The organism is Halobellus captivus (assembly GCF_003697845.1).
GTDB classification, from domain to species: domain Archaea; phylum Halobacteriota; class Halobacteria; order Halobacteriales; family Haloferacaceae; genus Halorubrum; species Halorubrum glutamatedens.
Genome location: NZ_RDQE01000001.1, coordinates 331,968 through 385,362, shown reverse-complemented (window position 1 = coordinate 385,362; position 53,395 = coordinate 331,968). Strand labels below are relative to the sequence as shown.

Sequence of the window (53,395 nt, the reverse complement as noted above, 5' to 3'; positions counted from 1 at the left end):
GACGCGGGCCCGTTCGTCGTCGACGAGCGACACCGTCCGGCCGCGTTTCGTGCTCGTCATCGTCACCACGTCCTCACCACGATCCGGAACCGCTCGGCCTCGGAGCTCTCGGTGCCGCTCGACGCCGGGTGTGTGACGACGGCGACCGAGACGTCCGTGTCCGCCGGCGGTTCGGGCCCCGCTCCGATCGTCCACGGCGGTCGGTCGGACGTCCCGCGCTCCCCCGTCGTACCGGACCGTTCATCCGCGTCGTAGCGAACGTCGAGGCGGGTCCGCGGCCCCATCGCGTGTTCGGCGGCCTCGATAACCCCTGATCGGAACCGATCGAGGGCTCGAGGACCGTTCGCACCGGGACCGATACCGCGTTCCTCGGCGGCCATGACGAGGAGCTCCGCGAGGGTCGCGTGAACCGTCCGCGAGTCGTGGTCCCCTCCCGCGACGTCGTACGTCACCGTCGCCGTCTCGGTCGCGAGCCGATCGGCAGCGACGTCGGCGGCGGATCCGCCCGTTCCGGCGCCCGGCCTCCCCTCGACGCCGCCGAGCACGACGACGCTCGCGGAGACGCAGAGCAACAGCAGCGTCACGTCGAGGACCGTGCTCGTCATCGACGAACCGCCACCCGGAGCTTCCCGCGAACGTTCTCGCCGGGCGCGACGGCGACCGTCACCGACCGCTCCGCGACCCGCTCGGATCGGGGATCGATCCGACCGTCTGCGGCGGGATCGACCCCGGCGAGACCGACGCGCCACCGACGCCGCTCCGTCACGACCTCGACGATCGCCGGAGTCCTCGCGTCGAGCCGGGACAGTTCGTTCGGGCGAACGATCCCGCCGTCCGCCACGTCGCGTTCGACCCGGTCCAGCACGGCGTCGGCCGTGTGCCCGTCCGTCCCGGGAGACGGCGCCGCGCCGTCGAGCGCAGTCACGTACAACCCGAGGGCCGCTCCGATCGCGAGGACGGCGATCAGTGCGGCGAGCGGCTCCACCGCGGCGCGGTCTCCCCCGCCGAACCGCTCACCCGACGAGCGTGACACGATGTCCTCCGTATCGAACCTGCCGAACGGTCAGTCGCTGCGGGGCGGTCCGCCATCGGTGGTCCCCCGCTCGTGCCCGTGCCGCCGCGTCGGCGAACGCGTCGGGGTCCTCAAAGACGGTTCGTGCCGGCACGCCGTTCAGCACCCGACGAAGTCGTGGATCGCCGCCGGATCCGTCGGGCGAAACGGGCGTGATCGCCATCCCGCGGACCGTCGAACGGGCGGAGCCGTCGCCCGCCAGCTCGATCGTCCGCGGCGTGAGTCGCATGCGATCGGCGGCCAGACCGTGTTCGGCGGTTGCGACGTACTCGCTCTCCGCCACCGATCCGATCGTGTGTGCGGCTCCGTCGGCGTCGGGCGGCGGGGCCGTGGGGAGCCCCGCGACGGCGCCGATGGCCGCGACGCTCACCAGCGCGAGGCCGAACCACGCGTAGGTGGCATCCAGGTGCGTCTCGAACATGGGACGGATGGTCCCGGTATCGTATATAAACGGTCGTGTGAGTGATCGTTCGGCGTCACGAACGGGCTACAGCAACGCTCCCGCCGCGGCGAAAGCGAGGAGGTACGTCGTCGTCGCCGTCGGCAGCGCGATCCCGACCCGATAGGCGACGAGTGTCCCGTCGAACCCCCGTTCGAGTCCCGTTCCCAGCGCGGTGAGGACCCCGGAGAGGAGAAGCACGTAGATTCCGACGATCCGGCCGAGAACCGGGACCGACAGGGTGTTCGTGGCGCCCGCGGCTTCCTCCCCCGTCGACGGAACCGATCCGGGGGCCGGGTCGGCCGCGAGGGGACCGCTCGCCATCGCGGCGGTCGTCTCGAGTCCCCCCGTTCCGATCGCCTCGACGCCGGTCGCGAGCGCGACCGTCGCGCCGCCGACCAGCGGGGCGAACACCGCGGCCGTGTTCGACAGCGTGCCCGTCACCGTCGCGAGCTGCCGACGCGCGTCGCGCTCCAGTTCGCGAAGCCGCTCCAGTTGGTCCGCGAGCTCCAACAACACGTCGCCGGCCGGTCGTCCCTCCCGTGCAGCGACCGCCAACAGGGCGACCGTCCCCTGGACACGCGGTGACGGGACCGTCGCCGCCGGACCCCCCTCGCCCAGGAACGCCTCTCGAACGTCGACGCGAAGCGTGTCGCTGCGCCGTGCGGCCAGTTCGCAGACGGTCCCGGTCGCGCCGTCGAGCTTGTCGCCGGCGTTGGCGACAGCGCGCTCGACCGAGACGCCCTCGGCGACGTCGCCGCCGACGATCGTCATGGCGTCCGGGAGCCCGCTCTCGATCGCCGTGACCTCCGAGAGCACCGCCCGTCGCGGTCGGACGAGGACGACCGACGCCGTGCCGGTCCCGACGCCGACGGCGCCGATCGGCGCCGCCCACGACGCGACGAGTGATCCCGACACGATCCAGGCGATCACGCCGGATGCGATCCCGGCGGCAACGGCGTGGAATCGTCCGTCCGGGACGTCCGGATGGTCGTTCCCGATCGTCGGTGGCGGGAACGCGACCGGCCGTTTCGAGAGGAGCCACGCGGACGCGACGAGGAGGCCGACGGGAAGCGCCACCAGATAGATTCCGGCGACGGCCGACGGCGGGACCGGCACTCCGGAGGCGGCGGCCGCCGGGAGCAGCGCCACGAGCGCCAACGGGAGGAGCACGCCGAAGGCGTACAGCGCCGACACCGGTCCCTGGACGTCCCCGACGAACTCGGCCAGTCGTTCCGTCGTCCCCGACAGCGTCGTCTCGAGCGCCCGATCGAGACACCGGCCGCGACGCTCCGGCGGCGCGGCCGCGGCGGTCCGGACGAGCGTCGACGCCCGTTCGATCGCCGGGAACCACGTTCCCCACTCGCGGGCGAACTCGCGGAGCCCGCTCGTCGGGCCGTTGACGCACCGACGCTCGTGTCGTAACAGGTTCTCCGCGAGCGGTCCGCGACCGGTTCGAGCGGCGAACCGAACCGCGCGCTCCGTCGACGGGTCGAGACGCATCCGCAGGACGAGCCGTCCGACGAGTCCGGGAGTCGCCCCGAGCGCACGGGTTCGCCGTAGCGCCGCGAGCCACACGGGTCCACGGTGGACCACGTGGGTCGCCGCGAGCCCGCCCGAGGCGCCCGCGAACAGACCGGGAGCGATCCCGGCGAGGAGCACGACGACGACGGCGAAGGAGAGCCCCACGCCGACGCCGACCCGGTATCCGGTCTCTATCACCCGTTCCGCCGTCGATTCCCACTCGAGGAACGCGATCGCTCGTCGAAGCTCGTCCGACCCCGTTTGGGTCGATCCGACTCCGCGTTCCCCGGTGTCGCCGTTCACGACCGCGGAGCACGTCTCGAGCGCGCGTTCCACCGCCGACCGTTCGTCGCTCCCGTCCCGGCCGTTGCGGTCGGTGGCGGCTTGCGGTTCCGGATCGTTCGCGTCCTTCCCCTCCCGGTTCGCCTTTCGACTCCGTCCCGCGCCGTCCCGTCCGCTCGTCGCGGCTTCCTCGGGTCGGGCTGACCGCGGTTCCCTCATCGTCTCCACCCCGCATAGCGGTCGGGCGTCGTCCGTCCGGTCGTCGCCGCCGTGTGGATCCGGTCGGCGCGTCGCTCGATCGCCTCCCTGACGTCCGCGTAGGACTCGCCGGTGGATGCGAGCCCGTCGACGAGTCGGCTCTCGCCCCTATCCATCCGACCGGTGGATTCGAGCCCGCCGAGGGTTCGATCGAAGAGCGCGTCGAAGCTCACCTCGTCGCCGTGACTCGTCACTTCGACGATCGTCTCTACCCGGTGATCGTCCAACACCACGAGCAGGTCGGTGGACGCGAACGACGAGAGGGTCACGTCGAGGTCCGTGACGACGCGTTCGCGGACCGCCGCCGGGTCCTCGCCGTGGATCGTCCCGAGGACGGTCTCGCCCGTGGCCCCGACCCGCATCGCCTCGTACAGCGCCTTCGCCTCCCCGCCGCGGACCTCCCCCACGACGAGCGCCCCGCCCCCGAGTCGGAGCGCGGTCCGGACCGCCTCCGTCGGCGTCGGTTCCGCGCCGTCGCCGACGCGGAGTCGCTGGACGTCCCGATCGGCGTCGGCGAGCGCGGCGGCGGGGAGCTCCGGCGTGTCCTCGATCAGGATCGAGCGCGCGTCGGGCGGCAGCTCCCACAGCAGGGAGCCGAGCGCGGTCGTCTTGCCGGCCCCACGGCCGCCGGCGACGAGCCCGGTGACGCCGCGCTCGACGGCGACGGAGAGGAGGCCGGCAGCCGCCGGCGAGAGCGTCTCCACGTCGACGAGACGGGCGAGCGTCCATGCCTCCGGATCGCCGCGCCGGAAGGTGAACGAGAGCCCGTCGCTGGCGGGTGCGGTCGTCGCCGCCACCCGAACGGGCCCCGCCTCGGCGTCGATGGTCGCGTCGAGCGTCGGCGACGCCCGGGAGAACGCCCGACCGCTCGTTCGACGGAGCCTGGAGGCGAGCGTGGCGGCACCCTCCGGGGGAAGCCTGACGTTCGTGTGACAGCGCTCGCCGTCGAGGACGACGCGGAGCGGGTTCTCCGCGACCGGCGCCGAGAGGGTCGCGTCGCTGACGCGGTCGTCGGCGAGGACGTGTTCGAACGCGCCGTACCCGTGGGTGTGTCGACGGAGCGTGGCGGTGATCGCGTCGACCGGATCGTCCGGGTCCGCGACCGCTCTGACCGCCCGACCGGGTGCCCGGTCGCCGCCGGTCGGATCCGCGAGGAGCCGCTCCTTCGCGGCGTCGAGCGTCTCGAACGCGTCCGCGTCGAACGCCGCTGCAGGCGGCGTGAGGTGGTACGTCCGGAGCGCTCCCGTCCCCTCGTAGAGTCTGACCGTCGCGCCCGTCTCGAGGGACCACCGGTCGACGAGCGTCGCTCCCGGCGGCGGGTCGGCGGCGATCCGCGTCGCCGCCACGGTCGGCCCGACGTGGGCTCTGAGCGCGTCCGCCGTCCGGTCGATCCCGGAGACCGCCGCCGCGAGTCCGGTCTCGGCGACGATCCGTCCGACCGCCCCTGCGCGTCCGTCCGCCTCCCGGGCGGCTCCGACCGGGTCGCGAGTCACGCGCTCCGCGAGCCGCGTCTCGTGGAACTCGACGCGTTCGCGGAACCGCCCCGCGGCGAGCAGACACGCCGCCGCCCGGCCGGCGTACGCGCGTTCGCGGCCGGCGTGCTCTGTTCGGATCACGTCGGCGTCGCGGTCGGTGAGCGCCTCGATCACGGTGGCCAGACACGTCGGACTGTCGGCGAGGTCCCCGCGCCCCGGACACCCGTTGGCGTCGACCGTGAGGACGACGCGGTCGTCGACGCCCGTGCCGACCGGCCGTTCGAACGACACCTCACAGCCGCACCCGTCGTCGGTTCCGAACCGCGGGATCGAGAGGAGATCCGAATTCATGGCGGCCGTGGCCGCGACATCGTATATAAACAGTCGTCCGAACGACCGGCTACGCGACCGGAACGCTCCGGTCACTCGAGCCGACTATGCGACCCGGACGATCCGAACAGTCGGTCCGCCCTCATCGACCAGCCGCAGTTCGAGTCCGGTCGCGCCACCCGAATCGAGCTCGATCGGGCCGTTCTCGAGGGAGATCCCGACCGCGTCCGTCGGCGGGGCGACGGGGACCGATCGAATCGGACCGTGCCGGAGCCGATACACGAGGACGACGGTTCCCTCGGAGAGGCGGTCCGCAGCGGCCACCTCGGTTCGCGACGGGTTCGCGAGCGCGAGCCGATCGATCGGGGCCGCGGCGAACCCGGTCGGCGCGGACACGACGAGGGAGGTCCGCGCGGCGAGGTCCGGATCGCCGACGGCGACCGAGTCGGCAGCTAGTCCTCCCGCGGCACGCTCGAGACGGTCCGTCTCCGTTCCGAGCCGTTCGGCGGTCGTGTCCGTTCTGGCGTCCTCGAGCGTCGGCATCGAGACGGCCAGGAGCGCGACCGCCAGCAGGACCGTCAGGACGACGCGGATCACGGCTCCGCGTCCACGGCGGTGGTCCGGTTTCGATGGCCAGGAACTCCGCGTGAATGTCCGTTACAGCGCCTCACGGAGTCGTTCCAGCGGGTTTTCTTTCCCCTCCGATCCGTCTCCGTTCGATCCGCCGTTGGACTCGCCTCGCGAGGCGTTCCCCGTTCCGGAAGTGAGCGCCCCGACGTTCGACGCGATCGAACGGTCCCCCGTGGACCGGCCGTCGTCCGGGATCGCGGCGTCAAGCGCCTCCTCGTTCGGGACCTCGTGAACTCCGAAATCCCCGTCGCTGCGGGTCTCGTTGCCGCGGGTCTCGTTGCCGGTCGAGGGTTCGAGAGCGGGGGACGACCCGTCTCGAGCGGCCGTGGCTCGTGCGAGCGCCAGGTCGGCCCGGCGCTCGACCTCGCGGTTGACCGCGCGGATCGCGCCCGCGTATCCGCGGACCGCCTGGGTCGCCGCCTCGAGCTCCTCGATCCGCGCTTCGACCGCGTCGAGTCGATCCGCGATGGCCTCGCGTTCGGCGTCGGCGGCCGCCCCGTCGACGACGCCCGCGACCGTGCGATCCGTCCCGGTGAGCGCGCGTTCGACCGCGTCGAGCCGCTCCTCGAGACGGGCGCGGTCCCGCGGCGATCCGCTCGCGTTCGTCTGGTTCGCCATGCTTCGACTGGCCGCGCTTTCACGTTTAAACGGTCGGGGAAAGAGTATTACTGTCAGCGCCACATCGTGAATCCATGAAGGCCCTCCTCGTCGGCGTCGGACAGGCGGGCGGGAAGCTCACGACCGCCCTCTCCGAGTTCGACGCGGGGATGGGGTTCGGTGCGGTCCGTGACGCGCTCGCCGTCAACACCGCCGCGGCCGACCTCGAGCCCCTCCCGCTCGACACGGTTCTCATCGGCCAGTCGCGCGTGAACGGTCACGGCGTCGGCGGCGACAACGAGCTCGGCGCGGAGGTGATGGACGAGGACTCGATCGAGGTGCTGGACGCGCTCGCACCGCGGATGACCGCGGAGATCGAGGCGGTCGTCGTCGTCGCCGGCCTCGGCGGCGGGACCGGATCCGGCGGCGCGCCGGTGCTCGTCCGCGAGCTGTCGCGGGTGTACGACGTGCCGGTGTACGCGCTCGGCGTGCTCCCCGGCCGCGACGAGGGTGCGCTCTATCAGGTGAACGCCGGCCGGTCGCTGAAGACGCTCGTGCGGGAGGCCGACGCCACGATCCTCCTCGACAACGACGCCTGGCGCTCGGCGGGCGAGAGCGTCGGGGGCGGCTACGCCGCGATCAACGAGTCGATGGCGAAGCGCGTCGGGCTGCTCCTCGCGGCCGGCGAGGCCACGCAGGGCGTCGGCGAGTCCGTCGTCGACACCAGCGAGGTCATCAACACGCTCCGGGCCGGCGGAATGGCGGCCGTCGGGTACGCCTCCTCGCCCGCCGCCGAGGACCCGGGCGAGAACGTCAACACGGTGACGAGCGCGGTCCGCAGCGCGGTGATGACCGGGCTCTCGCTGCCGAACGCCACCGACGCCGACGCCGGGCTCGTCGCGGTCGCCGGGGACCCGAACCGGATCTCACGGAAGGGCGCTGAGAAGGCTCGAAAGTGGCTTCAAGAGGAGACGGGCTCGATGCAGGTCCGCGGCGGCGACTTCCCGCTCGATTCCGACCGCCTCGCGGCCGTGGTGTTGCTCGCGGGCGTGGAGCGCTCCTCGCGGGTCGAGGAGTTCCTCGAGCGCGCCCGACAGGCCGTCCGCGACGAGCCGGAGGCGAAACCGGATCCCGCGATGGCGTTCCAGAACGACGAGCTCGACGACCTGATGTGAGCCGCTTCGGGCGCTGACGGGCGGCGACCCGGCCGGGTGCCGTCCGTCGTCGGCGCGCTTCCGCACCTTTTTGGTTCCGCCCGGGAGACACCCGAGCGATGAGCAACCCGTGGGACGACTGGGACCACGTGCTGAAGGTCGACCCCGACAAGGACCTCTGTGACGGGGAGACCTTCGAGGACGTGTGCCGGACCGGGACCGACGCGATCGAGATCGGAGGGACCCTCGACGTCACCGCCGAGAAGATGACGCGGGTCATCGACGCCGCCGCGGAGTACGACGTCCCGCTCTACCAGGAGCCGTCGAACCCGGGCGTCGTCATCGACTCGCCGGCGCTCGAGGGGTACCTGATCCCGACGGTGTTCAACGCGGGCGGCCCCTTCTGGATCACGGGCGCACACAAGGAGTGGGTCCGCATCGACGACCTCGACTGGGACCGGACCCACACCGAGGCGTACATCGTGATGAACCCCGACGCCTCGGTCGCGGAGCTGACGGACGCGAACTGCGACCTCGACGCCGACGACGTGGAGGCGTACGCGAAGGTCGCGGAGCGGATGTTCGGCCAGGAGATCGTCTATCTGGAGTACTCGGGCACCTTCGGCGACACCGAGAAGGTCGCCGCCGCGGGCGACGCGCTCGACGACGCCACCCTGTTTTACGGCGGCGGGATCCACGACTACGAGTCGGCGAACGCGATGGCGCGCCACAGCGACGTGATCGTCGTCGGCGACCTCCTCCACGACGAGGGTGTCGACGCGGTCCGCGAGACGGTCCGGGGCGCGAAGGACGCCTGAGGCTCCGCGGAGGAGGTATCGTACCCTGTGGCTTCGTGAGGGGTGTCGTACGCCGGATCGACCACCCCGTTTTCGAGCACCGTTCACGCGGCGGAGACCTGGCGGTCGGAGCGGAGGGGACGTTTCGAGACGGTCGACCCGCGGGGGACCGGGAGACCGGCCCACCGGACGCCGAACCGCGGCGTATCCGTTCGTTCAGGCCGCGCGGCGTTCCTTCGCCTTCGGGCGGAGATTGGTGTAGCCGCACTTGCGGCAGCGTCCGGCGTCGGGCGCGTTGCGGGCGTTACAGCGCATACAGATCTGTCGGTCGAGGTTGCGGCGTTCCGCGGCGTCGAAACTGGCCATACTCGTGGTGAGCACGCGGGCGCTGTAAAAGGTTGCGAGACGCCTCGGCCGTGGACCCCGTCGTCGTGTGCGCGTCGACTACCGTCGACTACGAGCCGGCTTCCGAGATCGCGGCGGTGATGTCCTCCTTTTGAGTCACTCCCACGAACCGGTCGACGACGCCGTCGTCGTTCTCGACGATCAGCGTGGGCAACGACCGGACCTGGTACTGGTTGGCGACGTCCTGTTCCTGGTCGACGTCGACCTTCTGAAGCTCGAAGGCGTCGCCGAGCTCCTCCTGGACCTCCTCCAGTATCGGGTCCTGCGTCTTACACGGGCCGCACCAGTCGGCGTAGAAATCCAGCACTCGAACGGTCATGGTTCGCCGACACGTAACGGCGGCTCGCCGATAAGGGTTTCTCACGCGGCGGGGAGGTGGGGTGACCGGCGACGCTCCCGCGACGCTCCCGCGACGCTCCCGCGACGGCTCCTCGAGACGAAACGCTTAGGCCCGCGGACGGAGAACCGACGCGTATGAGCAGCGGCAGCAACTCCGGCGGACTGATGTCCAGCGCGGGGCTCGTTCGATACTTCGACTCGCAGGACCGGAACGCGATCGCGATGGACCCGAAGACGGTCCTCGCGTTCTGCGTTCTCTTCGGCGTCTTCGTCCAGGTCCTCTCGCTGACGGTCGCGTAGGACGACCGCCCCCTCCCGTCCGACTCGCGCGTTCGAGACGAGCGAGCGGCAGCGGCGTTCCGATCCGACCCCATCGACCGGGACCGGACGAAACGGACTTATTCACGAGGGCCCGGGGTCCGGTATGGACCGTCGCCACTACCTGCGGTCGATCGCCGTCCCCGCCGTCGCCGGGAGCGCCGGCTGTCTCGGGGTCCTGGGTGACTCCGGGCCCGAGGGAACGGTGCTCGACCCGCCCGAGCAGGACCTGAGCGAGGCGTCACATCCGAGCTACGGCGACGAGATGCCACACGTGTCCGTTCCGGACCCGATCACCGGCGAGACGGTGTCGACCGCCGATTACGAGGACGAGCGGGCCGTCCTCTGGACTTCCTTTTACACGAACTGCCCCGACGGCGTCTGTCCCGCGCTCATCCTCCGGCTCCGGCGCGCACAGGAGGTGGCCGCCGAGGAGGGATACGGCGACGAGGCGGCGTTCCTCGCGCTCACGTTCGACCCGGAGCGGGACACCACGGACGTTCTCCGCGAGTACGCGGGCCAGCAGGGCGTGGACCTCGACGCCGGAAACTGGCACTTCCTCCGCCCGGAGAGCTACGAACGGGGCCAGGAACTGTTGGACGAGAACTTCGGGCTCGTGATCGAGAAGGCCTCCGCCGACCAGTACGAGAATTTGGAGTACCAGTTCCCCCACTACGGACTGATACTGCTGGCGAACGAGCGGGGGATCGTGGAGCGGGCGTACCCGAGAGGACCGCAGACAGACGTCGAACGGCTCGTGAGCGACTTCGAACGGGTGGTGAACGCGTAGGATGGAGCGCCGTCACCTCCTCGCCGGGATCGCGAGCGCCAGCGTGTTGGGCGCGGGCGGCGTCGTGGCGACCGGGAACGTGCCGGCCGTGCTCGGCGGCACCTCCGTCGAGCCGGTCGAGCCACTCACGATCGACACGATCGAGGCCCCCGGCAGCCGCGACGGGGAGGTGACGGTGCCGGCTGATGACCGCGCCACGTTCATCGACTTCTTCGCGACGTGGTGTGACCCCTGTAAAGAGCAGATGCCGGCGCTCGCCGAGGCGAACGATCGGATCGGCGACGACGTGCTGTTCGTGTCCGTGACGACCGAGAACGTCGGGGACCGTGTCCCCGAATCGAAGGTCGTCGAGATGTGGGAGGAGACCGGCGGGGATTGGTTGGCCGCGGTGGATCGGACCGCCGAACTCGCCGCCAAACTGGACGTGGGCGGCTATCCGACCGCGGTCGTTCTCGACGAAACGGGTCGTCCTCGATGGTCCGACTCCGGCGTTCACACGGCCGACACGCTCGTCGAGGAGATCGAGGCGGTTCTCGAGGGATGACGGACCGCTCTCCCCGCCGATGACCGGAACCCCCCTCGCGACCGACCTCTCGTTCGCGGTCGCCTCCGGCGTGGCGACGTTCTTCTCGCCGTGCGCGTACCCGCTCCTGCCCGGGTACGTCGGGTTCTACGTGAACCAGACCGACGCGAACGAGGTCTCGATCGCGGGCGCGGGAGTCCGGGGGATCGCGGCCGGGCTCGGCGTGCTGGTGACCTTCGCGCTGCTGGCGGGCGCGACCGTCCGGGTCGGCAACGCGACGCTCGCGAACATCACCGTCTTCGAGTCGCTCGTCGGCGGGCTGCTCGTCGTCTTCGGGCTGGTGGTCCTCGCGGGGCGAACCCCGTCGATATCGGTCCCCCTCCCGAAGCGCCGGGCGAGCGTGTTCGGGTTCGGGCTCTTCGGCGCGGGGTACGCGCTGGCGGGCGCGGGCTGTGTCGCGCCGATCTTCCTCGCCGTGATCGCCCGAGCGATCGCGCTCCCGACCGACGCGGCGGTGCTCCTCCTCGGCACCTACGCGGGTGTCGTCGCCGCGCTGATGGTCGCGACGACGGTCGCGACCGGGATGGGCCTGCTCACGAACGCCGGACGGATCATGACCCACTCGGGGACGCTGAAACGGCTCGCCGGCGCGGTGATGGTGCTCGCGGGGATCGGACAGCTGTACCTCGCGCTCGTCGTGTACTGAGTCGGTTCTCCACCCGGGAGCGGAGTCGGGACCGTGGCCGTCACTCGTCCCGGTAGCGCGCCCTTTTTGCACGTGCCCCGCCGAGCGGTGGTATGAAAGCTGGCGTCATCGCCGTCCAGGGCGACGTGGCCGAACACGCCGAGGCAGTCCGCCGCGCCGCGACCGCACACGGCGAGTCCGCGGAGGTCGTCGAGGTGCGGGACTCGGGGATCGTCCCCGATTGCGACGCGTTGCTCATGCCGGGCGGGGAGTCGACGACGATCTCGCGGCTGATCCACCGCGAGGGGATCGCGGACGAGATCCGCGACCACGTCGAGGCCGGTAAACCCGTCCTCGCGACGTGTGCCGGGCTCATCGTCCTCTCTCGGGACGCGAAGGACGATCGAGTCGACGCGCTCGGGCTCGTCGACGTCTCCGTCGACCGCAACGCGTTCGGCAGGCAGAAGGACTCGTTCGAGGCGAAGATACCCGTCGACGGGCTCTCGGAGCCCTTCCACGCGGTGTTCATCCGCGCGCCGCTCATCGACGAGGTCGGCGAGGGCGTCGAGACGCTCGCGACGGTTGACGGCCGACCGGTCGCGGTGCGGGACGGCCCCGTTCTGGCCACTTCGTTCCACCCCGAACTCACCGACGATTCGCGGGTCCACGACCTCGCGTTCTTCCCCGAAAGCGAGGTGGAGGCGTGACGGACGACGGGGCGAACGGGGAACGTGGGGTCGTCGAAGACCCGACAGCCCCCGACGACGCGGTCCTCGACGAGCTGTTCGCGACGATCGAGTCGCGCAAGCGGGAGCTGCCGGAGGGGTCGTACACCGCCTCGCTCTTCACCCATGAGAAGGGCGAGAACGCGGTGTTGGAGAAGATCGGCGAGGAGTCGACGGAGGCGATCCTGGCGGCGAAGGACGACGATCTCGAGGAGCTCACCTACGAGAGCGCGGACCTCGTCTACCACCTGCTGGTGTTGCTCTCGATGAAGGACCTCGACCTCGAGGACCTCCGCGGGGAGCTTCGCGACCGGTTCTAGGTGGATCCATCGACGTTCACCGGTCGTGGTTCGATCGGAGAACCGATTTAGTCTCGTCGTGTTTCGAATATGCTCGTCGTCCGCTTCTGTCCTCAACGTCGATATGACGTTAATTTCAAAGCGAGGACTGCGATGATCGCGGTCAGTGCGGTAAATCCGTCTACGTCCTCGGTTGTGTCTCGTGTGGCTGGTTCGGTTTCGTTACTTTCCTCCGATACTGGTGGTTCAGCGTTCGTCTCTGTGCCTTCGTCTACCACTGCTTCTGCTCCTCCGGTAGTTGACTGACTCATACTATCAGTCTCGACGTCACCGTCCGGATCGGTCTCGGCCCATTCGTGATGATGGCCGAGTGTCCCCAGCATCACTCGTGAATCCTCACTAGAGCCGGACACGTTCCCGTTGATGGCCAACAACCTTCCGCCATCGTTGCCGACGTATACCGTCCCGTCGACCACCGTCGGCGATGACCGGATCGGTGCTCCGGTGTCCACCTGCCAGTCGACGTTTCCGTTTTCGGCCTCGACGGCGGATAGGTTCCCACTCTCGGAGCCGATGAAGACCATCCCGTCAGCCACCGTCGGCGAAGACCGGCGGGTAGCACTACCGACGTTCTCGGTCCAACGGATCTCTCCCGAATCCATCTCCACCGCGTACAGGAGGCTATCGGAACCGCCGACGTATACCGTCCCGCCGCGCACCGTCGGAGACGACTGGGTGACGCCCGTCTCGACCGTCCACGAAACGTTTCCGCTGTTCGCGTCGACGGCATACAGTTTTCGGCCGGCGACGACGATCGTTCCGTCGACTACGGTCGGCGACGATCTGATTCCGGTGTCAGTATCCACCGTCCATTCTTCCTCCCCAGTGTCAGCCGCCAACGCATAGAGTTTCTCGTCGTCGGAGCCTACGTATACCGTTCCGTCGACCACCGTCGGAGACGACTGTACCGAACCTTCAGTCTCGAACGTCCACCTGGGATCACCGGATTCGGCCGCCAGCGCGTAAACGCCCACGCCGCGATCGCCTTCGAACCGGTTGCCCACGTAGACGGTTCCCTCCTTAACTGTCGGGGAGGAAGGAACGCCTTCGAAGTCCAGTACTGGGCCGGTCTCGTATTGCCACTGTTCGGTTCCTTCGGTCGCATCGAGAGCGTACAGCCTGTTATCGCTACTGCCGACGTAGAGCGTACCGTTAACGACTGATGGAGACCCGCGGATCGATCCGTCCGTACGATAGCTCCAAACCTCCTCGCCGCTCTCGGAGTCAACCGCGTAGACCGTTCCGTTCCAGCTGCCGCCATACACCGTGTCGTTGACCACCGTCGGCCCCGCTCTGACGTTGTTGCCCGTTTCGAACTCCCAGTCGATGCCGCCGGAAGTCTGTGCAGTAACCGCTTCGCCAGTCGTGGCAACTGCGCTGAATCCTACCGCTGCTGTCGTTTGCAGTAGCCTCCGACGGCGTAGCCCGTTTCCTGGGTTAGTATTCCCCGTTTTGTCCGTACCCATCACTCCTTCACGTGTTGGAATCCCAATAAAACTATCCTGCGAATCGCGTACACCTCGATACCGATCGAAGTGTCCCCTTCCGTTTTGTCTACTTCCGTTTCATCTCTCGTGCGATTTCGACTGCACGCGAGTCCTCGAGCTCCCGCTCACCGCTCCCGTTCGAGTTCCCGCTCGATATCGTCGAGGTCCTCGCTCTCCAGTTCCCGGGTGATCCGACGCTCGAACTCCGCCTCGTCGATCTCGCCCTCGACGTACTGCCGACGGAGCCTGTCCTGCCGGTCCGTGGAGGACTGCGTCCCGGTCGATGTGGACCGCGATCCATCGATCGAGTCGATCGAAGTCGAGGCATCGCCGCTACCGCCCGACAGCCACGAACCGGCCTTGTAGGCGACGTAGACGATCCCGGCGAGGACGGCGATCGAGACGATCCCGGAGACGACCGCCCACGCGAGGCTCAGGATCGCCGAGACGACGGAGACGAGGACGCTGACCGCGATCAGCGCGCCGATCGCGATCGCGGCGTAGTAGAGGGCTCGCTTCGAGTCCATGTCCGGGAGTGGCGGTCCCGCGCGCAAATACCTTCCCCCGGCGTCAGAAGGCTTATTCCCCTCTGTATTCGTCTCCGAACGGAATGACATCGGAAGGCTCCCGAACGACGGCCGATCGAACGACCCTCGATCGGCGGGCAGTTCTCGGCCGCCGGGCGTTCCTCGCCGCGGTCGGCGGCGCGGGTGCGACCTCGCTCGCGGGCTGTTCGGCCCTCGAACGGGGGACCGACGCCGGGACGGCCGGGATGGACGACGACCGCGTCCGCGAGCTCGCGACGCGGTTCGCCCCGGCGCTGTACTTCGACGTCCACGAGCCGTGGTTCCCGACGGACCCGCAACCCTACACGAGCGAGCGCGACGGCGAGACGGTCGTCGACGGCTTCGACGCGCTGAACGGCTATCACGAGCGGTTCGAGGGGACCGCGGGCGATCCGGACGAGACGCCGGCCCCGCCGGACCCGACCGTCTTCTACCACGGCGTCGAGTACGAGGACTCCCCGCTCGACGTCGTTCAGTTCTGGTTCTACTCCGCGTTCGACCAGTTCACCGCCAACTTCCACTGGCACGACTGGGAGGTGCTCCACGTCTTCGTCGATCGCGACACCGACGAGCCGCAGCTGTACGTCGCCAGCTCGCACTCCCGGCGGGTTCCCAACAACGAGTTCCTCGATCCGGACCCCGACCGGGTCCCGCGGATCCTCCCGGAGCTCGGCTCGCACTCCTCGACGCTGTCGGTCAACGAGGTGCCCGACCGGTTCCAGCGCGTGAGCGCCGACGGGCTGCTCGCGGACGTCACGAACTCCGCGATCGAGGGGATCGCGGACCTCGCGGAGGTGCCGCTCGCCTACGGGCTCCCCCGCGACGAGGGCGCGCGGCTCCCGTTCGTCGTCCCGGAGTACGAGGGCGCGCCCGTCTATGACCACGACCGACTCCCCGCGGTCGATCCCGAGTCGCTGATCGACGCCGCGCTCACCGTGCGCTCGCTCGACGCGCTGACGTCGCCGCCGACCGACCTCCCGCTGCGTGAGACGGGGATCGCCTTCGAGCACGCCGAACGCGTCGAAGGAGGCGAGGCTGGCGACGGCGACGCCGACGGTGGAGGGAGCGACGGACGAAGCGCGACCGTCCCGTACGACCTCGTCGCCAGCGCGGAACTCGAGGACATCGACGCGTTCGTCGGCCCGCAGCTGAGCTTCGAGTTCGCGGTTCCACGGGCGGTCGAGGACGCGGTCGCGGGTCACCTCACGACGACCGGGGTGCCGTGGGAGCAGCCGCGGTACGACAACCCGGCCGCCGACATCACCGCGCCGAACCACCGCGCGGAGCTGGCCGACCGGTACGACGCGATCGGCGACCCCACGCCGGTCAACACCGTCGTGGCGCGCGTCACGGACGCCGTCACGAGCGACGACGCCCCCGAGAACGAGGGGCTGACGACCACGGAATCCGGCGTCGAGTCGGTCGCCCTCCTGGAGAGCGACCCGGAGGCCGTGCCGACGTTCGGCGGCGTCGCGGTCGTTCGCGACGTCGAGAGCGGCGACCACCGGCTCACTGTCAACGGCGCGGGACGGGCCCCGCACAGCGAGCGGCTTGCCGTCGATCCGGCCGAGGACGAGACCGACCCGGTGACGGTCGCCGGCGTCGACGGGGAGATCCCGCTCGTCGCGCGCGAGGACGCGACGAAACTGGAGATCACGGACGACGGATCGGAGACCGACGTGGTCGGGACGGCCCTCGAGGACGACTTCGCGGGCCGGATATACGAGTCGTCGACGGAGGGATCGGACGCGGTGTACGTCCATTCCGGGGGTGCCTACACGACAGAGGTGCGCGACGCCGACGACGAGGTCGGCGCGTACCGGGTCAATCCCGACCCGGCAGCCGAGGGCGGCGTCCGGATCGACCGCCCCGAGACCGGGAAGGCGCCGCTCGCAGGCTTTTTAGCCGACATCGCGGAGGAGACGCGCGCGGCGGTCGCGGCGGCGGCCGACGCGGAGGACGGCGACGACGGAGATGACGACGACGGCGATGATGGCGACGACAGCGATGACGGCGACGATGACGACGACGGTAACGGCGGAAGCGGCGGGTCCTCCGGAACCGACGACTCGGGCGGCTCGAGCGGCTCCGGTGGCGGTCCCGAAAACGCGGTTCAGGGGCTCGAGCGCGCGCTCGCGGCCGTCGTCGACGCCGCAGAGCGGGCCGAGGAGCGGGCTCGCGAGGGCGACCGGGGGAACACGGACCGACAGCTCGAGGTCGTCGCCGAGCGGCTCCAGCGCGTCTCCGAGCGGCTGGAGGCGGCTCGAAGCGGGCTTCCGCCCGGACTCTCGAACGCGGCCGGAAACCGGCTGGAACAGGCCGACCGGCGCGCCGAGCAGGCTCGGGACGCGGAAAAGCTGTAGGGCCGTCGGATCAGCTTCCCTCGCCGTATCGCTCGATCACCTCCCGGACGTCGGGATCGACGGCAGCGACCTCGCCGCCGGCTCGCATCGCGCTCTGCGTGTCCTTCAGTCCGGTTCCGGTGACGACGACGGCGACCGACTCGCCCGCCTCGACGATCCCCGCCTCGCGCGCCTTTCGGAGACCGGCGACCGGGGTGGCCGCGGCGGGTTCGGCGTAGATCCCCTCGGTTCGCCCCAGAAGCGACTCCGCCGCGAGGATCTCCTCGTCGCTCACGAGCAGCGACTCCCCGTCGCTCTCCTCGAGCGCCGAACACGCCTTCACCGTGTTTCGGGGGCGACCGACCGAGATGCTGTCGGCGACGGTGTCGGCGACCTCGTCGACGTCGTCGTGTTCGTGGAAGGCGTCGTGGATCGCGCTCGCGCCCTCGGCCTGGACGCCGAGCATCCGTGGAGCCTCCTCGACGAGGTCGAGGTCGGCGAACTCGCGAAAGCCCTTCCAGCCGCCGGCGATGGTACAGCCGTCGCCCATCGAGAAGACGAGCCAGTCGGGGACCTCTCCACGGGTTTGTTCGGCCAGCTCGTGGCCCACGGTCCGTTTCCCCTCGACCTGGAAGGGGTTGACCGCGGCGTTGCGGTTGTACCAGCCGAACTCCTCGGTGACCTCCATGCTGAGGTCGTACGCCTCGTCGTAGCTGCCGCGGACGCCGAGGACGTCCGCGCCGTAGACGAGCGGCTGTGCCAGCTTCCCCTCGGGAGCGTCGCCGGGAACGAACAGGCGACAGTCGAAGCCGCCGCGGGCGGCGAAGCCGGCGAGCGACGCGGCGGCGTTTCCGGTGGAGGCGCAGGTGACGACGTCGATCCCGAACTCCCTCGCCTTGGTGGTCGAGACGCCGGTCGCGCGGTCCTTCAACACGCCGGTTGGATTCCGGCCGTCGTCCTTCACACGCAGGTCGACGCCGAGTTCGTCGCCGAGTCGGGGGGCGTCGAGGAGGGGAGTGCCGCCCTCGCCGAGCGTCACGGGTTCGACATCGTCGGCGACGGGGAGGAACGCCCGGTACTTCCACTGCGAGCCGATCCTCCCGTCGAGGGGTTCGTCGAACCGATCGAGCACCCGTTCGTAGTCGTATTTCACCTCGAGGATACCCTTCACGCCCGGGTGTTCGGGACAGGTGTAGATCACCTGGTCGGGGTCGTACTCGGCACCACAGAGCGTACACTCTAGCGTTTCGACGTGGTCCATATCCATGCGTCCGTGGGCGGGGACGAGAATCCATCGGCCGCAGACCACGATCGACCCTCGGTGACCGCGACGTCGACGCCCCGTCGCGGTTCGTCGGCTTCCCTGCGGATGGAAAGCTATACGACGCCGACCGCATCACGAGTATATAAGCAGATGTCTCAGGAGCCCTACGACCACACCGCGGTCGAGAGTCGGTGGCAGGAGGCGTGGACGGACGCCTCCGTGTACCGCACGCCGGACGACGTCGACGACCCGACGTACGTCCTCGGGATGTACCCGTATCCGTCCGGGAAGCTCCACATGGGCCACGTCCGAAACTACACGATCACGGACGCGTACGCCCGCTACCGCCGAATGTGCGGCGACGACGTGCTTCACCCGATGGGGTGGGACGCCTTCGGCCTCCCGGCCGAAAACGCCGCGAAGGAGCGCGACACCAACCCCCGCGACTGGACGTTCGACTGCATCGACACGATGCGCGGCCAGATGAAGTCGATGGGGTTCGGCTACGACTGGGACCGGGAGGTCACCACCTGTACTCCGGAGTACTACGAGTGGAACCAGTGGCTCTTCTCGCGGTTCTCCGACGCCGGACTCGTCGAGCGCCGCGAGGCCGAGGTGAACTGGTGTCCCTCCTGTGAGACGGTGCTCGCCGACGAGCAGGTCGAGGGCGAGGCGGAGCTGTGCTGGCGGTGTGACACGCCGGTCGAGACCCGCGACCTGGACCAGTGGTTCCTGGAGATCACCGAGTACGCGGACGAGCTGCTCGACGCCATCGACGACCTGGAGGGATGGCCCAACTCGGTCCGCCAGATGCAGCGCAACTGGATCGGCCGCCAGCACGGCAGTGAGGTGGATTTCGTCGTGGAAGGTCACGGTCCCGTCACGGCGTTCACGACCCGCCTCGACACGATCCACGGCGCGACGTTCTTCGCGCTCGCGCCCGACCACCCGATAAGCGAGCGGCTGGCCGAGGAGGACGACGCGGTCCACGAGTTCGTCCACCACGAGGCCGACCCCGACGGCGACGAGCCGAACGGCGTCGACACCGGATCGACCGCCACGAACCCGGTCACCGGCGAGGAGATCCCGGTCTTCGTCGCCGACTTCGTCCTCTCGGACGTGGGGACGGGCGCGCTGATGGCCGTCCCGGCCCACGACGAGCGCGACCACGCGTTCGCGACGAAGAAGGGCATCGAGATCCGTCCGGTGATCGCGCCCGAACCCGGAGAGGACGAAGTCGGCGACGCGGCGGGCGGCGACGTCGAGCCGACGGTCCCCGACGTGAGCGAGGAGGCGTTCACGGCGGACGGCGTCCTCGTGAACTCCGGCGAGTACGACGGGCTCGACAGCGAGACCGCCCGCGAACGGCTGACCGCGGAGATCGAGAGCGCCGAGGCGAGCACGCAGTACCAGCTCCGCGACTGGGGGATCTCGAGACAGCGCTACTGGGGGACGCCGATCCCGGTGATCCACTGTGAGGACTGCGGGCCGACCCTGGTGCCCGACGAGGACCTCCCCGTCGAACTGCCCGAGTTCATCAACACGACCGGCAACCCGCTCGACGCCGCCGAGGAGTGGAAGGCGACGACGTGTCCGGAGTGCGGCGCGGACGCGATCCGCGAGACCGACACGATGGACACGTTCGTCGACTCCTCGTGGTACTTCCTGCGATACGTCTCGCCGGACCTCGAGGACGCCCCCTTCGATCTGGAGCGGGCCAACGACTGGATGCCGGTCGACCAGTACGTCGGCGGCATCGAACACGCCGTGATGCATCTGCTGTACTCGCGCTTCTTCACCAAGGTGCTCGCGGACGAGGAGGGGCTCGAACACCGCGAGCCGTTCACGAACCTGCTCGCACAGGGGATGGTCCAACTCGAGGGCGAGAAGATGTCCAAATCCAAGGGCAACGTCGTCTCGCCCCAGCGGATCGTCGACGAGTACGGCGCGGACACGGCCCGACTGTTCATGATGCAGGCCGCCCAGCCCGAGCGCGACTTCGACTGGTCCGAGGAGGGCGTCAAGTCGACCCACCGGTTCCTGGCCCGGCTCGCCGACCTCGTCGAGGGCTACGCCGCCGGCGACGTGGCGACCACTGGCGCGGACGCCGACCGCGACACCGTCGACGAGTACGTCGCCGACGAGGTCGACGCCGCCGTCGTCATCGCCGGCGACGAGTACGACGACCTCACGTTCAACGTCGCGTTACGCGAGACGCAGGACCTCGTTCGGACGCTCCGTGGATATCGAGAGCATGCGGAGCCGAATCCGACGGTCTACGAGCGCGGGCTGGACGCCGCGATCCGCCTGCTCGCCCCGGTCGCCCCGCACCTCGCCGAGGAGCTGTGGGAGACGCTCGGCCGCGACGGGTTCGTCGTCGAGGCCGACTGGCCGAGCGCGACCGCCGACCGCGGGACGGTCGAGCGTCGCCGGCGGCTGGTGGCGAACACCCGCGAGGACGTGCGCGACATCGTCGAGGTCGCCGGGATCGAGGACCCCGAGCGGATCGACGTCGTCGTCGCGCCCGACTGGAAGTACGACGCGCTCGAGATCGCGATCGACAGCGACGCCGACAACCTGATCGGCGAGCTGATGGCCGAAGACCACATCCGCGAGCAGGGCGACGAGGCCGCCTCTTACGGACAGGATCTCCAGGCGGAGCGGGAGGCGCTCTCCGAGACGCTCTCGGGCGACGAGGAGTACGCCGCGCTGCGCGCGGCCGCCTGGCTGGTCGAACGCGAGTTCGACGCCCCCGTCGTCGTCGAGCGCGCCGCGGACGCCGATCCGGAGACGGCCCGCCACGCCGAACCCGGTCGCCCCGCGATCGACATCGTGGAGTAGGCGTCCATCCCTGGGGGGAACGAGGAGGGGATTTCGTCCGTATTTAAGCGGAGAGGTCCGCGAGATGCGCCGTCAGGACTCGCGCCACTTGTGGCCGCACTCGACGCAGGTGAACAGCCGAACCTCGTAGGAACCGCCCGGCTTCGGCATCATCTCGGAGGAGGCCCGCTCGCCGTCGCAGTCGTCCGCCGGACAGGGCTCCCGCACCGTCTCTGTGGAACCTCGGGTCGTATCGGCCACGGCGGGTGCCCCGTCGTCCCGCTGCCCCTCCCGGGTCGCCATCGCCGCTTCCGCTTGCGAATCCCGCGGCTCCTCGTTCTCACAGGAGCGGCACACCCACGCGTCGCCCTCCGTGTGCATGATCGAACCACACTCGTCGCAGAATTGCATTCTCAATGATCTACGAACGTGATGGATATAGGTTTTTAAAGCTCTGTTGAACTCCCTTATTCAGACATAAAACATTCTGAAACAGCTGGTCGGTGAGAACTGTGAATCGACCAGCGATGAAGGGTGTTACTGCTGATAGACGCCGAAATAAGCGGTGGCAAACCGATGAAACCCGAGGTCCTGAGCAAGTGCGACAGACCAGGGCCATGCATCTGAGGTTCGGTACTGCGGGAGAAGTCCGTCAGCGAATGCCCTCTCTGTGGCTTGAGAAACAACGATCTGGCCGTATCCATGCCCGCGGTAGTTCGGGTGTGTCACGACTGCCAGATGGGCAAGCAACCCTTCCCAGACGTCGAAGCCGGCGACCGCTACCAACTCTCCATCAACGAAAAGTCCCACCGTCTCGCCGGGAGTGAACTGTGTTCCGCCTTGGTCCCACTCACTATCCGGGATACTCCGTTGAAACGCCTGATAGGCAGCGGTATCGGCGGCTGTGAGGACCCGGGCATCCGATTCGACAGGCGTGAACGTTTCTCGATCAACGTATCCGTAGAATGTCGGGCCGATGGCCTGCTCAATACCATCGAAGCGAGTGAGCCACCCGTGGACCGCGTCCTCGTCCTCAGTATCGAGTGATACAACGGTCTCACTCCGGTCTTCGGCTGCGTCTAAGAGTGGGTCCGGTACACCGACGACCAGTGAGTCGCCGTGAGAAAAAAGTTGGATACCTCCCTCTTCGGCGCTGCCGGCAGTTCCCCCTGATTTCTCGAATGCGTTGGGAGGGACACCAAGGCGGTCAGCCCAATAGCGGCGGAGTGTCCACAGAGTACGTGAACTAAGACCCATGTATAAATATCGCACCCGTGGTTTGACACGTAATTATTTCGATAGGGGTCGTAGCAGAGTGAGCGGTAGATCCCCTGGGTTGACCGATCCAGATAGTCGGTCTTCTGTGGAATTCTCGTGTGAAATACGCGTATTGTATTCGACACGGCACTGCGAGCCGTCTTCGAATCGATGGAACGTTCGCCGGTCGACGAGCACCGCCGTGCGGACGATCGGTTCGCACGAACGGATCCGGAACGGGTCTCGAGACGGGGGACGCCCACGTCCGTCTCCCCGATCGACCTCTGAGCCAGCCCTCAGATCGTGTGTTTCGCCTCCTCGGCGTCCTCGACGACCTCCAGCCCGCGGTTGTTCACGGCGTAGGGGTCGAGCCCCTGTTCCTGGAGGAACTGCTTGTACAGCCGCTCCGCGGTCTCGCCGTCCTTCTGTTTGTCGCTGGCGCGGTCGCACAGCTCGATCAGGTTCTCGGGCACGTCGTTCTCGTGGACGATCCAGTGGTTGATGGTGTCCGAGAGCCGGCGGATGGGCGAGGTGAAGTGGCCGTAGATGTCGAAGTTGAGCGCGTGGTGGCCGCCGAACGGGTCGTTCATGTACTTCGCGCGCGGCATCACCTTGAGCACGGCCCGCTGGATCTTGTTGAGCTGGCGGTCGGGCGACTCCTCTAAGGCGGCGTTGACCGCCTTGCGCGGGTCGTCCCCCCACGCCGAGCCGGGGATGGAGACGCCGTCGAGCTCCTGGATCTCCTTGAGCGCCTCGTTCCACTGGTCGGGCGTCGGCTGCGGGTGGACGCGGTACATCGCCTCGACGCCACGGTCCCACATCAGGGTGTGTGTCACCGCCTTGTTCGCCTTCAGCATCGACTCCTCGATGATGGTGTGTGCTCGGTCGCGGCTGGGGTTCAACACGAGCGAGCCGTCCTCCTTGCGCTGTTCGTGCATCCGGTCGGCCAGTTCGTACGCGAGCGCGTTCTCCTCGCCGAGGGGTAAGGAGGGGTCCTCCAGCCGCTCCTCGCATTCGTTGTAGGTGAGCCGCTCGTCGGAGTTGATCACCGACTTGTAGATCTCGATGTCCTCGAACGAGAGCGTCTCGTCGTCGATCTCCATCTCCACCGTGTGTGCGAGCCGGTCCTCGTCCGGAACGAGCGAGCAGACGGTCTCGGCGAGCACCGGCGGGAGCATGTGGATCGTGTAGGCGGGCAGGTAGACGGTGTTCGAGCGCTCGACCGCCTCCTCCCACATCGACGTGTCGGGCGTGACGTAGTGGGTCACGTCGGCGATGTGGACCCACAGCCGGTAGGCGTCCTCCTCGCGCTCGATCGAGATGGCGTCGTCGAAGTCCTGGGCGTCGATCGGGTCCGTGGTCCACGTCGTCAGATCGCGGAGGTCCCGCCGCTCGTCGATCTCGGCTTCGATCTCGTCGTAGACGCCCTCGGTCCGGGCTTCGGCCTCGCGGAGGACCTCGGGAGGGAACTCGTCGCGGATCTCGAACTCCTCGAACAGGTCCTCGCGCTTGTCGGCGAGGCGGTCGGCCAGCTCCGGCGTGACCGTCACGGGACCCTGGTCCTCGGCGGAGCCCTGTTTCGGCTCGTCGTCTGACATACCGACCCCAACGGGGGTGCGTTAGAAAGGCCTGTCGGGGACGGTCGCGGTCGGGACGGTCCTCGGATCAGCCGTCGTCGCGTCGCTTCGCGGAGTCGGCGACGGCGTCCGTGTACCGATCGAGGAACTCCTCCTGTGAGAGGCCGTCGGACTCGATGGAGAGGACGAGCGACTCGAGGCCGTCGCGGGGCTGGTGACAGAGTTCGTCGTCGCAGTCGACACAGAGGTACTCGAACTCCTTGTCCCGCCGGTCCCAGCGGTTTCCCTCCTTGTCGTACTCGCGCGCGTCCTCGCGCAACACCGACTCCCCGCACGCGATACAGACCACGGTCCGACGGTCCCGACTCCTCGGGGAGCGCCACATAGGTGACACCTCGAACCCGGTCCACTTAGCGTTTGGTGCCGCCGGCTGACGTCCGTCCGACGGGTGCTCCCGGCGAGCGCCTCCGGCGTCGAACTCGATCCGGGATCGGTATACAGGACTATTACCGGGGCCGATCGTACACTCCGTATGACGATCACCGAATCCGACCTCCCGGGGGTCGGCAAGAAGTTCGAGATCGAACTCCACGACGGCGAAATGATCGTCGTCATCCACAACACGGGCAAACGCGAGCTGTTCTACCGTCCCGAACCGAGCGCCGACAGCCAGAAGGTGTTCGAGTTCGGCGACGACCTGGCCCGGACGATCGGGTCGATCATCGAGGGAGCCCACTTCCAGCCGCTCGAGCCGGCGACCCAGGAGACCACCCTTCCGGGCGGGATCCTCCTCGAGTGGTACGAGCTCCACCCCGGGTCCGGGCTGATCGGGGAGACGCTCGAGAGCGCGGAGATCGGCAACCGGACCGGACTCACGATCGTGGCGATCCAGCGCGACGACGAGACCATCGACAGTCCGCCGGCGAGCACGACGCTGAAGGAGGGCGACACGGTGATCGGCGTCGGCACCCGCGAGAACTGCGAGGCCTTCGAGGAACTCCTCACCGAATGACGGCGCGCTCCCCGCTCTCTGGGATCCCTTTCGAGTCCCCCTCGTCGGTGATCCTCCGTGGCTGACCTCCTCCTGGAGGTCGGCGTCATGTTCGCGGCGATCGCCGCCTCCGGAGCGATCGCGAACCGGCTCGGCCAGTCGGTGATCCCCTTCTACATCGTGTCCGGGATGCTACTCGGGGAGTTCGTCCTCGGTCGCGTCGGGCTCCCCGTCCTCGGTGAAGTGTACGTCGCCGAGTCGGAGTTCGTCGCGCTCGGCGCGGAGCTCGGGATAGTCTTCCTGCTCTTCTTTCTCGGGTTGGAGTTCAACCTCGATCGACTGCTCGCGCGACGCCAGGAGATAACCGCCTCGGGGACGATCGACCTCGGGATCAACTTCGGGGCTGGGCTGGTCCTCGGGTGGCTCGTCTTCGGGGCGCTCCTCCCGGCGGTCCTCCTTGCCGGGATCGTCTACATCTCCTCGTCGGCGGTGATCACGAAGTCGCTCATCGACCTCGGCTGGATCGCCAACGACGAGGCCGAGCCGATGCTGGGTACCCTCGTCTACGAGGACCTCTTCATCGCGGTGTACCTCGCGGTCGTCTCGGCGGTCGTCCTCGGGAGCGGCGGCGTCGCGGAGGCGGTCACGGACGTGGGGATCGCGGTCGGATTCATCCTCGCGTTGTTGCTTCTGGTGGCCGCCGGGACCGGCCTCTTCTCCCGGCTCGTCGAGACGGACGACCACGAGTCCGTCGTGCTCCGGACGCTCGGCGTGCTCGTCTCCATCGCCGGTGCGGCGCTCGCACTCGGCGTCAGCGAGGCCGTCGCGGCCTTCTTCGTCGGGATGGCGTTCTCCTCGACCGACCACGCCCACCAGTTGGAGGAGCTTCTCGAACCGCTCCGCGACACGTTCGCCGGCGTCTTCTTCTTCTGGATCGGGCTCGTGACCAACCCGCTGCTCTTCGGCGGCGTGCTCGGTCTGATCCTGCTCGCGGTGGTCGTCACGACGCCGACGAAACTCGTCAGCGGCTATCTGGGGGGCCGGGCGTTCGGGCTCGACACCCGACGATCGGCGCGCGTCGGCCTCGGAATGACGACCCGCGGGGAGTTCTCGCTCATCATCGCGACGATCGCAATAAGCGGCGCGAACGCCGGGACGTTCGACCCGGAACTCGCGGCGACGATCAACGCCTTCGCCGTCGGCTACGTGCTCGTGATGGCGATCCTCGGGACCACGCTGATGGGCTATTCCGGGCCGTTCGAGAGCTTCGCGGTCTCGTGGCTCGATGGCGACGACCCGGCGGCCCCCGATCCGGACCCGGGCGACTGAGGCGACCGAGCGGACTGCCCTCCCCGAGTCACTCGGCGGTCATGTCGAACGGCGGCTCCGCCTCCGGCGGCAGCGGCGTCTCGTACGGCTCGCCGCCGGTCGCCTCCTCGAACTCCGCGCGGGCCGCTTCGAGCCGCTCGGGATCGGTCATGAGGTCGTGAGCCGCCCCGGCGAGCACCTTCGCGGCGAACATCATCCCCTTCCGCGCGAAGTCGCCGTTGGCGGCGACGACCTGCCAGGAGTGCCCCGGCGCGCCGACCGGCCACGTCGCCGCGTTGAACTGGCCGGTGGGCGCGATGTAGCTCACGTCGCCGACCTCGGTCGACCCGCCGGAGGTCACGTCCTCGTTGAACGGCGGGACGGGTTCCGGGTACAACGCGTGCGGCTCGACGGTCTCCCGGACGTCCTCGGGAAGGTCCTCGAGTCGGGACTCCCGGTTGCTCTCCGAGACCGTCTCGAGGAGGTCGCGGGCGAACTCGTGGTCCGATTCGTCGTAGTCGATCGGCCCCACCGCCTCCATGTTCTCCCAGATGGCGTCCGTGACGGGGCCGTTCGCGAGGTAGTCGTGACAGCCCGAGAGGAAGCGTTCGCTGACCTCGGTCTGCGTCATCGTCGCCGCCCCCTGCGCGATGTCGCGGAGCCAGTCGGTGTTGCGTTCGACCTCCTCGCGGGTCGGTGCGCGCACGAAGTACCACACCGACGCCTCCGCGGGGACGACGTTCGGGGCGTCGCCGCCGTTCGGGATCGAGTAGTGGAGCCGCGCGTCGTCGGAGATATGTTCCCGCATGAACTCGACGCCGACGTTGGTGAGCTCGACGGCGTCGAGCGCGCTCCGTCCGGAGTCCGGCGATCCGCCGGCGTGTGCGGCCTCGCCCTCGAACTCGAAGAGGAGCGAGTTGAGCGCGTTCGAGCTGCCGACCCGCGGCGTGTTCAGGTCGCCGGGATGCCACGTCAACGCGGCGTCGAGGTCGTCGAAGACGCCCGCGCGGGCCATGTACGTCTTCCCGACGAGCGTCTCCTCGGCCGGACAGCCGTAGTAGCGGACCGTCCCCTCGAGTTCCCCTGCCTCGATCGCCCGCTTCACCGCGACCGCGGCCCCGAGCGTCGCGGTCCCGAAGAGGTTGTGTCCGCAGCCGTGCCCCGGGCCGCCCCGCTCGATCGGCGACCGCTCGGCTTTCACCTCCTGTGAGAGGCCCGGAAGCGCGTCGTACTCGCCCAGTATCCCGATCGTCGGGTCGCCCTCGCCGTAGGTCGCGACGAACGCGGTCGGCATCCCGGCGACGTCCGTCTCCACGTCGAACCCCTCCTCGCGGAGGGTGGTCGCGAGCGCCTCCGCCGACTCGTGTTCGTGAAGTCCCAGCTCCGGCGTCTCCCAGAGCCGTTCCGCGAGGTCGTACAGCAGCTCCCGTTCCGATTCGACCGTCTCGTACACTGATCGCGTGCTCATGGTGTGGTCGCTCGGCTCGCTCAAAGACGGGCAGGACGGATAAAGTCGCACCTCGCGGCCGTTCGATCCCCGAAGCGGTTCTCGCTCCCCGCTCGGGGTTCACCCGACGATCGCGACGGCGGCGATCATCCCGCCGATCGCGGCCGGCGGGATCGTGAGGTTGTCGTCGACGGCGATCCCGCGGACGATCGTGGGGATCCCGTCCGCGATCGTCGCCGCCGCCGCGCCGGCGACCGCGACGGCGACGCCCGCGGCCGTTCCGAACGCGGGGACGAGGAACGGGACGGCGACCGCGACACAGACGACGAACATCACGACCCACACGAGCCGGCGTTTCGGTTCCCGCGGACCGTTCGAGCCGAGCGCGCCGCTCACCGGGTCGCCGACGGAGAGCATCCACATCGCCGGGACCGCGAGCGTCGGGCTCGCGATCGACGTGCTCGCGAGCAGCGCGACGCCGGCCATGCTGACCTGATAGAGCGCGTACCCCCCGACCGAGTCGGACTCGTACTCGCGGGTCAGCGTCCGGTACACCGCGTGATCGAGCCCGACGACGAGGCGGAGGAACTCCAGAGTGCCGACGAGGACGACGCTGGCGACGAGCAGCGCCGCGGTCTCCCTCCACGAGAGCCAGCCGAGCAGGTACGGGACGGGGTAGAGGGTGCCGCTCGCGTGGACGAGCCGCCGCTCGAACTCCACGCGCTCGCGCCAGGCCGCCGCCGGGAGCGCCACGGTCAGTTCTCTGTCGTCTCGACGTCCGTGTCGACGGAGCCGTACCGGTCGATCAGGTCGTCGAAGGTCCCGCCGGTCCGGAGCGCGGCCAGTTCGTCCGCGAGGTCCGCGACGGGAACCCGGACCTGTGCCGCCGAGTCGCGCTCGCGGACGGTGACGGTCTCCGGACCGTCGCCCTCTACCCCGTCGCGGTCGACGGTCACACAGAAGGGGGTGCCGACCTCGTCCTGTCGGCGATACCGCCGCCCGATGGACCCCGAGTCGTCGTACGCGACCGCCAGTCCCGCCGCACGGAGGTCGCTCGCGACGCGGTCGGCGAGGTCGGTGAGCGGTTCGTCGTTCGTCACGAGCGGGAAGACCGCGGCGTCCCGCGGCGCGATCTCGGGGGCCAGAGAGAGGTACGTCCGCTCCTCGCCGTCGACCTCGTCGGTCTCGTAGGCGTGGGCCAGAAGCGTCTGGACGGTCCGGCCGACGCCGAAGGACGGCTCGACCACGTGGGGCGTGATGTGCTCGCCGCTCTCGGTGACCGTCTCGATCGAGAAGCTCGCCACGTCCGCGTCGACCTCGTGGGTCTCGCGCTCGTCGCCCTCGCCGACCTCGACGGTCACGGTCTCGCCCTCGAAGGCGTCGGGGTCGCGTCCGGCGAGCGTCTCCAGCGCCTCGGCGACCGCGGCGGCGTCGCCGCCGAACTCGGGACCGAGCACCGACATGTCGGGGTCGACGGTCGCGCGCTCCACCGTCTTGGGCTCGTCGTACCGCTTGAAGACGGTGAAGGAGTCGTCGCCGTACGCGTCGTGTTTCGAGAGGTCGTAGTCCCCGCGGTACGCGAAGCCGGCGATCTCGATCCAGTCGCCGTCGACCTCGCTCTCCGCGTCCCAGCAGTCGGCGGCGTAGTGGGCGCGCTCGCCCGCGAGGTGCTGGCGGAACCGGAACCGGTCGGTGTCGACGCCGACCCGCTCGTACCACTCCTGGGCGACGCCGAGGTAGTACCCGACCCACGGCGAGCCGATGATCCCCTCCGCGACCGCCTCGCCGACCGTGGTGTCGAGGTACTCGCCGTCCTCCTCGTCCTGTGCGGTCGCCGGGTAGAGCCGGACCTCGACGTCCTCGACGCGGTCGAGCGGCGGCTCGTCCGCCTCTGGGTCGATGAACTGCTCGAGCTCCGCCTGGGTGAACTCGCGGAGCCGGAGGAGTCCGCCCCGCGGCGAGATCTCGTTGCGGTAGGCGGGGCCGATCTGGGTGATCCCGAACGGGAGGCTCCCGCGGGCGTACTCCTTCAGCCGCGGGAACTCGACGAAGATCCCCTGGGCGGTCTCCGGGCGGAGGTAGCCGGGCTGGCCGTCGCCGGGGCCGATGTCGGTCGCGAACATGAGGTTGAAGTCCTCGACGTCCCGGCCCGCGAGCGGCGAGCCGCAGGAGGGACAGGCGACGTCGTGGTCGCGGATCAGCTCCTCGACCTCCTCGCCCGGCAGCGCCTCGGCGTCCTCGATCCCGGTCGCGTCCTCGACGAGGTGGTCCGCGCGGTGGGACTCGCCGCACTCGCCGCACTCGACGAGCATGTCGTCGAACCCCTCCAGGTGGCCCGACGCCTCGAAGACCGCCTCGGGCATCACGGTCGGGGCCTCGATCTCGCGGTTCCCCTCCCGGAGCGTGAACCGGTCGCGCCAGGCGTCCTCGAGGTTGCGTTTGAGCGCCGCGCCCTGCGGGCCGAAGGTGTAGAAGCCCGCGGTGCCGCCGTACGCGCCGTTCGCGCCGAAGAAGAACCCGCGCCGCTTCGCGAGCTCGACGAGCTCCGCACCGGCCATCAGATCCCCTCCAGGAGGTCGATGTCCCGGACGACCCCCGAAAGCTCCGTCCCGTTCACGAGCGGGACCTGCTCGATGTCGTTGGAGATCAGCTCCTGGGCGACCTCCTTCGCGGTCCGCGTGCCGCCGACGGTGACGATCTCGTCGGTCATGAAGTGGCGCGTCGCGCCCGCCGGGATCTCGACGTTGCGGGTCGGGAGGTAGCGCGCGCCCGTCGCCTTGATCCCCTCCCAGGACCACTCGGAGTCCTGCTCCGCGATCGAGTCGCCCGTGCTCGCCTCGCCCTCGACGACGCGGGCGACCTCGAGCACGTCGACCTCGGTGAGGATCCCCGCCATGTCCGCGTCGTCGTCGAGCACGACCGCGTACGGGACGCCGGCGAGGCCGATCTCGCGTTCCGCGACCGGCAGCGGCGTCTCCACGTGCGTGGCGTTGATCTCTCGGGTCGCGAGTCCCTCGACCGGCTCGTCGCCGTCGACCTCGCCGCGAGCGATCGCCCGAACCACGTCGGTGACGGTCACGATCCCGACGAGCTCGTCGCCGTCGACGACCGGGAGCCGGCGGGAGCGCTCCGAGACCATCGTCGCGGCCGCCTCCTCGATCGTCGCGTCCGCGGTCGTCGCCGGTACCTCGCGCATCAACAGCGCGAGCTGGTCCTCGTCCGGCTGGTCGATGAGGTCGTCCCGGGAGACGAGCCCGCGGTACACCTCCTCGCCGTCGACGTCCTTGACGACGGGGACGGAGGAGAAGCCGTACTCCTGGAGGTACTCCAACACGTCGTTCCGGCTGCCGGGGATCTCGACGACGACGAGGTCGGCCCGCGGCGTCATGGCGTCTACTACGTTCATGCCCCGTCTTTCAGCGTCGCTCCTCTTGTATCCCCCGAAGGGCGATCACGGTCCGGATCGACGTCGGCACGCGGTCGTCGCGTCGTCATCGCGGCCTCCCGGCGTCTCTCGGTTCCCCCCGTCCCGCCGTCCCACTCCCGTTCTTCGGTCACTCGCTACCGTCCCGGCGACCATCGGATCGATCGTCGTCGGATCGGCGGAAACCGTCGGATCGATGGCGATCGCTCGGCTCCGTCGTCGATTCCGGCACGAACCGCCGCGTCTTCCGACGGATCCCGGTTCGCGGTTCGCAACCCTTTTGAAGGACTGTGAACTAATCACAATCATGTCACGGAGTTCCACTCCATGGGACGACCCGGACCCCGACCGTCGGCGGACGGCGCTGCCGACGGACGCGGAGCCGACGGACCCTTCCTCGACCGACGTGATGGCGTCGATCGACTCCTCCTCGTCGCGACCGGAACTCGTGATCGCCGACGTCTCCCGCGAGAACGCGTGGCTCTCCGTCGACGAGCGGAACGCGACCGTCCTCGAGGAGTGGTGCTGACGGCGACGACCCGCCAACTCCCCGCCGATCGGCGGTGGCCCGATCAGTTCCTTCGGAGCTCCCGCCCCGCCTCCCACGCCCGTATCACGGACGCTAGCGTCCGGCACGTCGGCACCGGAACCTCCAGCCGAGCGGCGCGCTCGAGGACGACTCCGTAGATCGCGTCGACCTCGGTCCGTCGGCCGGCGGCGACGTCCTCGCACATCGACGAGCGGTTCGCCGCCGTGTCGCGAGCGACGCGCTCGAGCGCGTCGACCGCCGCCGACTCCGACAGGTCGGCTCCCTCCGCCTTCGCGACGCGGGCGACCTCGCGTGCCGCCCCGCGGGCGACGCCGCCCGCGGGCCCCTCCAGCGTCTCGCCGTTCGTGACCCGTGCGAGCGCCGAGGGGCCGTTGATCCCCGCGTTGACTGCGAGCTTCTCGTACCGCCGCCGGGGCATGTCGCCGGCGGCGGCCGCCTCGATCCCGGCGTCGGTGAACGCCCGGGAGACCCGCTCCGCGAGCGCGCTTTCTCGTCCCTCGAGCGAGCCGACGACGACCTCGCCGACCCCGGTACACCGCACGCGTCCGGGCTCGAGGAGTCGTGCGCCGTAGCTCGCCGTCCCCGCGAGGACGGGGGGCTCGAGCGCCGCGACGAGGCGCTCCTCGGTGAGCCCGTTCTGGAGCGAACAGACCGCGCCGTACTCGCCGGTCGCGAGCGCCCGCGCCGCCGCGTCCGTGTCGTACGCCTTCGTCGTCACCAGCGCGAGGTCCGCCGACAGATCCCGGCCGACCGTCAGCGCTCGCGGGCGGACGCACGCGTCGATCCGTCCGTCGATCCGTAACCCCTCCTCGCGGACCCGCCGCATGTGCGGGTCCCGGCCGACGAGCGTCACGTCGTGGGCACGTGCGAGCAGCCCGCCGACGAGGCTGCCCAGCGCGCCGGCGCCGTACACGAGGACCTCCATGCGCGACCGAACGACCCGCCGTCGAAAAGCGGTGTCGGTGGCGGGAGCTCCCCGTCCCGGGCCGTCAGCCTTTCAGCCCGCTCCCGGTCAGCGGGACGACGACGTCCTCGTCGGCGTCGATGGCCCCGCGAGCGCGGAACTCGCGGAGGGCGGCCGGCGCGACCGCGCACGTCGGTTCGGTGTAGAAGCCCGCGGCGTGGAGCCGGTCGAGCTCCCGCTTGCCGGCGGCCTCGGTGACCGCGACCGCGTCGCCGCCGGTCCCGCGTATCGCCTCGAGGACCTCCTCCCGTCGAACCGGCTCGGCGATCCGGATCCCGTCGGCCGACTCGTTGCGTTTCCCGTCGGGGTCGGCCGCCTCGGGGCCGTGAAGCTCCCGGACGATCGGCGCGGTTCCGGCCGCCTGTGCGCCGTAGAGCCGCGGAACCGAATCGGTCCAGCCGGCCTCGCGGAGCCGCTCGAACCCCCAGTACGCGCCGAGAAAGAGGGTACCGTGTCCGAGCGGAGTCACGACCGCGTCGGGCGCCTCCCAGTCGCGCTGGCGTGCGATCTCGTAGGCGACGGTGGCGGTCCCCTCGAAGAAGGCCGGGTTCCAGGCGTGGCTCGCGTACCAGGCGGGGCCGGCTCCGGAGCCGTTGAGGTCCTCCTCGCTCGCGCCCCCGGACCCGTCCCCGTCCGGATCGAGCGCGGCCACGCACGCGTCGGTCACGTCCGCGCGCGACCCCTCCACCCGTACCGGCGTCGCTCCGGCCCGGCGGATCGCCCGGAGCTTCGCCTCCTTCACGTCGGCGGGGACGTACACCTCGGCGTCGATCCCCGCGCGAGCGGCGTAGGTCGCGATCGCGGCCCCGGCGTTGCCAGACGAGTCCTCGACGACGCGGTCGACGCCCAACTCGCGAGCGCGCGTGAGCGTCGTCGTCGCGCCGCGGTCCTTGAACGAGCCCGTCGGGAAGACGTACTCGAGCTTGAACTCGGCGTTCCACGGGTCGTCGAGGGCGTCGCCCGCGGCTCCATCCGCGTCGCTCGCAGCCCCGTCCGCGTCGACGAGCGGCGTCGAGCCCTCGCCGAGGGTCACCCGATCCGCCGGGTCGTCGCCGACGGCGATGAAGTCCTCGAAGGCCCACAGGCCGGGTCGCGCGTCGAACGCGCCGGGATCGGGCGGCCCGCCCGGCGGGATCGCCCGGTCCGCGAACTCGAGCGGGGAGCCGCACGTACAGCGCCAGCGATCGGGAAACGCGGTCCCACAGTCGGGACACGTCAGGGGTCTCGGCGTGTCGTCGTCGCGGTCGGATCCCGTCATCAGTATCGGTCGACGTTGGTCCCGACGGAGCAGACGTACTCGCCCGCGGCGACCTGGGGAAGCCGGCGGGTCCGCCAGAACACCCCGTCCGCGTCGGCGGTCACCCGACCCTTTCGCTCGCCGAAGGTGTCCGTCACCTCGAAGAGCGTCTCGCCCGCGGACACGCGGTCGCCGAGGTCGGCCTCGAACCGGACGAGCCCGCCCGCCGGCGACCCGTACTGGTCGAACCCGCGGGCCCGGACCTGTTCCTCGACCCCGACGCTCCCGTCGAGGAAGCCGTAGTGGCGGAGCACGTTGAACAGCCCCTCGACGCCGTATCGGATCGACTCCTCGTTCCAGCCGACGCAGCCGCCGAGTTCGGGATCGATCGTCGGGATCCCCTGGTCGGGGCCGGCCCGCGCGAGCTGACCGTCTGGCCCCTTGATGTCGAGCACGTGCCCGCAGCCGAACACCTTCGCCAGCTCGAGACAGTCCCCGTGGAGGTGGTGTCTGATCCCGCAGCGGACCCGCGTCTCGTTTATCATGCGGCTCGTCGACCCCTGGTGGAGGTCGACTATCAGGTCGGCGCGCTTCGCCTCCTCGAAGGTCGCGTGGGCGATCCGCTCGCTCGTCGTGCCGTCCGTGTCGCCGGGGTAGCCGCGGTTCATCTTGCGGTCGTCGATCGGGTTCCGATGCTCGGCCACCTGGAACGCGAAGTAGTTGACGATCCCGACGACGAGGACGACGCCGGACAGCTCCGTCGGATCGACGCGGGGAACGAACCGGTTCACGACGCCCAACCCGTTGAGTTCGTCGCCGTCGCTGACCGCCTGTACGTAGAGGGTCTTCCCCTCCTCGGACCCGTTGATGACGGCGACGGGGAGCCGGACCGGGCTCCCGTCCCGCGTCTCGCCCACCTCGAGACGGCCGGTGTCCGTCTCGCCCGGGGACGCTCGCGCCGTACCCAGCGTGATCATTACGCGGACGTGGGTCGGCGGCCCCTTTATCCGTTCGGTCGGCGGCGGTTTCCGCCCCTCGGGTCGGCCGATGGGGAGCGATCCGGGGCGACGAGCCCGATCGACGTGCGGCGATCCGCGACACAAGGTTTACACTCGCCTCCGCCGAACGGACGGTAGTTACTGCCGTCCCGACGGCCGATCGCGGCCAACCGCACATGAGCATCGACATCGACCCGCTGTGTGACGCGCCCGGTCTCACGGTCACGGACCACATCGAGAACACGCAGTTCGAACTCTACACCGACCGGCCGGTCACCCCGCGGCCCTCCCCGGTCGAGGACCACTACTTTCCGGTCGACGCGAGCGTGACCGTCGAGACCGGCTCCATCGAGATCCCGCGGATCGCGGTCGTCGAGGTCCGATCCAGCGACGGAGCCCTGCTCGCGCGCGACGACGACCTCACGATGCCCGCGGGGGAGTACCACCTCGGTATCGACCCCGCGCCCACGAAGCTCTACTCGCACTTCGAGTCCGGGTTCTCCGTCACGACGACGGATCGAACCACCCGGATCGACCTCGAGACGGCCACCGAGGTGACCCTCGGATTCCGGTCGCTCCATCAGCGGCCGGCGGGGACGATCACGACGCCGACGGACCCGGAGTCGCTGATGGACGCGATCTCGCACCTCGGATCGGCCCTCCAGACGACGAGCCCGGAGCGCTCCTTCCCGACGCTCCGCGGACACCCGCCCCTCATCGAGCCGGGAACGGCGTTCCACGTGCCCGACCGGATCGAGCGACCCGAAAGCGGCGTGCGGATCGTGGTCCCCCCCTCCTACCGGGACGTCTACCCCGTCGTCCCGCTCGCGTACTACTTCGCGGCCGAGGTGGTTCCGGGCTCCGAGACGCGGATCGAGGGCGACGGCTGGATACACTCGCTCGAACCGGACGTCGAGCGGCGGGCCGCCGAGGCCCTCCGGCAGTCGTTCCACTTCGACTGTATCGCCCGGACGGAGGGGTTCTACCCGGTCGACCTCCACGAGCGGGAGGCGACCGTCGCCGACCTCGACTGGGCCACGCTGTACGAGGCTCCGCTCGCCGAGCGGCTCGGAGCGTACCTCGAGGTGCCGTTCGAGCGGATCGAGTCGGAGCTCCCGAAATGGACGCTCACGACCGATATCCGTCCCGATCCCGACAACGTCGAAGCGCTCCCGTTCGTGGCCGGAGAGCTCTCCATCGTTCGGTCGCCGGAGACGGCCACGCCGGCCGAGACCGGTCCGGGCGGCGGGATCGGGTTCCTCCGAGCGCCCGAGCCGGGCCCCGCGGAGTTCGTCCGCGGCGGAACGGGCGTCGAGGAGGGTCCCGACGCCGGCGCCGAGCCCGCTCGCCGCGGGGCCGGACCGCGCGGGGCCGACGCCCCGGGCGACCACGGAGCTGCGCTCGGGTCCGCCGAGTTCGTCCGTCCCGACCCGGTCGAGACGGTAGAGCACGCCTGGGTCGGCGACGGGGTTCCCCTCGACGCGAACAAGGCCACGCTCGACGCCTACCGCCGCCGGCTGGAGACGGGGGCCGTCGAGCAGTCGCGCATCTCGGTGCTCGTCGTCTGTAACGACGAGCAGATGCGCGAGGAGGGGAAGGTGTCGGAGCTCTACGGGCTCCGGGACATGGTCCAGTTCGACATCGAGGTTCGCCACGACCTCACCTGCGCGGAGATGCGCGACGTACTCGCCTCGGACGTGGACTTCCTCCACTACGTCGGCCACGTCGACGATCGAGGGATGCAGTGTACCGACGACTACCTCGATCTCACACGCGAGGACCTCCGGGTCAGCGTCAGCGCGTTCCTCCTCAACGCGTGTCAGTCCTACGAGCAGGGGGAGGCCCTGATCCACCGCGGGAGCCGCGGCGGGATCGTCACGCTCAGCGACGTCGCGAACTCGCCGGCGACGACGCTCGGCCGGATCGTCGCCCGACTGATGAACAGCGGGTTCAACCTCCGGACCGCGCTCCACGTCGCGAAACGGGAACTGCTCACCGGCCACCAGTACATCGTCGTCGGCGACGGCGCGACCACGATATGTCAGAGTCGGAGCGGGGTAGCGGTCGTCGGTGAGATCACTTCGACAGAATCCTCGATTTGGGATCTCACAGTAGAGGCATATCCAAATGGACCGTATGGTATCGGCACTCTTTATCGACCGGTAACGACGAAATCCGAGGCTAACTACACCGTGCCGTCGGTGGCTCACGTCGGAGACATTTCCGAAGAAGAGCTCGAAGAATGGCTTCAGCTGGAGACGCTTCCGATATTCCGCCAAGAAGAGCTCTACTGGAGTGACGAACTATTCCCGCTCAGGGACCAGGAGTAGCCTGAACAGCGTTCGCCGATGCGGGGGCCGCCTGCGTCAACAGCAGCAGGGCGGTGAACAGGACGCCGGTCATCTTCGGGTGCTCTGCCAGGTATGCCGCAATGCTTTCGGGCATATTACACCAAAATGCGCGTGAGATTAAGTTCTAGTCTTATGCGAAGTGGCACGTCTCGGATGTTTGAACTTCATATATTGCGAAAGAAATTTACTCGACCGCTCACGCGGTTCCACGACGACGATGCGGAGGCGGCGATCCGACACGGGACCGCGATCCGACACGGGACCGCGATCCGACACGGGACCGCGATTCACGTCGTCGCGAAACTCGCTTCTCCCCGTCGCAAAGACACGTTTCTCGTCGGATCGGGTACTCCGTCCGCGTTGCCTTCGCGGCGGCGTCCGCTCCGACGACACGATTATCACGCGGGTGTCCGTATCTCAGTGAGAGACGATGGCGTCCGACAGCGGACACGACGACGCACGATACCTCGCCGGATCGCCGGTACGGATCGCGATACTCCGGGCGCTCGACCGGAACCCGCGACGGCCGGCGTCCCTGACCGACGCGGTCGACGCGACGCGGACCACCGTCCAGCGGATCCTGGCCGGATTCCGCGAGCGTCGGTGGGTCGTCAAACGCGACGGTGCCTACCACGTGACGCCGACGGGCGAGCGCGTTCACGCCGCCTACGAGGACCTGCTCTCGGAGATCGACCGCGGCGACCGGTACGGGCGGTTCGCCGCCGACTTACAGCGGGCAGGCGCGGCGTTTCCCGCGGCCGGGCTCGAGACGGGCGATCTCACCGCGGCGACCGACCGCGACCCGCTGGCCGCGCTCGACCGCGTCGTGGAGCTGATCCGCGACACGTGCGGATCGGACGTCAGGGCCGTCTCGCCGATCGTCACGACCCAGTACAACGAGGCGGCCGGGGCCGCACTCGACGCGGGCGCGGAGATCGAGTTGATCATCGACCGGGAGGTGTTGGAGACGTCGATCGCGGAGTTCGGGCCCGCGACCGACCGGGCCCTGTCCGACGAGGGTGCGACGGTGTACGTCTCCGCCGAACCCATCGAGTACGGGCTGTTCCGGTACGACGACGTCGCCTGCGTGGTCGCCTACGACGAGCGAAACAACCCACGCTGCGCCTTCGAGACCACGGACGAGACGGTCGTCGAGTGGGCGGACGAGCGGTTCGAGTCGCTCGTGGGCGCGGCCACGCCGCTCTCGACGGTGATACGGGAGTCGTCAGTGACTCAGGAGTGACCGGGAGTCGCTCGACATCCCGACGGAGGTCATCGTTCGTCGGCTCCGCCGACTGACCCGCTATCGCCCGACTCGCGATCATCGGTCCCCTCGCGTCGCTCCGGGTCGAAGTTGACCGGCACGACCGTCGGGTGATCCATGCCGAACGACGGGGCGGAGGTCGTCATGGTCCTACCCGATACTACCGGTTCCACCCTCTAAAAATTACTCATACGCATAAAACATCGATGCGAGGGTCACCATACGCGTCGGTTATCCATCGGCGGGCGCGACCGCTCCCGTTCGCGTCCCGACCGCCCTCGTTAGGCTCCGAACTCCTCGTCGTAGAGGTCCTGGGCGTGCTCGATCGCCTCCTTCGCGGTCGCCGCGTCCTCCCAGCCCAACGTCTCGACTTCCTTCCCCTCCTCCAGGTTCTTGTACGTCGAGAAGAACTCGTCTATCTCGTCGCGGATCTGCTGGGGGATGTCCTCGAGGTCCTCGACGTGATCGAACCGCGGGTCCTCCGTCGGCACCGCGATCACCTTGTCGTCCTGCTCGCCGTCGTCGTCCATCTTCATCAGCGCGACGGGTCGGGCCTCGATCACGCAGCCGGGGAACGTCTGGTCCTCGACGAGCACCATCACGTCGAAGGGGTCCTCGTCGTCGTAGTACGACTGCGGGATGAATCCGTAGTCGTACGGGTAGTGGACGTTCGAGTGGAGCACCCGATCGAGGACGACGCCGGGAACGTCCTTGTCGTACTCGTACTTGTTGCGCTCGCCCTTGAGACACTCCACGATCGCGTAGATCTCGTCGGGGGCGTCCGGCCCCGTTTCGAGGTCCTCCCAGAGGTTTACCATGTATCGGGTACTGCGACGAACGCGTGGAAAATCCTTTCGGGACGCCCCGGACCGACCACGCGGCCGCCTCGATGCACGTCGGGCCCTCCTTCCGCGCGTGCTCCCGAGTAGTCGTCCCGGTGTCCCAGAAATATTCCCCTGAGACGTTTCGAGTATTCCCATAGGATGATTCCAACCGATCGGGACCGATTCGGCCCCGTTCGGACGGTCCTCGATCGTGGATCCGTCACCGTTTTGCCGGTTTCGTTGTCTACGGTAAGTGTATACTCGTTTGAAACCGACGGATCGTTTTTCACCCCTCATCGGGCCATCACGCGGAAACGCCGGATCGATCGCTCGAAACGCCCATTCGTCGGTCTCGATCCCGTTGAGAGGTCGTAAATTCGATGAACGTTGAGAAAGGTTATAAGTCAGGGAACTTTTCTATCCGGCATGTCAGAGGCACGATCGGTTCCTGAAGCATCGACGACCGCACACGACTTGACCGCGTTCCAACAGAACATCCTGACGATCCTCGCGGAGGAACCCATGTACGGGCTCGCGGTCAAACGTGAACTCGAGGCGTACTACGGCTCCGAGGTGAACCACGGTCGGCTCTACCCCAACCTCGACGACCTCGTCGATGACGGCTTCATCGAGAAGAGCGAACTCGACAAGCGCACGAACCAGTACGCGCTCACCGACGCCGGCCACGACGTCGTCCTCGGGCAGTTGGAGTGGGTACTCGACCGTTTCGTAACCGACGAAGGCCGTGCGGCCGAGGTGCGGGCGCTCATCGAGGAGTAGCCCGCTCCGTCGCGGAACGTTGCAGTCCGTCCTTTCGACCCCCGGAGCCCTGGCTCCGTCGGCACAGCTCGTGCTCGCGGGTGGACGGTTCCGAGTGTAACTGAACGTGGCCGACTGCGAGCGTGACTGCGGTCCGCTACGGCGCCGGCTCGTCGAGCGCGGCCGCGACGCGCTCGATCGTCTCGAGCGACTCCTCGAGGGCCGCCCGTTGCTCGTCGGTCGGCCAGGCGTTCCGCGGGAAGAACTCCTCGCGGAACTCCGCGCGCATCTCGGGGGTCGCGTCGTCGACCGCGCGCACGTAGTGGTTGCTCATGAACGCCGCGAAGCTCCGGGCGGTCTCGGCGTGGACCTCGTCGGCCCGCTCGGCGACCGCGTCGGCGACCGCGTCGTTGTAGCCGGCGACCTCGCGGTAGCGGTCGGCATCGCCCGGCCCGGAAAGCGACACCTCCACCGCCCGATCCGTGTCCTCGATGCGGTCGAGTTGGACGGTCCCCGACTCCATCCACTCCTCGGGGTACAACACGAGCGTGTCGTCCTCCTCGCGGAGTCGCGGCGTGTACTCGTGGTCGGTCACCAGATCGTCCCGGCGGTCGCGGTATCCCTCCGCGGCCGCGGGGTCGACCGCCTCCCGCGCGAGTCGGGTGAGGCGTTCGGCCTCGTCGACGACCTCAACCGGTACGTCGGGAACCCGTTCGGACCCGTCCTCACTCGGCGTGTCAGCCCCGCTTTCGCCGTCCTCGTGGCCCTCGTCCGAGTCGTCGACCCCCTCGTCGTCCTCGGTCGCCATCAGCTCTCGTGCCCGTTCTTTCGCCCACTCCGGTGGCTCGTCGTCAGTTCGCGTCATCGAGTGCCTCGTTCGCCAGGTCGTCGGCGCGCGCGTTTATCTCCCGCGGAACGTGCGCGATCGACCAGCGGTCGAACCGGTCCAACAGCTCGCGGGCCCGGACGCGCCTCTCGCGTAACGTCGGATCGTTCGCGTTCCACTCGCCGCGCACCTGTTTCACGATCAGTTCGGAGTCCCCCCGGACGTCGATCTCGTCGAAGCCGTACTCGTCCGCCGCCTCCAGCGCGCGGATCAGCGCGGCGTACTCCGCCTGGTTGTTGGTGACGCGGCCGATCCGCTCGCTTCCCTCGGCGACGACGCCGTCGGCGGTGACGAGACACCAGCCGACCGCGCCGGGTCCGGGGTTCCCCCTGGACGCGCCGTCGAAGTAGACGTGCGCGCGTCCGCCTCCGTCCGCGAGAAGGTTCGTCAGTCGAGCGGGATCGCTTCCCTGGACGACCACCTTGTCGTCGTAGGCGACGGCGACCGCCCCGTCGCGCTCGGCGCGCCACCGCTCGTGGGCGGTGTTTCCGGCGTCGATCCGGACGCCGGCGTCCTCCAGACGAGCCCGCGCGTCGGCCGGATCGCAGTCGATCGTCGGCATCTCTCGGGAGTCGGTGTCGGCGACCCAAAGCGTTGTCCGTCGGTCGGTGCGGTACCTCCGCGGCCGCTCGATCCGATCGCTCACGAACTTTTAAGTCAGTCGGTAAACGTAGTATATAAATGCGATGACACGGCCCACCCGGCAACGGGATCACGACCGGCAGCGCGTGCGGGACGAGGACGCGGAGGGATCGAAAACCGACGAGGTGGACGTCGAAGAAGTCGATCCCGACGAGCTGGACCCCGACGACCTCGACCCTGCGGAGCTCACCCGGACGGCCGACGGCGAACTGATACACGAGGCGACCGGGCTCATCGTCGAGGAGGAGCAGATCGACCCCGGCCCGGAGTGGCGGGCGTTCAACCACTCCGAGCGGCAGTCGAAGTCCCGCGTCGGCGCGCCGACGACGAAGACGATGCACGACAAGGGGCTGACGACGACGATCGACTGGAAGGACAAGGACGCGTACGGGCGCTCCATCTCCTCGAAGAAGCGCTCGCAGATGCATCGGCTCCGCAAGTGGCAGGAGCGGATCCGGACGAAGGACGCGGGCGAGCGCAACCTCCAGTTCGCGCTCTCGGAGATCGACCGCATGGCGAGCGCGCTGGGCGTCCCCCGGTCGGTTCGGGAGGTCGCCTCGGTCATCTATCGACGCGCGCTCTCGGAGGACCTCATCCGCGGCCGCTCGATCGAGGGCGTCTCCACCGCCGCCCTCTACGCCGCCTGTCGCAAGGAGGGGATCCCCCGATCGCTCGAGGAGATCTCCGACGTCTCGCGGGTCGATCGCAAGGAGATCGGCCGGACGTATCGCTACATCTCCCAGGAGCTCGGACTGGAGATGCGGCCCGTCGACCCCCAGAAGTACGTCCCACGGTTCTCCTCCGAGCTCGGCCTCAGCGAGGAGGTCCAGTCGAAGGCCAACGAGATCATCGAGACCACCGCCGAACAGGGGTTGTTGTCGGGGAAGTCCCCCACCGGCTACGCCGCCGCCGCCATCTACGCCGCGTCGCTTCTGTGTAACGAGAAGAAGACCCAACGCGAGGTCGCCGACGTCGCCCAGGTCACCGAAGTCACCATCCGCAACCGGTATCAGGAACAGATCGAGGCGATGGGGATCCACGCGTAGATCGTTGTTGGCGCGGTGAACCGTTTGCGATTCCAGCCGGTCGGCTATTCGGTCGTCAGGGTGACTACGAACACCGCCAAAGCCCCAGCCGGGAAGCGGGCGCACACTCGCTGTGCTCCTCGTCACTCGCGTTGGTCGTTCCTGCGGTGCTTACGTCGTCTGCGCCCGCTTCCCGGCTGCCCCTTTGTATCCCACCCGACCTCACGATCCCGCACCTCACGCCTCCCCAGCCTCGCGGTTCGCGCTCTTCGAGCGCTCACCGCGTCCCTCGCGATCGGTTCGCGGGTCCGCGACCCGCTCACCGGATCGCGCCGACCGCATGACGTAGTACGATCCGACTGAACTGGGACTCAGCGATCGAAGCAACGTTCAAGCCGGCCCGCCGCCAACGATCGACGAATGCGGCTCGACGAGTACCTCGAGTTCGAGGAGAACGAGCGGGCCGAGCGCCGGCGGCTCGCCCGCGAGAAGGACTACGGGATCGTAGAGCACCTCGACTCCTTCGAGCGGCGGTTCGACGCGGAGGTCTCGGACGACGCGGTCGTCGGCAGCGTCTCCCCGTCGATCTTCGTCGGCCGATCGGACTATCCGAACGTCTCGACGGGGCTGCTCTCGCCGGTCGGTCGCGAGGAGCGCGCCGCCAACTTCCGGACCTCCGGCGCGTGGTACGACGAGGACGTCTCGATCGCGGACGTCTTCGAGCGCCGGACCAGCCTGCTCAACGCCAACCGCGGCGTCGACGTGACCGACGCCGGGATCGGCAGTTCCGGGGTCGGAGCAACCGGAAGCGACGTGGCGAGCGTCCACGACGCGTGGGACGGCTGGCTCGGCGTCCAACGCGAGGTCGCGATCGCGGACCGCCCCGTCGACGTCGAGATCGGCCTCGACGGTACCCCCGACCTCGACTTCGAGGTCGGCCTCGAGGACGTGAAGACGCCGACCGGGCCGCGGGCGGCGGCACGGGACGCGTCGCTCGGGGAGAACCCGCACGTGCCGCGGCCGGTGAAGAAGACCCTCGAGGACGACGACTGGCGCGCGGAGGGGGCGATGACGTACCTCTACCGTCGAGGGTTCGACGTGTACGACATCAACACGATCCTCTCCGCGGGCGCGCTCGGGCGCGGGCGGGACCGGCGGCTCGTGCCGACCCGCTGGTCGATCACCGCCGTCGACGACACGATCGGACAGTTCCTCCGCGGGTCGATCCGGGACGACCCGTCGATCGACCGGATCGAGGTCCACCGCAACGAGTACCTCGGCAACGCGTTCTGGGTCGTTCTCGCACCCGGGGACTGGGAGTACGAGCTGGTCGAGATGAAGGCGCCCGGCTCGATCTGGAACCCCGACCCCGACGCCGGCGTCTACCTCGCGGCCGCGAGCGAGGGCCGCGAGGGGCGGACGGGGTACGTCGAGGAGACCGCGGGCGCGTACTACGCGGCTCGCCTCGGCGTCCTCGAACACCTCCACGACCGCGGCCGGCAGGCGAAGGTCCTCGTCTGCCGGCACGTCTCCGACGACTACTGGGGACCGGTCGGCGTCTGGCAGGTGCGCGAGGCCGTCCGGAACGCCTTCGAGGGCGAGCACGGCACCGCGGAGACGTTCGGCGAGGCGGTTCGCGGCGTCACGGAGCGGCTGCCGATCTCGCTCGGGCGACTCCGGCGGAAGTCGACGATGGCGGCGGGACTCCAGGCGAACCTCGCCGACTTCACCGGCCGAGACGACTGAGCGTCCGGGAGAGCGCGGCGGGGACGTCCGCGGGGAGGATGCTCACGTCGGGAGTGGCCGTGGCTCGGACGCTCGCCACCGTCGATCCGGCGGTCCGGACCGAGGGTTTTTGTCCCGTCATGACGAGCGTCAGACATGCTCGTTGCCCTCCTCGCGCAGTTCGGCGTCCCGGGCGGTCCGGAACTCGTGATCGTCGCGCTGGTGCTGTTGCTGCTCGTCGCTCCCGTCGCGCTCGGTGCCGTGGCCGTGTTCCTCCTCCTCCGCCGTCGGTCGGCGCTCGAGGAACGGATCGCGGAGCTGGAGTCCGAAATGGACCGGCTCCGCGAGCGCGTCGAGAACGGACGGTAATACCCGAACGTGAGGTGATCCGAGTCGGTCGGGATTACCTTCGATCGGACCTGCGAACCGGGAAACCCGCCCGGTTGGGATGGCTCCTCGCGGTCACGGAGGCGGGCCCGTCGGCGGCGGACGGGTCGAAGACGAACGAGAAGGAAGGTCCGGAGACGAACGGGAACCGAGTCGGGGACGTCGACGTCGCGGGCCGCTCAGTCCTCGAGGCGTTCGAAGACCTCGCCGACCATCTCGCCGGTGTCCTCGACTATCGCGTCCATCCCCTCGTCGTCGCTCGGGAGGCCGAGCAGCCGCGCGATCTTCATGATCGAGACGTGGTGGACGACCTGTCTCCCGGGTTCGACCTGTTCTATCACCATGTTACACGGGAACAGCGAGCCGATCCGGCCGTCGGTGGCGTCGAGCGCGCGGTCGGCCACGGCGGGGTTACACGCGCCGAGAACGTAGTAGGGATCGCGGTCGGCGTCGACCTTCTCGTTCAGCATCTCCGAGGGGGAGAACTCGACGGGGAAGCCGAACCCCACATCTGCACAGACCTCGCGGACGTGCTCGATAGCCGCCTCGTGGTCCATCTCGAGGGTCGCGCGTTTCTCGCCGAAGTCGTCGCCGTCCAGGTCGTCGGGATCGAACGGGAGCGTCATGTGCGACCGTCGGACCGGTACGGACAAAAAGGGTGTGCGTGTCGGCTCGTCGCGGGCGCGTCCGGGGGCTCGATCCGGCCGGGACGTTCGGGACCGCCTATTCCGTGGCGACCGGGCCGCTTCCCACCACGTCCTCGACCGCCTCGTGGAACTCGCCGCGGCTCTCGAAGAGCGGGACCTCCGATTCCTCGAGGACGGCGTCCAGGCTCGTCGGTCCGTCGGGAGTCCGGACGGTCGCGTCGCCCTCCTGGGCGCGCACGTCGCTTCGGGTCGCGGGCCACGTGAGCCGGGAGGCGACGCGGGCGACCGGCTCGCCCGCGACGTCGGGGCCGTCGCCGAGTTCGACGGCGGGCTCGGCGTCCTCTTCGGCCTCCGCGTCGGCCTCCTCGTCGCTTTCGCTCATGGCTCGCGATTCCGGTCGGTCGATGGTAACGGTTTCGGTACGGCCCCCTTCCTCCTCACCGCCACCCCCGATCGGTCGCGTTCAGTCGCTCCACGCCGTCGTCCGTGACGACGACCAGGTCCTCGATCCGACAGCCGAACCGTCCCTCGAGGTATATTCCGGGCTCGACCGAGAACACCATCCCGGTCTCCAGCTCGCGGTCGTTGCCCGCCACGACGTACGGCTCCTCGTGGACGTCGAGGCCGACCCCGTGGCCGGTCCGGTGGACGAAGCGGTCGCCGTATCCCGCCTCCTCGATGACCGACCGGGCGGCTCGATCGACGGCCGCCGCGGTGACTCCGGGCTCGACGGCGTCGACCGCGGCGGCCTGTGCCTCCCGAACGACCGCGTGAACCGTCCGATACTCCTCGGGCGGGTCGTCCGCGAACACGAGCGTCCGCGTCTGGTCGGAGGGATACCCGTCGACGCGCGTCCCGAAGTCGAGGACGACGGGGTCGCCGGCGCGGATCTCCCTGTCCCCGTGGCCGTGGTGCGGCTTCGCCCCGTTCGCGCCCGCGCCCACGATCGTCTCGAAGGAGGTTCCCTCGCCGCCGTGGGCCGCCAGTCGGTCGGCGATCCGGTCCGCGAGTTCGTGCTCGGTCATGCCGACCGCGTCGGAGCCGAATTCCCGGAGGTCCTCGACGGTCGCGTCGGCGGCCGCGGCCGCCGCCCGCAACGCGGCCAACTCCGTCCCGTCCTTGCGGACCCGGAGGTCGGCGAGCGCCTCGCTGGCGAGTCCCCACTCCGCGTCCGGCGCGATCGCCCGGAGGTCGTGAGTGAACCGCGCCCACATCGTGTCGTCGACGAGGAGTCGCCCGTCGCGGAGGTCGTGTGCCTCGAGGAGGTCCCGAGTCGCGGATCGCGGGTCGTCGCCGTCCGCCCAGGTCCGCACGTCCTCGACGCTCGTCTCCTCGCGGAGTTGGGTCCCGTACAGTGCCGGAACGAGCAGGCTCGGGTCGCCCTCGGCGGGGACGACGAGCAGGAAGTGGCGTTCGCCCGGCTCCGTCGCGAACCCGGTGAGATACTGGAGGTTCCGGCTCGGGAAGCAGATCAGCGCCTCGGCCCCGATCGCCCGGAGCCGCTCTCCCGCCCGGTCGCGGCGGGCCGCGTACGCGTCGTCGGTCATACACGCCCTCCGCCCGGCGGGAGCATATAAATCAGGGTGTGACTACCGTCCCATCAAGCGGGTCGTAACTATAGGGATCTCTCCCCTAATCCGAGCCATGGCGACCGATCACTTCACGTCGTTCGACTTCGGCGGTGGCACCGACCCCTCGACGTTCCGCTGTCCCGACTGTGGCGAGACCGTTCCGTCGACGTCCGTGCCGTACGACGCCCTCGGGTACGCCGTCTGTCCCGCCTGCTCGTACTCGGCCGGTCCCGAAGGCGTCGTCGACGCCTGAATCTCCGGCTCGCCGGGACGGGATCGCGTCGTTTTAGCCCCGCGACACCCCCAGTTCCCGTATGGCCTGGTCTCTGAAGCGGGAGGACGCGACGATCACGGAGTGGGAACGGTCGGACGGGTACGCCACGGTCCGGCTCCGCGAGCGCGGCGACGGCCGGTTCGTCGCGCGCCTCGACGTGATGGAGCAGGCCGTCGACGACCGCGCGTACGACCGGGTCGTCCTCGACGAGCGCGCCGCGGCCGAGGAGCGCGCGGCGGCGTGGCGTGAGGAACGCGACCTCGACGATTAACGGGTCGTTATGCGGAGAAGTCGCCTGAATCGGACGGATCAGGGCAGCTCCACGTCCTCGTTCAGGAACGCCTGACACTCCACGGTCCGGCCGTCGGGGTCAGTCGCGAAGAACTGGTAGATGTCGTATCTCTCGTTCTCGTGTGGCTCCTCGTCCGCGGCCTCGCCGAGGCGGTCGTGGGCGGCGTCGACTCCCGCACGGTCCGAGTAGACGAACGTCACGATCCCGCAGTCGTCGGTTCGATCCCGGTCACAGAACCCGACGAGGAGGTTCCCGTGGCGAAGTATCGTGCAGTCCGGCTGGTCGAGCCAGACGTCCATTCCCAGTCGCTCGCGGTAGAAACCGACGACCGCGTCGTGGTCCTCCGTCGCGTAGAAGACGATCCCTGACATGGTACCGTGGGTACGGCGGAGTGACTTAATCGCTCCGCCGAGTCGCACGGGTTCGAGGACTCGATCGGAACGAAGCGATCGATGGATCGCATCATAACGCTTTCCTGATCCGCGTGGCGCATCTCCCGACATGGTCCCTCCAGGATTTCGGCTGTTTCAGTTGGTCTTCCAGCTGATCGCCCTCTTCATCGTAGTCTTCGCGCTCGCGATGGCCGCGTTTCCTCGCCGGATGACCCGATGGCGGACGCGTGGGCCCGACGGCACGACGCGGATCGAACCGAGCCGGATGCGTCCTCTCGTGACGCGTCTCATGGGCGTCTTCGTCGCGGCCGTTGCCCTCCTCATGGCGTTCGGGAGCCGTGTGATACTCCCCTGAGAGGGGTCCTCGAGGGGACGACTTGACGTGCTCTCCGGTCCGTTTCGTATCGAACGGTCGGCGTGAGGCGTGCTCGAACGACCGGTCGTGCCGGACGTGCGCGCTCCGTTCAGGGCCTCGATGAACCAGAAGCGATCGAGGACCACGACGGAGTGAGCGAACGTACTCACTGAACCCTCCCGTTCGGGGGCATGACTGCGTGAAACACCTCCAAAGTCCCACCCCGAGCCGTACTGCCGGAAGTCGCTCCCGATCGCTTCGCTGCGCGGGCTGCGACTTCCCCGCTTCCGCCCTCTCACGATCGTGGCACCGCACGGCCCCGCACCTCACGCCTCCCCAGCCTCGTCGGCCGCCCGGAGGCGGTCGACTCCCTCGCGGTCCGGTCGCGGGCCGAAGGCCCGCTCCCGGGCGCGCCGACGGCGGACCGGGTCGCGCTCGACTCCCTACCGCTCCGGGTGGGTCGGCGCGTCGAACCCGCCGCGGACGAGCGGCTTCGCGACGTGTCTCCGGGCGCTCGGGGGGACCTCGTACCAGCCCGGCTCGAGATCCCGGTCGATCGGCTCCTCGACCTTCCCGGGGGCCGTCGTTCCGCAGTCGCGACAGCGATACCCCTGCCCCTTCCCCGCCGACGACATCCGCCGGTCGCACTCCGGACAGGTCGGCGTGGTCGGCTCCGTCCGGACCAGCTCGCGGGCGGCGAACTTCTCGAGTTTCAGGGTCGCTTCCGGGCCCGACGTCCCCTCGCGGACCTCGTGTTCGCCACACAGCGTCACGCGGTCGCCCGGGCGGAGCGCGCGCACGCGATCACGGAACCGCCCGGTCGGCGCGAACGCGACCGCCCGGAGGGCCGGACCGACCTCCGCCCCGTCGTCTTCGTCGCCGTCGTCGTCCACGCCGGCGACCGCGAGGTGGACGTGACCCCCTCGCTTCGTCTCCGGCTCGTCCGCGACGACGCCGGTCACGCGGTAGCCCGTCCCGTCGCGGAGGTCGCCGAGGGAGCCGTCGGCGAGGTGGGCGTCCGTCCCCTGATTGGTCACGAACGTTGCGGCGCGCTCGACCGGCTCGGAGTCGATCGCGCCCGCCACCCGCCGGCAGGCGGCCGCGTCGTCGCCGCGGATCCCGTGGAGGATCGGGCCCGGGGCGTTCGGGACGCAGACGACCTCGCCGGTTCCGCGGTCGACGGTGTCCCAGACGGTCGGATATCCCTCGTCCGCGGCTTCGAAGACGCTGTCGGCGTCGACGTCGCGGGGCGTTCCGCAGCGGTCCAGCTCCCGGTAGGAGATCCGCTCGAACGTCCACTCGTCGTGGGCGGCGGACGCGCCGACCGCGGCGAGCGCGCCGATCCGTCCGCGTCCCGGCGTCTCGTCGCCGTCCGCGCCGCCGGCTCCGAACCCGGCGTGGCGGAAGCCGTGGCGGTCCGCGAGGGCGACGGCCTCCGCGAGGTCCAGCCGTTCGCGAAGCGCCCGGCGGGCGAACGTCGCGACGTCGTCCGGGATCCGCTTCGCGAGGTCCTCCACGCCGTCGGCGAGCCCCGCGTCGGCGTCGCGGCCGGCGATCCCCGTGTTCGCCACCACGACGCCCGGCGAGGTTCGTGGGTCCTCGGCGGCCGCGAACTCCCGAACCGTCTCCCCGGCGATCCGGAGCGCCGCGTCGGCGTCGACGTCCGCGACGTGGAGCGCCACCGCGGCGTTCCCCCGGGTCTTGTGTTTCACCGCGGGGTTGAGCCGCACGAGCAGCCGTCGAGACACCCGCCCGCCGGCCGCCTCGAGCCGCTCTCCGAGCCGGACTCCGACGTACGTCGTGCACATGCCGCGGTCCCGCGAGTCGGTGTCGTCGACGGCGACGATCGGCATGGTCGGGGTTTCGTGCCGGCGGACAAGCCGGTTTCGACCCTTCGGCGGACGGATCGGCTTCCGCCCTTCGGTGGACGGACCGATTCCAACCCGGCGGACGAGCCGACGTCGACCCCGGATCGTCGACGCCCGGCACGACGAGAACACCTATATAACCGTATCGTCCGCCGTGGTTCGCAAAAACGCAAGGTGGCGCGGGTATCGACGAAACCTGCCGACACAACGTATATATGTTCCGAGCCGCTTGTCTCGGGTATGTCCCGGACTGCGCTGATCGAGAACGTCACCGCGATGCTGGAGGACGCGGGGTTCCTCGTCAGCGACCGGTGTGCGGTCCGGCCCAAGAGCTTCGACGTGGCCGTCCGGCGCGACGAGGACCTGTTGCTCCTCAAGATCCTCGGCAACGTCGACGCGCTCGACGCGGCGACCGGCGCGGAGATGCGACGGCTCGGCGAGTACCTCGAGGCGACCCCGATGGTGATCGGGATCCGGACCCGCGACGAGGAGCTGAAGCCCGGCGTCGTCTACTTCAGACACGGCGTTCCGGTTATCAACCCGGACACCGCCTACGAGCTGTTCATCGAGGGGATGCCGCCGCTGATCTACGCGGCCCCAGGCGGCCTCTACGTCAGTCTCGACGGCGACCTGCTGGCCGACGAGCGCGAGGAGCGCGGCTGGTCACTCGGCCGACTCGCGACCGAACTCGGCGTCTCCCGGCGGACCGTCTCGAAGTACGAGGACGGGATGAACGCCTCCATCGAAGTGGCGATCCAGCTCGAGGAGCTGTTCGACGAGCCGTTCTCCAGTCCGGTGGACGTACTGGAGGGGGCCGACGACGTCCGCGACGCGGACCCGACCCCCTCCGCACCCGACGCCGACCCGGACGACGAACACGTCGTCCACGTGCTCACCACCGCGGGCTTCACGGTCCATCCGACCGCCCGTGCGCCGTTCAAGGCCGTCTCCGAGGACGACGACGACCCCGTGATGCGGCTGCTCACCGGCCACTCGGCGTTCACGCCGGCCGCGAAGAAGCGCGCGCGGATCATGTCCTCCATCGGCGAGGTCGCTCACACCCGGTCGGTGTACTTCACCGAGGAGTCCGAGGACCGGGAGTCCGTCGACGGCACCGCGATCGTCTCCTGTGCGGAGATCGAGGACGTCAGCGACCCCGAGACGATCCGCGAACTGATCCGCGACCGCGCGGAAGCCCCGTCGGAAGCGTAGCCGGAGCCCGGGACGCTCGACCGACCGTCACCGGCCGAGCAGTCGGCTGAAGAACCCGCGCTTTCCGTCGTCTTTCCCGTCTCCTTCGTCCTCGTCGCCACCCCCGTGGTCGTCGCCCCGCTCGTCGTCGTCGTCCGTGTCACGGTCGTCGTCGCTCGCGCCCGTGAGCGCGGTGTCCATCGTTCCGGTGTCGTCGTCGCGGAACGGGACGCTTCCCGCGAGGTCCTCGTCGACGTCTTCCTCGGCGTCTCCTCCGTCTTCCGCATCGACGTTCTTCCCGTCGTCTTCCGCACCGTCCGCATCTCCTCCGATTCCCTCATCGGGATCCGGCTCCGCCTCCCCGATGAGCTCGGTCGAGTCCTCGTTTCCGTCGTCGTCCTCCGCTGATTCCTCGGTGACCGTCTCCGTCTCGGTGACGTCGTCGTCCGGGGCGTCGTGGTCGGCGTCTTCCCTCGTTCCGGTCTCCTCGGTCGTCTCAATCTCGTCCGTCTCCGTCTCGTCCGTCTCCGTCTCGTCCGCTTCGGTCGTCTCCACCGGGTCCGTCTCCGACGCCGACTGCGGATCCGAATCGGCTCCGGTCTCCGGATCGGTTTCCGAGTCCGCATCGGATTCCGGCTCCGCGACGTCGAATCCCGTCAGTGCTCGAGTCAGTTCGCGGTACGCGCGACTCGCCGGCGCACTCGGGTCGAAGGTCGTCAGGGGCGCTCCGGCCGCGCTCGCGCGGGCGACCGTCGGGTCCTCGGGGATCCGCGCGAGCACTTCCGTCGCGAGGATCTCGTCGACGATGTCGACGGTCGGGTCCTCCGAGTCCGCCGTTCCGTCGCCCTCGGCGAGACCCTCGGGTTCGTCCTCGTCGCCGCCGACGCGGGTGATCGCCGCGCCGGCGACGTGGCCGCCGATCCGTTCGGCGAGCTGTCGGGTCTTCTCCGTGTCGCCGAGCGCGCTTCGGTCCGGCGTGGAGACGAGAAGCGTCTCGTCGGCCAGCCCGACGGGAAGCGTCGAGTCGTGTGAGAGCCCCGCCCCCGAGTCGAGGAACACGTACTCGGCGTCCGCGAACGCCTCGATGACCCCGGCGAGCTCGGTCGGATCGGCGGCCGCGTACGCGTCGAGATCGGGGTCACCCGGAACGACGCGCAGCCCGGCGGGACCGTCGTGGACGGCCTCGGTCGGCTCCGCGCGCCCGGCGAGCACGTCGTGGATCGTCGTCTCGCCGGGGACCATCCCCAGCGCGTCGGCGAGGTTCGCCATCCCCACGTCGGCGTCGATCGCGACGACGTCGGCGCCCGACTCCGCGAGGACCGTCGCTATCGCCGCGGTCGTGGTGGTCTTCCCGACGCCACCCTTCGCCGACGCGACCGCATACACCGTTGCCATACCGTCAGGGTCCGGCGACTGGTACTTAAATGTAGGCGGCGAGAGGCGGGACCGCCCGTTCCACCGCGCTCGCCGTTCTCCGCCGGCTCGCCGAGCGGTTCCGCAAACACCTTATACGTCGCTCGTGGACGTTCACGCGATCAGTAGAATGGCGAGACCAGAGGTGCTCGACCGGATCAAGGAGGCTGAAACGGAGGCGGACGAGATCATCGCGGAGGCGGAATCGGACGCCGACGAGCGCCTCGCCGAGGCCAGATCGCGCGCGGACGAGATCCGCGCCGAGGCCGAGGAGGAGGCGGCGGCCGAGGCCGAGGCTCGGCTGGAGTCCGCCCGCGAGGAGCTCGAGGAACGCCGCGAGGAGATCCTCGCCGAGGGACGCGAGGACCGCGAAGCGCTCGAATCGACCGCCCGCGAGCGGGTCGACGACGCCGTCGACTACGCGGTCGAACGGTTCGAGGAGGCGGTGAAAGGGCAGGCGACGGGGGAATGAATGGCGCTTAGACCGGAGCGAATGAGCAAGGTGTCGGTGACGGGCTCGAAGCGCGTCATCGACGACGTGATCGAGGCGGCGTACGACCACCACTCGCTTCACGTCACCGACTACGACGACCGC

The 53,395-nt window shown here is 69.3% G+C and carries 61 protein-coding genes (2 of these 61 only partly in view); 25 read left to right on the top strand and 36 right to left on the bottom strand.

Features of this window, described 5'->3' with window-relative positions:
* From EAO78_RS02005 to EAO78_RS01970, 8 genes are all read right to left on the bottom strand, one after another.
* Positions 1-60: the 5' end (the start) of a DUF7286 family protein gene (locus tag EAO78_RS02005; RefSeq protein WP_238987598.1), read on the bottom strand. The gene continues 3,150 nt to the left of window position 1, outside the view; only the first 60 of its 3,210 coding nucleotides appear in the window; the start codon lies at positions 58-60; its stop codon lies off the left edge, out of view.
* Between the two features lie 2 nt (positions 61-62).
* Complete coding sequence (locus tag EAO78_RS02000) at positions 63-605, bottom strand: DUF7284 family protein (protein WP_122104177.1); 543 nt, start codon at positions 603-605, stop codon at positions 63-65.
* Positions 602-1,033 (bottom strand): DUF7285 family protein, encoded by a 432-nt coding sequence (locus EAO78_RS01995; RefSeq protein ID WP_122104176.1) that lies wholly within the window; start codon positions 1,031-1,033, stop codon positions 602-604. The genes EAO78_RS02000 and EAO78_RS01995 overlap by 4 nt, the downstream gene beginning before the upstream one ends.
* On the bottom strand, positions 1,014-1,493 hold the full coding sequence (locus EAO78_RS01990) for a DUF7283 family protein (protein WP_122104175.1): 480 nt from the start codon (positions 1,491-1,493) through the stop codon (positions 1,014-1,016). Before EAO78_RS01990 ends, EAO78_RS01995 begins: the two co-directional genes overlap by 20 nt.
* A gap of 66 nt (positions 1,494-1,559) precedes the next feature.
* Positions 1,560-3,536, bottom strand: a complete 1,977-nt coding sequence (locus EAO78_RS01985; RefSeq protein WP_122104213.1) for a type II secretion system F family protein — start codon at positions 3,534-3,536, stop codon at positions 1,560-1,562.
* A complete protein-coding gene (locus tag EAO78_RS01980; RefSeq protein WP_122104174.1) occupies positions 3,533-5,401 on the bottom strand; it encodes an ATPase, T2SS/T4P/T4SS family in 1,869 nt (622 codons plus the stop codon). Before EAO78_RS01980 ends, EAO78_RS01985 begins: the two co-directional genes overlap by 4 nt.
* 84 nt (positions 5,402-5,485) lie before the next feature.
* Positions 5,486-5,977, bottom strand: coding sequence for a DUF7311 family protein (locus EAO78_RS01975; protein ID WP_122104173.1), 492 nt, complete (start codon positions 5,975-5,977; stop codon positions 5,486-5,488).
* A gap of 60 nt (positions 5,978-6,037) precedes the next feature.
* Complete coding sequence (locus EAO78_RS01970) at positions 6,038-6,628, bottom strand: DUF7310 family coiled-coil domain-containing protein (RefSeq protein ID WP_122104172.1); 591 nt, start codon at positions 6,626-6,628, stop codon at positions 6,038-6,040.
* Between the two features lie 74 nt (positions 6,629-6,702).
* Between EAO78_RS01970 and EAO78_RS01965 the strand changes: the two genes are divergently transcribed.
* Positions 6,703-7,782, top strand: coding sequence for a tubulin/FtsZ family protein (locus EAO78_RS01965; protein WP_122104171.1), 1,080 nt, complete (start codon positions 6,703-6,705; stop codon positions 7,780-7,782).
* Positions 7,783-7,880: 98 nt separating this feature from the next.
* Complete coding sequence (locus EAO78_RS01960) at positions 7,881-8,579, top strand: phosphoglycerol geranylgeranyltransferase (protein ID WP_122104170.1); 699 nt, start codon at positions 7,881-7,883, stop codon at positions 8,577-8,579.
* A 195-nt stretch (positions 8,580-8,774) separates the two neighbouring features.
* On the opposite strand, the gene EAO78_RS01955 is transcribed toward EAO78_RS01960, so the two are convergent.
* Together EAO78_RS01955 and trxA are read right to left on the bottom strand one after the other, a co-directional pair.
* A complete protein-coding gene (locus tag EAO78_RS01955) occupies positions 8,775-8,924 on the bottom strand; it encodes a 50S ribosomal protein L40e (protein WP_112080429.1) in 150 nt (49 codons plus the stop codon).
* An 88-nt stretch (positions 8,925-9,012) separates the two neighbouring features.
* The gene (gene trxA, locus EAO78_RS01950; protein ID WP_122104169.1) at positions 9,013-9,282 is read right to left on the bottom strand and encodes a thioredoxin; all 270 of its coding nucleotides are present in this window, start codon (positions 9,280-9,282) and stop codon (positions 9,013-9,015) included.
* Positions 9,283-9,437: 155 nt separating this feature from the next.
* Here trxA and EAO78_RS01945 point away from each other — a divergent pair, with 155 nt between their 5' ends.
* From EAO78_RS01945 to hisE, 6 genes are all read left to right on the top strand, one after another.
* On the top strand, positions 9,438-9,602 hold the full coding sequence (locus tag EAO78_RS01945) for a preprotein translocase subunit Sec61beta (protein ID WP_122104168.1): 165 nt from the start codon (positions 9,438-9,440) through the stop codon (positions 9,600-9,602).
* 124 nt (positions 9,603-9,726) lie between these two features.
* On the top strand, positions 9,727-10,410 hold the full coding sequence (locus tag EAO78_RS01940; protein ID WP_122104167.1) for an SCO family protein: 684 nt from the start codon (positions 9,727-9,729) through the stop codon (positions 10,408-10,410).
* A gap of 1 nt (position 10,411) precedes the next feature.
* Positions 10,412-10,954 (top strand): TlpA family protein disulfide reductase, encoded by a 543-nt coding sequence (locus EAO78_RS01935; protein WP_122104166.1) that lies wholly within the window; start codon positions 10,412-10,414, stop codon positions 10,952-10,954.
* 19 nt (positions 10,955-10,973) lie between these two features.
* Positions 10,974-11,639, top strand: a complete 666-nt coding sequence (locus tag EAO78_RS01930) for a cytochrome c biogenesis protein CcdA (RefSeq protein WP_122104165.1) — start codon at positions 10,974-10,976, stop codon at positions 11,637-11,639.
* Between the two features lie 92 nt (positions 11,640-11,731).
* Positions 11,732-12,325, top strand: a complete 594-nt coding sequence (pdxT, locus tag EAO78_RS01925; RefSeq protein ID WP_122104164.1) for a pyridoxal 5'-phosphate synthase glutaminase subunit PdxT — start codon at positions 11,732-11,734, stop codon at positions 12,323-12,325.
* Positions 12,322-12,663, top strand: a complete 342-nt coding sequence (hisE, locus tag EAO78_RS01920) for a phosphoribosyl-ATP diphosphatase (protein ID WP_275263134.1) — start codon at positions 12,322-12,324, stop codon at positions 12,661-12,663. Before pdxT ends, hisE begins: the two co-directional genes overlap by 4 nt.
* Positions 12,664-12,755: 92 nt before the next feature.
* Here the strand turns inward: hisE and EAO78_RS01915 are convergent, their stop codons facing one another.
* Both EAO78_RS01915 and EAO78_RS01910 read right to left on the bottom strand, forming a co-directional pair.
* Positions 12,756-14,168, bottom strand: coding sequence for an outer membrane protein assembly factor BamB family protein (locus EAO78_RS01915; protein ID WP_122104163.1), 1,413 nt, complete (start codon positions 14,166-14,168; stop codon positions 12,756-12,758).
* Positions 14,169-14,314: 146 nt separating this feature from the next.
* A complete protein-coding gene (locus tag EAO78_RS01910; RefSeq protein ID WP_122104162.1) occupies positions 14,315-14,716 on the bottom strand; it encodes an SHOCT domain-containing protein in 402 nt (133 codons plus the stop codon).
* Between the two features lie 83 nt (positions 14,717-14,799).
* Here EAO78_RS01910 and EAO78_RS01905 point away from each other — a divergent pair, with 83 nt between their 5' ends.
* Positions 14,800-17,118 (top strand): hypothetical protein, encoded by a 2,319-nt coding sequence (locus EAO78_RS01905; RefSeq protein ID WP_122104161.1) that lies wholly within the window; start codon positions 14,800-14,802, stop codon positions 17,116-17,118.
* Between the two features lie 10 nt (positions 17,119-17,128).
* On the opposite strand, the gene thrC is transcribed toward EAO78_RS01905, so the two are convergent.
* Positions 17,129-18,364, bottom strand: a complete 1,236-nt coding sequence (thrC, locus tag EAO78_RS01900) for a threonine synthase (protein ID WP_122104160.1) — start codon at positions 18,362-18,364, stop codon at positions 17,129-17,131.
* A 147-nt stretch (positions 18,365-18,511) separates the two neighbouring features.
* Here thrC and leuS point away from each other — a divergent pair, with 147 nt between their 5' ends.
* Positions 18,512-21,202, top strand: coding sequence for a leucine--tRNA ligase (leuS, locus tag EAO78_RS01895; protein ID WP_122104159.1), 2,691 nt, complete (start codon positions 18,512-18,514; stop codon positions 21,200-21,202).
* A gap of 72 nt (positions 21,203-21,274) precedes the next feature.
* On the opposite strand, the gene EAO78_RS01890 is transcribed toward leuS, so the two are convergent.
* The 4 genes from EAO78_RS01890 to EAO78_RS01875 all read right to left on the bottom strand — a co-directional run bounded on the left by EAO78_RS01890 (position 21,275) and on the right by EAO78_RS01875 (position 24,400).
* Positions 21,275-21,592: an RPA12/RPB9/RPC11 RNA polymerase family protein gene (locus EAO78_RS01890; protein ID WP_122104158.1), complete on the bottom strand. Its 318-nt coding sequence runs from the start codon at positions 21,590-21,592 to the stop codon at positions 21,275-21,277.
* Positions 21,593-21,718: 126 nt separating this feature from the next.
* Positions 21,719-22,438, bottom strand: coding sequence for a GNAT family N-acetyltransferase (locus EAO78_RS01885; protein WP_122104157.1), 720 nt, complete (start codon positions 22,436-22,438; stop codon positions 21,719-21,721).
* A gap of 296 nt (positions 22,439-22,734) precedes the next feature.
* Positions 22,735-24,036, bottom strand: coding sequence for a ribonuclease catalytic domain-containing protein (locus EAO78_RS01880; RefSeq protein ID WP_122104156.1), 1,302 nt, complete (start codon positions 24,034-24,036; stop codon positions 22,735-22,737).
* A 67-nt stretch (positions 24,037-24,103) separates the two neighbouring features.
* Positions 24,104-24,400 carry a DUF7562 family protein gene (locus EAO78_RS01875; RefSeq protein ID WP_122104155.1) on the bottom strand — a complete coding sequence of 99 codons (297 nt, stop codon included), beginning with the start codon at positions 24,398-24,400 and terminating at the stop codon, positions 24,104-24,106.
* A 147-nt stretch (positions 24,401-24,547) separates the two neighbouring features.
* On the opposite strand from EAO78_RS01875, the gene EAO78_RS01870 reads away from it, so the two are divergent.
* Positions 24,548-25,027 (top strand): cation:proton antiporter regulatory subunit, encoded by a 480-nt coding sequence (locus EAO78_RS01870; RefSeq protein ID WP_122104154.1) that lies wholly within the window; start codon positions 24,548-24,550, stop codon positions 25,025-25,027.
* 87 nt (positions 25,028-25,114) lie between these two features.
* Positions 25,115-26,335, top strand: a complete 1,221-nt coding sequence (locus EAO78_RS01865; RefSeq protein ID WP_122104211.1) for a cation:proton antiporter — start codon at positions 25,115-25,117, stop codon at positions 26,333-26,335.
* Between the two features lie 28 nt (positions 26,336-26,363).
* Here EAO78_RS01865 and EAO78_RS01860 read toward each other — a convergent pair whose 3' ends face one another.
* From EAO78_RS01860 to EAO78_RS01845, 4 genes are all read right to left on the bottom strand, one after another.
* Entirely contained in the window at positions 26,364-27,782 is a 1,419-nt protein-coding gene (locus tag EAO78_RS01860; RefSeq protein WP_122104153.1) for an amidohydrolase, read from the bottom strand.
* A 99-nt stretch (positions 27,783-27,881) separates the two neighbouring features.
* The gene (locus EAO78_RS01855) at positions 27,882-28,514 is read right to left on the bottom strand and encodes a dolichol kinase (protein ID WP_122104152.1); all 633 of its coding nucleotides are present in this window, start codon (positions 28,512-28,514) and stop codon (positions 27,882-27,884) included.
* 2 nt (positions 28,515-28,516) lie between these two features.
* On the bottom strand, positions 28,517-30,319 hold the full coding sequence (gene glyS / locus EAO78_RS01850) for a glycine--tRNA ligase (protein ID WP_122104151.1): 1,803 nt from the start codon (positions 30,317-30,319) through the stop codon (positions 28,517-28,519).
* Positions 30,319-31,167 (bottom strand): CBS domain-containing protein, encoded by an 849-nt coding sequence (locus EAO78_RS01845; protein WP_122104150.1) that lies wholly within the window; start codon positions 31,165-31,167, stop codon positions 30,319-30,321. Before EAO78_RS01845 ends, glyS begins: the two co-directional genes overlap by 1 nt.
* Before the next feature lie 325 nt (positions 31,168-31,492).
* Here EAO78_RS01845 and EAO78_RS01840 point away from each other — a divergent pair, with 325 nt between their 5' ends.
* Entirely contained in the window at positions 31,493-31,714 is a 222-nt protein-coding gene (locus tag EAO78_RS01840) for a DUF7556 family protein (RefSeq protein WP_122104149.1), read from the top strand.
* Positions 31,715-31,757: 43 nt separating this feature from the next.
* Here the strand turns inward: EAO78_RS01840 and EAO78_RS01835 are convergent, their stop codons facing one another.
* The 3 genes from EAO78_RS01835 to EAO78_RS01825 form a co-directional block, all read right to left on the bottom strand.
* Complete coding sequence (locus EAO78_RS01835) at positions 31,758-32,660, bottom strand: ketopantoate reductase family protein (RefSeq protein ID WP_122104148.1); 903 nt, start codon at positions 32,658-32,660, stop codon at positions 31,758-31,760.
* Between the two features lie 64 nt (positions 32,661-32,724).
* Positions 32,725-33,957: a pyridoxal-phosphate dependent enzyme gene (locus tag EAO78_RS01830; RefSeq protein WP_122104147.1), complete on the bottom strand. Its 1,233-nt coding sequence runs from the start codon at positions 33,955-33,957 to the stop codon at positions 32,725-32,727.
* Positions 33,957-34,913, bottom strand: coding sequence for a succinylglutamate desuccinylase/aspartoacylase family protein (locus tag EAO78_RS01825; RefSeq protein WP_122104146.1), 957 nt, complete (start codon positions 34,911-34,913; stop codon positions 33,957-33,959). The genes EAO78_RS01830 and EAO78_RS01825 overlap by 1 nt, the downstream gene beginning before the upstream one ends.
* A 197-nt stretch (positions 34,914-35,110) precedes the next feature.
* Here EAO78_RS01825 and EAO78_RS01820 point away from each other — a divergent pair, with 197 nt between their 5' ends.
* The gene (locus EAO78_RS01820) at positions 35,111-37,264 is read left to right on the top strand and encodes a caspase family protein (protein WP_122104145.1); all 2,154 of its coding nucleotides are present in this window, start codon (positions 35,111-35,113) and stop codon (positions 37,262-37,264) included.
* On the opposite strand, the gene EAO78_RS18775 is transcribed toward EAO78_RS01820, so the two are convergent.
* A complete protein-coding gene (locus tag EAO78_RS18775; protein WP_238987597.1) occupies positions 37,248-37,379 on the bottom strand; it encodes a conotoxin in 132 nt (43 codons plus the stop codon). The genes EAO78_RS01820 and EAO78_RS18775 overlap by 17 nt on opposite strands.
* A 336-nt stretch (positions 37,380-37,715) precedes the next feature.
* Here EAO78_RS18775 and EAO78_RS01815 point away from each other — a divergent pair, with 336 nt between their 5' ends.
* Positions 37,716-38,528 carry a helix-turn-helix transcriptional regulator gene (locus EAO78_RS01815; protein ID WP_122104144.1) on the top strand — a complete coding sequence of 271 codons (813 nt, stop codon included), beginning with the start codon at positions 37,716-37,718 and terminating at the stop codon, positions 38,526-38,528.
* 29 nt (positions 38,529-38,557) lie between these two features.
* Here the strand turns inward: EAO78_RS01815 and EAO78_RS18040 are convergent, their stop codons facing one another.
* Positions 38,558-38,695: a hypothetical protein gene (locus EAO78_RS18040; protein WP_203227805.1), complete on the bottom strand. Its 138-nt coding sequence runs from the start codon at positions 38,693-38,695 to the stop codon at positions 38,558-38,560.
* Between the two features lie 135 nt (positions 38,696-38,830).
* A complete protein-coding gene (locus tag EAO78_RS01810; protein ID WP_122104143.1) occupies positions 38,831-39,367 on the bottom strand; it encodes an inorganic diphosphatase in 537 nt (178 codons plus the stop codon).
* A 432-nt stretch (positions 39,368-39,799) separates the two neighbouring features.
* Between EAO78_RS01810 and EAO78_RS01805 the strand changes: the two genes are divergently transcribed.
* Positions 39,800-40,153 carry a PadR family transcriptional regulator gene (locus EAO78_RS01805; protein ID WP_122104142.1) on the top strand — a complete coding sequence of 118 codons (354 nt, stop codon included), beginning with the start codon at positions 39,800-39,802 and terminating at the stop codon, positions 40,151-40,153.
* Between the two features lie 136 nt (positions 40,154-40,289).
* Here EAO78_RS01805 and EAO78_RS01800 read toward each other — a convergent pair whose 3' ends face one another.
* Together EAO78_RS01800 and rnhA are read right to left on the bottom strand one after the other, a co-directional pair.
* Positions 40,290-40,997, bottom strand: a complete 708-nt coding sequence (locus tag EAO78_RS01800) for a DUF7108 domain-containing protein (protein WP_122104141.1) — start codon at positions 40,995-40,997, stop codon at positions 40,290-40,292.
* Entirely contained in the window at positions 40,984-41,580 is a 597-nt protein-coding gene (gene rnhA, locus EAO78_RS01795; protein ID WP_122104210.1) for a ribonuclease HI, read from the bottom strand. The genes EAO78_RS01800 and rnhA overlap by 14 nt, the downstream gene beginning before the upstream one ends.
* A gap of 124 nt (positions 41,581-41,704) precedes the next feature.
* Here rnhA and EAO78_RS01790 point away from each other — a divergent pair, with 124 nt between their 5' ends.
* Together EAO78_RS01790 and nreA are read left to right on the top strand one after the other, a co-directional pair.
* Positions 41,705-42,706, top strand: a complete 1,002-nt coding sequence (locus EAO78_RS01790) for a transcription initiation factor IIB (RefSeq protein ID WP_122104140.1) — start codon at positions 41,705-41,707, stop codon at positions 42,704-42,706.
* A gap of 399 nt (positions 42,707-43,105) precedes the next feature.
* The gene (gene nreA, locus EAO78_RS01785) at positions 43,106-44,431 is read left to right on the top strand and encodes a DNA repair protein NreA (RefSeq protein WP_122104139.1); all 1,326 of its coding nucleotides are present in this window, start codon (positions 43,106-43,108) and stop codon (positions 44,429-44,431) included.
* On the opposite strand, the gene EAO78_RS17845 is transcribed toward nreA, so the two are convergent.
* Positions 44,412-44,552: a hypothetical protein gene (locus EAO78_RS17845; protein WP_162498043.1), complete on the bottom strand. Its 141-nt coding sequence runs from the start codon at positions 44,550-44,552 to the stop codon at positions 44,412-44,414. The two genes, nreA and EAO78_RS17845, sit on opposite strands and share 20 nt — an antisense overlap.
* Before the next feature lie 14 nt (positions 44,553-44,566).
* Between EAO78_RS17845 and EAO78_RS01780 the strand changes: the two genes are divergently transcribed.
* The gene (locus tag EAO78_RS01780) at positions 44,567-44,779 is read left to right on the top strand and encodes a preprotein translocase subunit TatA (RefSeq protein ID WP_122104138.1); all 213 of its coding nucleotides are present in this window, start codon (positions 44,567-44,569) and stop codon (positions 44,777-44,779) included.
* A gap of 197 nt (positions 44,780-44,976) precedes the next feature.
* On the opposite strand, the gene EAO78_RS01775 is transcribed toward EAO78_RS01780, so the two are convergent.
* The 3 genes from EAO78_RS01775 to EAO78_RS01765 all read right to left on the bottom strand — a co-directional run bounded on the left by EAO78_RS01775 (position 44,977) and on the right by EAO78_RS01765 (position 46,991).
* Positions 44,977-45,423, bottom strand: coding sequence for a DUF302 domain-containing protein (locus EAO78_RS01775; protein WP_122104137.1), 447 nt, complete (start codon positions 45,421-45,423; stop codon positions 44,977-44,979).
* Positions 45,424-45,520: 97 nt separating this feature from the next.
* A complete protein-coding gene (locus EAO78_RS01770; RefSeq protein WP_122104136.1) occupies positions 45,521-45,826 on the bottom strand; it encodes a DUF5789 family protein in 306 nt (101 codons plus the stop codon).
* A gap of 55 nt (positions 45,827-45,881) precedes the next feature.
* Positions 45,882-46,991 (bottom strand): aminopeptidase P family protein, encoded by a 1,110-nt coding sequence (locus tag EAO78_RS01765; RefSeq protein WP_122104135.1) that lies wholly within the window; start codon positions 46,989-46,991, stop codon positions 45,882-45,884.
* 97 nt (positions 46,992-47,088) lie between these two features.
* Here EAO78_RS01765 and EAO78_RS01760 point away from each other — a divergent pair, with 97 nt between their 5' ends.
* Positions 47,089-47,268 carry a hypothetical protein gene (locus EAO78_RS01760; protein ID WP_122104134.1) on the top strand — a complete coding sequence of 60 codons (180 nt, stop codon included), beginning with the start codon at positions 47,089-47,091 and terminating at the stop codon, positions 47,266-47,268.
* A gap of 61 nt (positions 47,269-47,329) precedes the next feature.
* Complete coding sequence (locus EAO78_RS01755; protein WP_122104133.1) at positions 47,330-47,560, top strand: DUF7543 family protein; 231 nt, start codon at positions 47,330-47,332, stop codon at positions 47,558-47,560.
* A 38-nt stretch (positions 47,561-47,598) separates the two neighbouring features.
* Here the strand turns inward: EAO78_RS01755 and EAO78_RS01750 are convergent, their stop codons facing one another.
* Entirely contained in the window at positions 47,599-47,952 is a 354-nt protein-coding gene (locus tag EAO78_RS01750; protein ID WP_122104132.1) for a VOC family protein, read from the bottom strand.
* A 130-nt stretch (positions 47,953-48,082) separates the two neighbouring features.
* On the opposite strand from EAO78_RS01750, the gene EAO78_RS01745 reads away from it, so the two are divergent.
* Entirely contained in the window at positions 48,083-48,328 is a 246-nt protein-coding gene (locus EAO78_RS01745; RefSeq protein WP_122104131.1) for a hypothetical protein, read from the top strand.
* A gap of 443 nt (positions 48,329-48,771) precedes the next feature.
* On the opposite strand, the gene EAO78_RS01740 is transcribed toward EAO78_RS01745, so the two are convergent.
* Positions 48,772-50,181, bottom strand: a complete 1,410-nt coding sequence (locus EAO78_RS01740) for a tRNA(Ile)(2)-agmatinylcytidine synthase (RefSeq protein ID WP_122104130.1) — start codon at positions 50,179-50,181, stop codon at positions 48,772-48,774.
* A gap of 255 nt (positions 50,182-50,436) precedes the next feature.
* Between EAO78_RS01740 and EAO78_RS01735 the strand changes: the two genes are divergently transcribed.
* Positions 50,437-51,408 (top strand): transcriptional regulator, encoded by a 972-nt coding sequence (locus tag EAO78_RS01735; protein WP_122104129.1) that lies wholly within the window; start codon positions 50,437-50,439, stop codon positions 51,406-51,408.
* A gap of 27 nt (positions 51,409-51,435) precedes the next feature.
* Here the strand turns inward: EAO78_RS01735 and EAO78_RS01730 are convergent, their stop codons facing one another.
* Positions 51,436-52,782, bottom strand: coding sequence for a nucleotide-binding protein (locus EAO78_RS01730; protein ID WP_122104128.1), 1,347 nt, complete (start codon positions 52,780-52,782; stop codon positions 51,436-51,438).
* Positions 52,783-52,930: 148 nt separating this feature from the next.
* Here EAO78_RS01730 and ahaH point away from each other — a divergent pair, with 148 nt between their 5' ends.
* Positions 52,931-53,272 (top strand): ATP synthase archaeal subunit H, encoded by a 342-nt coding sequence (gene ahaH, locus EAO78_RS01725; RefSeq protein ID WP_122104127.1) that lies wholly within the window; start codon positions 52,931-52,933, stop codon positions 53,270-53,272.
* A 21-nt stretch (positions 53,273-53,293) separates the two neighbouring features.
* Positions 53,294-53,395, top strand: the 5' end (the start) of a protein-coding gene (locus EAO78_RS01720) for a V-type ATP synthase subunit I (protein WP_122104126.1). 2,124 nt of this gene lie beyond the right edge of the window; only the first 102 of its 2,226 coding nucleotides appear in the window; the start codon lies at positions 53,294-53,296; the stop codon falls past the right edge of the window.

What these genes read in the sequence shown, in the direction of transcription:
- EAO78_RS01875 (WP_122104155.1), bottom strand. Translation starts at nt 24,400, where the DNA reads ATGTGGCGCTCCCCGAGGAGTCGGGACCGTCGGACCGTGGTCTGTATC.
- EAO78_RS01955 (WP_112080429.1), bottom strand. Translation starts at nt 8,924, where the DNA reads ATGGCCAGTTTCGACGCCGCGGAACGCCGCAACCTCGACCGACAGATC.
- EAO78_RS01805 (WP_122104142.1), top strand. Translation starts at nt 39,800, where the DNA reads ATGTCAGAGGCACGATCGGTTCCTGAAGCATCGACGACCGCACACGAC.
- EAO78_RS01905 (WP_122104161.1), top strand. Translation starts at nt 14,800, where the DNA reads ATGACATCGGAAGGCTCCCGAACGACGGCCGATCGAACGACCCTCGAT.
- ahaH (WP_122104127.1), top strand. Translation starts at nt 52,931, where the DNA reads ATGGCGAGACCAGAGGTGCTCGACCGGATCAAGGAGGCTGAAACGGAG.
- thrC (WP_122104160.1), bottom strand. Translation starts at nt 18,364, where the DNA reads ATGGATATGGACCACGTCGAAACGCTAGAGTGTACGCTCTGTGGTGCC.
- EAO78_RS01765 (WP_122104135.1), bottom strand. Translation starts at nt 46,991, where the DNA reads ATGACCGACGACGCGTACGCGGCCCGCCGCGACCGGGCGGGAGAGCGG.
- EAO78_RS01810 (WP_122104143.1), bottom strand. Translation starts at nt 39,367, where the DNA reads ATGGTAAACCTCTGGGAGGACCTCGAAACGGGGCCGGACGCCCCCGAC.
- EAO78_RS01845 (WP_122104150.1), bottom strand. Translation starts at nt 31,167, where the DNA reads ATGAACGTAGTAGACGCCATGACGCCGCGGGCCGACCTCGTCGTCGTC.
- pdxT (WP_122104164.1), top strand. Translation starts at nt 11,732, where the DNA reads ATGAAAGCTGGCGTCATCGCCGTCCAGGGCGACGTGGCCGAACACGCC.
- EAO78_RS01890 (WP_122104158.1), bottom strand. Translation starts at nt 21,592, where the DNA reads ATGCAATTCTGCGACGAGTGTGGTTCGATCATGCACACGGAGGGCGAC.
- EAO78_RS01835 (WP_122104148.1), bottom strand. Translation starts at nt 32,660, where the DNA reads ATGGAGGTCCTCGTGTACGGCGCCGGCGCGCTGGGCAGCCTCGTCGGC.
- rnhA (WP_122104210.1), bottom strand. Translation starts at nt 41,580, where the DNA reads ATGCCGACGATCGACTGCGATCCGGCCGACGCGCGGGCTCGTCTGGAG.
- EAO78_RS01840 (WP_122104149.1), top strand. Translation starts at nt 31,493, where the DNA reads ATGTCACGGAGTTCCACTCCATGGGACGACCCGGACCCCGACCGTCGG.
- EAO78_RS01935 (WP_122104166.1), top strand. Translation starts at nt 10,412, where the DNA reads ATGGAGCGCCGTCACCTCCTCGCCGGGATCGCGAGCGCCAGCGTGTTG.
- EAO78_RS01985 (WP_122104213.1), bottom strand. Translation starts at nt 3,536, where the DNA reads ATGAGGGAACCGCGGTCAGCCCGACCCGAGGAAGCCGCGACGAGCGGA.
- EAO78_RS01965 (WP_122104171.1), top strand. Translation starts at nt 6,703, where the DNA reads ATGAAGGCCCTCCTCGTCGGCGTCGGACAGGCGGGCGGGAAGCTCACG.
- EAO78_RS01910 (WP_122104162.1), bottom strand. Translation starts at nt 14,716, where the DNA reads ATGGACTCGAAGCGAGCCCTCTACTACGCCGCGATCGCGATCGGCGCG.
- EAO78_RS01960 (WP_122104170.1), top strand. Translation starts at nt 7,881, where the DNA reads ATGAGCAACCCGTGGGACGACTGGGACCACGTGCTGAAGGTCGACCCC.
- EAO78_RS18775 (WP_238987597.1), bottom strand. Translation starts at nt 37,379, where the DNA reads ATGCCCGAAAGCATTGCGGCATACCTGGCAGAGCACCCGAAGATGACC.
- EAO78_RS01880 (WP_122104156.1), bottom strand. Translation starts at nt 24,036, where the DNA reads ATGTCAGACGACGAGCCGAAACAGGGCTCCGCCGAGGACCAGGGTCCC.
- trxA (WP_122104169.1), bottom strand. Translation starts at nt 9,282, where the DNA reads ATGACCGTTCGAGTGCTGGATTTCTACGCCGACTGGTGCGGCCCGTGT.
- EAO78_RS01915 (WP_122104163.1), bottom strand. Translation starts at nt 14,168, where the DNA reads ATGGGTACGGACAAAACGGGGAATACTAACCCAGGAAACGGGCTACGC.
- EAO78_RS01735 (WP_122104129.1), top strand. Translation starts at nt 50,437, where the DNA reads ATGTCCCGGACTGCGCTGATCGAGAACGTCACCGCGATGCTGGAGGAC.
- EAO78_RS18040 (WP_203227805.1), bottom strand. Translation starts at nt 38,695, where the DNA reads ATGACGACCTCCGCCCCGTCGTTCGGCATGGATCACCCGACGGTCGTG.
- EAO78_RS01750 (WP_122104132.1), bottom strand. Translation starts at nt 47,952, where the DNA reads ATGTCAGGGATCGTCTTCTACGCGACGGAGGACCACGACGCGGTCGTC.
- EAO78_RS01930 (WP_122104165.1), top strand. Translation starts at nt 10,974, where the DNA reads ATGACCGGAACCCCCCTCGCGACCGACCTCTCGTTCGCGGTCGCCTCC.
- EAO78_RS01870 (WP_122104154.1), top strand. Translation starts at nt 24,548, where the DNA reads ATGACGATCACCGAATCCGACCTCCCGGGGGTCGGCAAGAAGTTCGAG.
- EAO78_RS01760 (WP_122104134.1), top strand. Translation starts at nt 47,089, where the DNA reads ATGGCGACCGATCACTTCACGTCGTTCGACTTCGGCGGTGGCACCGAC.
- EAO78_RS01755 (WP_122104133.1), top strand. Translation starts at nt 47,330, where the DNA reads ATGGCCTGGTCTCTGAAGCGGGAGGACGCGACGATCACGGAGTGGGAA.
- EAO78_RS01730 (WP_122104128.1), bottom strand. Translation starts at nt 52,782, where the DNA reads ATGGCAACGGTGTATGCGGTCGCGTCGGCGAAGGGTGGCGTCGGGAAG.
- EAO78_RS01745 (WP_122104131.1), top strand. Translation starts at nt 48,083, where the DNA reads ATGGTCCCTCCAGGATTTCGGCTGTTTCAGTTGGTCTTCCAGCTGATC.
- EAO78_RS01865 (WP_122104211.1), top strand. Translation starts at nt 25,115, where the DNA reads ATGTTCGCGGCGATCGCCGCCTCCGGAGCGATCGCGAACCGGCTCGGC.
- EAO78_RS01790 (WP_122104140.1), top strand. Translation starts at nt 41,705, where the DNA reads ATGACACGGCCCACCCGGCAACGGGATCACGACCGGCAGCGCGTGCGG.
- EAO78_RS01780 (WP_122104138.1), top strand. Translation starts at nt 44,567, where the DNA reads ATGCTCGTTGCCCTCCTCGCGCAGTTCGGCGTCCCGGGCGGTCCGGAA.
- EAO78_RS01770 (WP_122104136.1), bottom strand. Translation starts at nt 45,826, where the DNA reads ATGAGCGAAAGCGACGAGGAGGCCGACGCGGAGGCCGAAGAGGACGCC.
- EAO78_RS01970 (WP_122104172.1), bottom strand. Translation starts at nt 6,628, where the DNA reads ATGGCGAACCAGACGAACGCGAGCGGATCGCCGCGGGACCGCGCCCGT.
- EAO78_RS01945 (WP_122104168.1), top strand. Translation starts at nt 9,438, where the DNA reads ATGAGCAGCGGCAGCAACTCCGGCGGACTGATGTCCAGCGCGGGGCTC.
- EAO78_RS01940 (WP_122104167.1), top strand. Translation starts at nt 9,727, where the DNA reads ATGGACCGTCGCCACTACCTGCGGTCGATCGCCGTCCCCGCCGTCGCC.
- EAO78_RS01820 (WP_122104145.1), top strand. Translation starts at nt 35,111, where the DNA reads ATGAGCATCGACATCGACCCGCTGTGTGACGCGCCCGGTCTCACGGTC.
- EAO78_RS01830 (WP_122104147.1), bottom strand. Translation starts at nt 33,957, where the DNA reads ATGACGGGATCCGACCGCGACGACGACACGCCGAGACCCCTGACGTGT.
- EAO78_RS01740 (WP_122104130.1), bottom strand. Translation starts at nt 50,181, where the DNA reads ATGCCGATCGTCGCCGTCGACGACACCGACTCGCGGGACCGCGGCATG.
- EAO78_RS01815 (WP_122104144.1), top strand. Translation starts at nt 37,716, where the DNA reads ATGGCGTCCGACAGCGGACACGACGACGCACGATACCTCGCCGGATCG.
- EAO78_RS01885 (WP_122104157.1), bottom strand. Translation starts at nt 22,438, where the DNA reads ATGGGTCTTAGTTCACGTACTCTGTGGACACTCCGCCGCTATTGGGCT.
- EAO78_RS01860 (WP_122104153.1), bottom strand. Translation starts at nt 27,782, where the DNA reads ATGAGCACGCGATCAGTGTACGAGACGGTCGAATCGGAACGGGAGCTG.
- glyS (WP_122104151.1), bottom strand. Translation starts at nt 30,319, where the DNA reads ATGGCCGGTGCGGAGCTCGTCGAGCTCGCGAAGCGGCGCGGGTTCTTC.
- EAO78_RS01990 (WP_122104175.1), bottom strand. Translation starts at nt 1,493, where the DNA reads ATGTTCGAGACGCACCTGGATGCCACCTACGCGTGGTTCGGCCTCGCG.
- leuS (WP_122104159.1), top strand. Translation starts at nt 18,512, where the DNA reads ATGTCTCAGGAGCCCTACGACCACACCGCGGTCGAGAGTCGGTGGCAG.
- EAO78_RS01775 (WP_122104137.1), bottom strand. Translation starts at nt 45,423, where the DNA reads ATGACGCTCCCGTTCGATCCCGACGACCTGGACGGCGACGACTTCGGC.
- EAO78_RS01980 (WP_122104174.1), bottom strand. Translation starts at nt 5,401, where the DNA reads ATGAATTCGGATCTCCTCTCGATCCCGCGGTTCGGAACCGACGACGGG.
- nreA (WP_122104139.1), top strand. Translation starts at nt 43,106, where the DNA reads ATGCGGCTCGACGAGTACCTCGAGTTCGAGGAGAACGAGCGGGCCGAG.
- EAO78_RS02000 (WP_122104177.1), bottom strand. Translation starts at nt 605, where the DNA reads ATGACGAGCACGGTCCTCGACGTGACGCTGCTGTTGCTCTGCGTCTCC.
- EAO78_RS01825 (WP_122104146.1), bottom strand. Translation starts at nt 34,913, where the DNA reads ATGATCACGCTGGGTACGGCGCGAGCGTCCCCGGGCGAGACGGACACC.
- EAO78_RS01800 (WP_122104141.1), bottom strand. Translation starts at nt 40,997, where the DNA reads ATGACGCGAACTGACGACGAGCCACCGGAGTGGGCGAAAGAACGGGCA.
- EAO78_RS17845 (WP_162498043.1), bottom strand. Translation starts at nt 44,552, where the DNA reads ATGACGGGACAAAAACCCTCGGTCCGGACCGCCGGATCGACGGTGGCG.